At 45.5% G+C, this 57,671-nt stretch carries 51 protein-coding genes (2 of these 51 running past the window's edge); 31 read left to right on the forward strand and 20 right to left on the reverse strand.

Features of this window, described 5'->3' with window-relative positions:
- The 5 genes in view from M0P91_RS03805 to M0P91_RS03825 are tightly spaced (at most 58 nt apart) and all read left to right on the forward strand, a layout consistent with a single transcriptional unit that may run on beyond the window.
- Nucleotides 1–94, forward strand: the end of a protein-coding gene (locus M0P91_RS03805) for a polysaccharide biosynthesis/export family protein (RefSeq protein ID WP_295064748.1). 701 nt of this gene lie to the left of the window's left edge; 94 of the gene's 795 nt are visible here — the last part of the coding sequence; the start codon falls outside the window, past its left edge; the stop codon is at nucleotides 92–94.
- Between the two features lie 14 nt (nucleotides 95–108).
- Complete coding sequence (locus M0P91_RS03810; RefSeq protein WP_295064751.1) at nucleotides 109–2,517, forward strand: polysaccharide biosynthesis tyrosine autokinase; 2,409 nt, start codon at nucleotides 109–111, stop codon at nucleotides 2,515–2,517.
- On the forward strand, nucleotides 2,517–3,263 hold the full coding sequence (locus M0P91_RS03815) for a CpsB/CapC family capsule biosynthesis tyrosine phosphatase (protein ID WP_295064754.1): 747 nt from the start codon (nucleotides 2,517–2,519) through the stop codon (nucleotides 3,261–3,263). The genes M0P91_RS03810 and M0P91_RS03815 overlap by 1 nt, the downstream gene beginning before the upstream one ends.
- A gap of 58 nt (nucleotides 3,264–3,321) precedes the next feature.
- A complete protein-coding gene (locus M0P91_RS03820; RefSeq protein WP_295064755.1) occupies nucleotides 3,322–5,463 on the forward strand; it encodes a YjbH domain-containing protein in 2,142 nt (713 codons plus the stop codon).
- Between the two features lie 54 nt (nucleotides 5,464–5,517).
- On the forward strand, nucleotides 5,518–5,829 hold the full coding sequence (locus M0P91_RS03825) for a hypothetical protein (RefSeq protein ID WP_295064757.1): 312 nt from the start codon (nucleotides 5,518–5,520) through the stop codon (nucleotides 5,827–5,829).
- Nucleotides 5,830–5,893: 64 nt separating this feature from the next.
- On the opposite strand, the gene M0P91_RS03830 is transcribed toward M0P91_RS03825, so the two are convergent.
- The 12 genes from M0P91_RS03830 to M0P91_RS03885 form a co-directional block, all read right to left on the reverse strand.
- Complete coding sequence (locus M0P91_RS03830) at nucleotides 5,894–8,191, reverse strand: molybdopterin oxidoreductase family protein (protein ID WP_295064759.1); 2,298 nt, start codon at nucleotides 8,189–8,191, stop codon at nucleotides 5,894–5,896.
- Nucleotides 8,192–8,299: 108 nt separating this feature from the next.
- Nucleotides 8,300–9,874, reverse strand: a complete 1,575-nt coding sequence (locus M0P91_RS03835) for a DmsC/YnfH family molybdoenzyme membrane anchor subunit (protein WP_295064761.1) — start codon at nucleotides 9,872–9,874, stop codon at nucleotides 8,300–8,302.
- A gap of 1 nt (nucleotide 9,875) precedes the next feature.
- Nucleotides 9,876–11,783 carry a ferredoxin--nitrite reductase gene (locus M0P91_RS03840; RefSeq protein WP_295064764.1) on the reverse strand — a complete coding sequence of 636 codons (1,908 nt, stop codon included), beginning with the start codon at nucleotides 11,781–11,783 and terminating at the stop codon, nucleotides 9,876–9,878.
- A 189-nt stretch (nucleotides 11,784–11,972) separates the two neighbouring features.
- Nucleotides 11,973–12,773, reverse strand: coding sequence for an ABC transporter ATP-binding protein (locus M0P91_RS03845; RefSeq protein WP_295064766.1), 801 nt, complete (start codon nucleotides 12,771–12,773; stop codon nucleotides 11,973–11,975).
- Nucleotides 12,770–13,552 (reverse strand): nitrate ABC transporter permease, encoded by a 783-nt coding sequence (gene ntrB / locus M0P91_RS03850; protein WP_295064768.1) that lies wholly within the window; start codon nucleotides 13,550–13,552, stop codon nucleotides 12,770–12,772. The genes M0P91_RS03845 and ntrB overlap by 4 nt, the downstream gene beginning before the upstream one ends.
- Before the next feature lie 11 nt (nucleotides 13,553–13,563).
- A complete protein-coding gene (locus M0P91_RS03855) occupies nucleotides 13,564–14,862 on the reverse strand; it encodes a CmpA/NrtA family ABC transporter substrate-binding protein (RefSeq protein ID WP_295064795.1) in 1,299 nt (432 codons plus the stop codon).
- A gap of 129 nt (nucleotides 14,863–14,991) precedes the next feature.
- A complete protein-coding gene (locus M0P91_RS03860; protein ID WP_295064797.1) occupies nucleotides 14,992–15,417 on the reverse strand; it encodes an Rrf2 family transcriptional regulator in 426 nt (141 codons plus the stop codon).
- A gap of 42 nt (nucleotides 15,418–15,459) precedes the next feature.
- Nucleotides 15,460–17,307 (reverse strand): ABC transporter ATP-binding protein, encoded by a 1,848-nt coding sequence (locus M0P91_RS03865; RefSeq protein ID WP_295064799.1) that lies wholly within the window; start codon nucleotides 17,305–17,307, stop codon nucleotides 15,460–15,462.
- Nucleotides 17,307–17,798, reverse strand: coding sequence for a lasso peptide biosynthesis B2 protein (locus M0P91_RS03870; RefSeq protein WP_295064801.1), 492 nt, complete (start codon nucleotides 17,796–17,798; stop codon nucleotides 17,307–17,309). Before M0P91_RS03870 ends, M0P91_RS03865 begins: the two co-directional genes overlap by 1 nt.
- 19 nt (nucleotides 17,799–17,817) lie before the next feature.
- Nucleotides 17,818–18,096 carry a PqqD family peptide modification chaperone gene (locus M0P91_RS03875; RefSeq protein ID WP_295064803.1) on the reverse strand — a complete coding sequence of 93 codons (279 nt, stop codon included), beginning with the start codon at nucleotides 18,094–18,096 and terminating at the stop codon, nucleotides 17,818–17,820.
- Nucleotides 18,097–18,207: 111 nt separating this feature from the next.
- Entirely contained in the window at nucleotides 18,208–18,390 is a 183-nt protein-coding gene (locus M0P91_RS03880) for a hypothetical protein (protein WP_295064805.1), read from the reverse strand.
- A gap of 97 nt (nucleotides 18,391–18,487) precedes the next feature.
- A complete protein-coding gene (locus M0P91_RS03885; protein WP_295064807.1) occupies nucleotides 18,488–18,673 on the reverse strand; it encodes a hypothetical protein in 186 nt (61 codons plus the stop codon).
- A gap of 148 nt (nucleotides 18,674–18,821) precedes the next feature.
- Here M0P91_RS03885 and M0P91_RS03890 point away from each other — a divergent pair, with 148 nt between their 5' ends.
- Genes M0P91_RS03890 through M0P91_RS03910 form a run of 5 tightly spaced genes read left to right on the forward strand, consistent with a single transcriptional unit; the run spans nucleotide 18,822 to nucleotide 24,648 of the window.
- Nucleotides 18,822–19,745: a hypothetical protein gene (locus tag M0P91_RS03890; protein WP_295064809.1), complete on the forward strand. Its 924-nt coding sequence runs from the start codon at nucleotides 18,822–18,824 to the stop codon at nucleotides 19,743–19,745.
- Nucleotides 19,745–20,614: a sulfotransferase domain-containing protein gene (locus M0P91_RS03895; protein WP_295064811.1), complete on the forward strand. Its 870-nt coding sequence runs from the start codon at nucleotides 19,745–19,747 to the stop codon at nucleotides 20,612–20,614. Before M0P91_RS03890 ends, M0P91_RS03895 begins: the two co-directional genes overlap by 1 nt.
- 16 nt (nucleotides 20,615–20,630) lie before the next feature.
- Nucleotides 20,631–21,866: a sugar-transfer associated ATP-grasp domain-containing protein gene (locus M0P91_RS03900; RefSeq protein ID WP_295064812.1), complete on the forward strand. Its 1,236-nt coding sequence runs from the start codon at nucleotides 20,631–20,633 to the stop codon at nucleotides 21,864–21,866.
- A complete protein-coding gene (locus M0P91_RS03905; RefSeq protein ID WP_295064813.1) occupies nucleotides 21,863–23,755 on the forward strand; it encodes an asparagine synthase-related protein in 1,893 nt (630 codons plus the stop codon). The genes M0P91_RS03900 and M0P91_RS03905 overlap by 4 nt, the downstream gene beginning before the upstream one ends.
- Nucleotides 23,755–24,648, forward strand: coding sequence for a hypothetical protein (locus M0P91_RS03910; protein ID WP_295064814.1), 894 nt, complete (start codon nucleotides 23,755–23,757; stop codon nucleotides 24,646–24,648). Before M0P91_RS03905 ends, M0P91_RS03910 begins: the two co-directional genes overlap by 1 nt.
- 45 nt (nucleotides 24,649–24,693) lie before the next feature.
- Here M0P91_RS03910 and M0P91_RS03915 read toward each other — a convergent pair whose 3' ends face one another.
- Nucleotides 24,694–25,176, reverse strand: coding sequence for a lasso peptide biosynthesis B2 protein (locus M0P91_RS03915; RefSeq protein WP_295064816.1), 483 nt, complete (start codon nucleotides 25,174–25,176; stop codon nucleotides 24,694–24,696).
- Between the two features lie 275 nt (nucleotides 25,177–25,451).
- Here M0P91_RS03915 and M0P91_RS03920 point away from each other — a divergent pair, with 275 nt between their 5' ends.
- The 5 genes from M0P91_RS03920 to M0P91_RS03940 are packed head-to-tail and all read left to right on the forward strand — an operon-like array spanning nucleotide 25,452 to nucleotide 29,615.
- Entirely contained in the window at nucleotides 25,452–25,601 is a 150-nt protein-coding gene (locus M0P91_RS03920) for a hypothetical protein (protein WP_295064818.1), read from the forward strand.
- 48 nt (nucleotides 25,602–25,649) lie between these two features.
- Nucleotides 25,650–27,524: an asparagine synthase-related protein gene (locus M0P91_RS03925; RefSeq protein WP_295064820.1), complete on the forward strand. Its 1,875-nt coding sequence runs from the start codon at nucleotides 25,650–25,652 to the stop codon at nucleotides 27,522–27,524.
- Nucleotides 27,525–27,562: 38 nt separating this feature from the next.
- Complete coding sequence (locus M0P91_RS03930; RefSeq protein ID WP_295064822.1) at nucleotides 27,563–28,474, forward strand: hypothetical protein; 912 nt, start codon at nucleotides 27,563–27,565, stop codon at nucleotides 28,472–28,474.
- On the forward strand, nucleotides 28,471–29,325 hold the full coding sequence (locus M0P91_RS03935; RefSeq protein ID WP_295064824.1) for a sulfotransferase domain-containing protein: 855 nt from the start codon (nucleotides 28,471–28,473) through the stop codon (nucleotides 29,323–29,325). Before M0P91_RS03930 ends, M0P91_RS03935 begins: the two co-directional genes overlap by 4 nt.
- Nucleotides 29,326–29,333: 8 nt before the next feature.
- On the forward strand, nucleotides 29,334–29,615 hold the full coding sequence (locus tag M0P91_RS03940) for a lasso peptide biosynthesis PqqD family chaperone (protein ID WP_295064826.1): 282 nt from the start codon (nucleotides 29,334–29,336) through the stop codon (nucleotides 29,613–29,615).
- A 14-nt stretch (nucleotides 29,616–29,629) separates the two neighbouring features.
- Here the strand turns inward: M0P91_RS03940 and M0P91_RS03945 are convergent, their stop codons facing one another.
- A complete protein-coding gene (locus M0P91_RS03945; protein WP_295064828.1) occupies nucleotides 29,630–30,805 on the reverse strand; it encodes a nucleotidyltransferase family protein in 1,176 nt (391 codons plus the stop codon).
- 336 nt (nucleotides 30,806–31,141) lie between these two features.
- Between M0P91_RS03945 and M0P91_RS03950 the strand changes: the two genes are divergently transcribed.
- The 4 genes from M0P91_RS03950 (at nucleotide 31,142) to M0P91_RS03965 (ending at nucleotide 35,011) form a co-directional block, all read left to right on the forward strand.
- Nucleotides 31,142–31,402, forward strand: coding sequence for a type II toxin-antitoxin system RelB/DinJ family antitoxin (locus M0P91_RS03950; protein WP_295064830.1), 261 nt, complete (start codon nucleotides 31,142–31,144; stop codon nucleotides 31,400–31,402).
- A gap of 95 nt (nucleotides 31,403–31,497) precedes the next feature.
- Nucleotides 31,498–33,612 carry a Tex-like N-terminal domain-containing protein gene (locus tag M0P91_RS03955; protein ID WP_295064832.1) on the forward strand — a complete coding sequence of 705 codons (2,115 nt, stop codon included), beginning with the start codon at nucleotides 31,498–31,500 and terminating at the stop codon, nucleotides 33,610–33,612.
- 45 nt (nucleotides 33,613–33,657) lie between these two features.
- Nucleotides 33,658–34,392: a uroporphyrinogen-III C-methyltransferase gene (cobA, locus tag M0P91_RS03960; protein ID WP_295064834.1), complete on the forward strand. Its 735-nt coding sequence runs from the start codon at nucleotides 33,658–33,660 to the stop codon at nucleotides 34,390–34,392.
- A 1-nt stretch (nucleotide 34,393) separates the two neighbouring features.
- Nucleotides 34,394–35,011: a bifunctional precorrin-2 dehydrogenase/sirohydrochlorin ferrochelatase gene (locus M0P91_RS03965; RefSeq protein WP_295064836.1), complete on the forward strand. Its 618-nt coding sequence runs from the start codon at nucleotides 34,394–34,396 to the stop codon at nucleotides 35,009–35,011.
- A 33-nt stretch (nucleotides 35,012–35,044) separates the two neighbouring features.
- Here the strand turns inward: M0P91_RS03965 and M0P91_RS03970 are convergent, their stop codons facing one another.
- Nucleotides 35,045–36,685: a bifunctional protein-serine/threonine kinase/phosphatase gene (locus M0P91_RS03970; RefSeq protein ID WP_295064838.1), complete on the reverse strand. Its 1,641-nt coding sequence runs from the start codon at nucleotides 36,683–36,685 to the stop codon at nucleotides 35,045–35,047.
- A 215-nt stretch (nucleotides 36,686–36,900) separates the two neighbouring features.
- Complete coding sequence (locus M0P91_RS03975; RefSeq protein ID WP_295064840.1) at nucleotides 36,901–38,178, reverse strand: nitrate/nitrite transporter; 1,278 nt, start codon at nucleotides 38,176–38,178, stop codon at nucleotides 36,901–36,903.
- A 264-nt stretch (nucleotides 38,179–38,442) separates the two neighbouring features.
- Here M0P91_RS03975 and M0P91_RS03980 point away from each other — a divergent pair, with 264 nt between their 5' ends.
- The 4 genes from M0P91_RS03980 to M0P91_RS03995 all read left to right on the forward strand — a co-directional run bounded on the left by M0P91_RS03980 (nucleotide 38,443) and on the right by M0P91_RS03995 (nucleotide 42,633).
- Nucleotides 38,443–41,412, forward strand: coding sequence for an EAL domain-containing protein (locus M0P91_RS03980; RefSeq protein ID WP_295064842.1), 2,970 nt, complete (start codon nucleotides 38,443–38,445; stop codon nucleotides 41,410–41,412).
- A 109-nt stretch (nucleotides 41,413–41,521) separates the two neighbouring features.
- Nucleotides 41,522–41,797 carry a hypothetical protein gene (locus tag M0P91_RS03985; RefSeq protein WP_295064844.1) on the forward strand — a complete coding sequence of 92 codons (276 nt, stop codon included), beginning with the start codon at nucleotides 41,522–41,524 and terminating at the stop codon, nucleotides 41,795–41,797.
- A 199-nt stretch (nucleotides 41,798–41,996) separates the two neighbouring features.
- Entirely contained in the window at nucleotides 41,997–42,182 is a 186-nt protein-coding gene (locus M0P91_RS03990; RefSeq protein ID WP_295064846.1) for a hypothetical protein, read from the forward strand.
- Between the two features lie 190 nt (nucleotides 42,183–42,372).
- Nucleotides 42,373–42,633 (forward strand): hypothetical protein, encoded by a 261-nt coding sequence (locus tag M0P91_RS03995; protein WP_295064848.1) that lies wholly within the window; start codon nucleotides 42,373–42,375, stop codon nucleotides 42,631–42,633.
- A gap of 117 nt (nucleotides 42,634–42,750) precedes the next feature.
- Here the strand turns inward: M0P91_RS03995 and M0P91_RS04000 are convergent, their stop codons facing one another.
- Nucleotides 42,751–43,506, reverse strand: a complete 756-nt coding sequence (locus M0P91_RS04000) for a DUF481 domain-containing protein (RefSeq protein ID WP_295064850.1) — start codon at nucleotides 43,504–43,506, stop codon at nucleotides 42,751–42,753.
- A 132-nt stretch (nucleotides 43,507–43,638) separates the two neighbouring features.
- On the opposite strand from M0P91_RS04000, the gene M0P91_RS04005 reads away from it, so the two are divergent.
- The 6 genes from M0P91_RS04005 (at nucleotide 43,639) to M0P91_RS04030 (ending at nucleotide 53,854) form a co-directional block, all read left to right on the forward strand.
- Nucleotides 43,639–45,711, forward strand: coding sequence for a glycoside hydrolase family 57 protein (locus M0P91_RS04005; protein ID WP_295064852.1), 2,073 nt, complete (start codon nucleotides 43,639–43,641; stop codon nucleotides 45,709–45,711).
- Between the two features lie 295 nt (nucleotides 45,712–46,006).
- Nucleotides 46,007–48,055, forward strand: coding sequence for an alpha-amylase/4-alpha-glucanotransferase domain-containing protein (locus tag M0P91_RS04010; RefSeq protein WP_295064854.1), 2,049 nt, complete (start codon nucleotides 46,007–46,009; stop codon nucleotides 48,053–48,055).
- A gap of 2 nt (nucleotides 48,056–48,057) precedes the next feature.
- Nucleotides 48,058–49,089 carry a galactose-1-phosphate uridylyltransferase gene (gene galT / locus M0P91_RS04015; protein ID WP_295064856.1) on the forward strand — a complete coding sequence of 344 codons (1,032 nt, stop codon included), beginning with the start codon at nucleotides 48,058–48,060 and terminating at the stop codon, nucleotides 49,087–49,089.
- 6 nt (nucleotides 49,090–49,095) lie between these two features.
- Complete coding sequence (gene ade, locus M0P91_RS04020) at nucleotides 49,096–50,718, forward strand: adenine deaminase (protein ID WP_295064858.1); 1,623 nt, start codon at nucleotides 49,096–49,098, stop codon at nucleotides 50,716–50,718.
- Nucleotides 50,719–50,842: 124 nt separating this feature from the next.
- Complete coding sequence (locus M0P91_RS04025; RefSeq protein ID WP_295064860.1) at nucleotides 50,843–51,673, forward strand: hypothetical protein; 831 nt, start codon at nucleotides 50,843–50,845, stop codon at nucleotides 51,671–51,673.
- A 351-nt stretch (nucleotides 51,674–52,024) separates the two neighbouring features.
- Nucleotides 52,025–53,854 carry a hypothetical protein gene (locus M0P91_RS04030; RefSeq protein ID WP_295064862.1) on the forward strand — a complete coding sequence of 610 codons (1,830 nt, stop codon included), beginning with the start codon at nucleotides 52,025–52,027 and terminating at the stop codon, nucleotides 53,852–53,854.
- Between the two features lie 69 nt (nucleotides 53,855–53,923).
- Here M0P91_RS04030 and M0P91_RS04035 read toward each other — a convergent pair whose 3' ends face one another.
- Nucleotides 53,924–54,571, reverse strand: coding sequence for a ferritin family protein (locus tag M0P91_RS04035; RefSeq protein ID WP_295064864.1), 648 nt, complete (start codon nucleotides 54,569–54,571; stop codon nucleotides 53,924–53,926).
- Between the two features lie 204 nt (nucleotides 54,572–54,775).
- Between M0P91_RS04035 and M0P91_RS04040 the strand changes: the two genes are divergently transcribed.
- Nucleotides 54,776–55,204 (forward strand): Fur family transcriptional regulator, encoded by a 429-nt coding sequence (locus tag M0P91_RS04040; RefSeq protein ID WP_295064866.1) that lies wholly within the window; start codon nucleotides 54,776–54,778, stop codon nucleotides 55,202–55,204.
- Between the two features lie 35 nt (nucleotides 55,205–55,239).
- Here M0P91_RS04040 and M0P91_RS04045 read toward each other — a convergent pair whose 3' ends face one another.
- Nucleotides 55,240–56,259 carry a cytochrome-c peroxidase gene (locus tag M0P91_RS04045; protein WP_295064868.1) on the reverse strand — a complete coding sequence of 340 codons (1,020 nt, stop codon included), beginning with the start codon at nucleotides 56,257–56,259 and terminating at the stop codon, nucleotides 55,240–55,242.
- Between the two features lie 135 nt (nucleotides 56,260–56,394).
- Between M0P91_RS04045 and M0P91_RS04050 the strand changes: the two genes are divergently transcribed.
- The gene (locus M0P91_RS04050) at nucleotides 56,395–57,279 is read left to right on the forward strand and encodes a sulfurtransferase (protein WP_295064870.1); all 885 of its coding nucleotides are present in this window, start codon (nucleotides 56,395–56,397) and stop codon (nucleotides 57,277–57,279) included.
- 149 nt (nucleotides 57,280–57,428) lie between these two features.
- Here M0P91_RS04050 and M0P91_RS04055 read toward each other — a convergent pair whose 3' ends face one another.
- On the reverse strand, nucleotides 57,429–57,671 hold the 3' end of the coding sequence (locus M0P91_RS04055) for a type II secretion system protein J (RefSeq protein ID WP_295064872.1). 261 nt of this gene lie beyond the right edge of the window; 243 of the gene's 504 nt are visible here — the last part of the coding sequence; its start codon lies beyond the right edge, outside the window; it ends in the stop codon at nucleotides 57,429–57,431.

A 57,671-nucleotide genomic window follows, 5' to 3' on the forward strand; every position in this document is an offset into this window, starting at 1 on the left:
TACGAATGTCAATATTAATGAGTATTTACCTGCGTTGCAGTTGATCAATAGTTTGATCACACCGTTTGTTAATGTTAAATATCTTACAAATTAGAGGGATAGTTAGGGATGTCAGTTGAATTAAAGCACACTGTTAACGAAGAAGACGAAATCGATCTTAAACAGCTTTTTAGCCGTTTAATGGATAAAAAATTAACCATATTTGTAGTTTTTTTATTGACCATACTTGTTGGTAGCTATATAGCTTATTTTGCTACCCCTATTTATGAGACCTCTGCGGTTTTGCGCATTCAGGAGGACGCGAAAAACAGTAAAACCGATATGTTGCAGATGGCCATGGAAGGGATGTCGAATACGGAGATCGATACGGAGATCGGGATTTTACAATCCAAATCGTTGATTGAACTTGCATTAAATCAAGTACCGTTTAATGTACGCTATTTTAAAAAGGAAAATTTAAAAACCAAAGAGATTTATCAAGAGTCTCCGTTTAGTGTACATGATTTTAAGATTTTAGATGAAAAATTTTTTGGTAAATGGTTTTTAATTAAGAATGAAGATAACAACTCTTTTACGTTACAGATAAAACAATCGTTATTAGAGAAGTACGGGGTCAAAGAGTCTATAGTATTTAATGAAAAATTTCATTACGGCGAGAGGGTACAAACAAAATATTTTAGTTTTACCGTTAATAAAGAGAGTGAATTTACGAAGGGGGAATACAGTTTCCTCTTTAATACGAATCGTTCCATTATCGATCAGATTATTTTACCGAATCTTCAAGTAGCACAAGTAGGAAAAAAAGGTTCCCTCGTTCAGATCACGTATCAGGATAATATACCGGAGAGGGCGGAGAAGTTTACGAATGCCCTCGCCAATGCGTACATCCAGCAAAGTATCGATTTTAACACCGAAGAGGCATCTAAAACGCTCTCATTTATCGAAGATCAATTACGTGATGTGAAGAAAAACCTCGAAGAGTCGGCGCTCGGCGTTGAAAATTTCAAACAGACCCATAATACAATGGACATTTCAGCTGAAACTAAAACCTCCATTGAAAAACTGAGTGCATATGATCAACAGTTGGCTCAAATCGAAATTGAAGCCGATCAGGCCAAACGGATAGAACAATTGCTAAAAAAAGGGGATTTTTCGGCGTTATCTATCGCCCCGATGCAATTGTCCGATAACCTTGTCAGCAGTCTGATGCTTTCATTGAGCGAAGCGGAGCGAAAGAAAAAAACGCTGATGGTTGAATATACGGAGCGTCACCCGGAGGTTGTTCAGCAGACACTTCAGATCGAGCGGCTGAAAAAAGAGATACTCTCCAATCTTGGCAGTTTGCAGCAGGGGATTGCGGAGCGTAAGCAATCGATTCAGAAGGTGATCGATCGTAACGAAGTTTTCTTCAAGAAACTGCCGGAGACGGAGCGTCAATACGTCGAGCGGGCCCGTACGTTTGAAGTGAATGAAAAAATCTATTCCTTTTTGCTGGAGAAACAATCGGAATCCTCCATTGCGAAAGCTTCTACGGTTTCAAATAATCGTGTAGTTGATCCGGCGTTATTGCCGCTAAAACCGATTAAGCCGAAAAAATCGCTAATCTTAGCCGTTTCGGCTATTTTAGGGCTGATATTGGGTGTATTGATTGCGTTGTTACGCGATTTTCTGGATGATTCGATCAAATCGATTGACGATATTCGTAAGGAGACCGATATACCGTTGGTCGGGACCATACCGTTTATTAAAGAGGCGATTGACAGCCGCCACTTGGTCTTGGAAAATCCAAAATCGGTCTATGCGGAATCGTTTCGTGCCATGCGTACCAATTTGCAATTTATGGCAACGTATGCCAACCATAAAGTGATCATGGTAACCTCTACACTGCCGGGTGAAGGGAAGACGACAACGGCATCGAATTTGGGGACGATATTGGCGTTAAGTGATAAAAAAGTGGTCATTATCAATCTTGACCTTCGTTTGCCGACGCTGCATCAGGTATTCGGACTCGGTAATGAAAAAGGGATGAGTAATTATCTCTCCGGACATGCGAGTGTGAGTGAAATCATACAAAAAACAGCTGTTGAAAATCTCGATATTATCTCTTCGGGGGCGGTACCGCCGAATCCTTCGGAGCTTATTATGTCGGAGAGAATGAAAGAAGCTCTTAGTGAGTTAAGGGGGATGTACGATTATGTTATTTTGGATACTCCTCCGATCGGTCTGGTAACAGACGGGCTTATTTTGGCAAATGAAGCCGATATAACGTTGTTTGTTTTACGTGTAAACCGTGCAAAACGGGGATTTGCAGCTCGTTTTGATCGAACGGCGCGTGCGCATGATATTAAACATACCGGTATTATCCTAAGTGCCGTCCCCGCATCAAAAGGCTCCGGAGGCTACGGCGGGTATGGTTACGGCGGTTACGGCTACGGCTACGGTTACGGCGGCTACGGTGAATACGGGCAAGAGAGTGAAGTTAAAAAATCGTTGTTTCAACGGTTGACGGGTCGTTGATGGGTCTTATCAGGAAGTTTTTATCAGGAAAAAAAGCTCCTGAACGCACTTACTCGGAATTGGGGGTAGATATCCATTCTCATCTCATTCCCGGGATTGACGACGGTGCGAAAACGATGGAGGAGTCGATCGAACTGATTCAGGCCCTTTCACACCTAGGGTACAAAAAACTGATCACAACGCCCCATATTATGTACGATGCCTATCGGAACAGTTCGGAAATCATTTTAAGCGGTCTGGATTTGTTACGCAAAGAGATTGCCGTTCGAAACATCGATATAGATATCGAAGCTGCCGCCGAGTATTATCTGGATGAACATTTTTTAAAATTACTCAATTCCAATGCATTAATGACCTTCGGATCGAATTATGTTTTGTTTGAGACTTCGTATGTGGCACGACCTTACGGACTGCACGAACATATCTACGCTATCCTATCACACGGCTACAAGCCGGTCCTTGCTCACCCTGAACGGTATGTTTATCTGCATGAATCGTACGATGAGTATCGTAAAATCAAGGATATGGGTGTTTTGTTTCAGGTTAATATTAATTCATTGATCGGTTATTATACCAATCCGGTAAAAAAAGCGGCGGAATGGATCGTAGAGAATGGATTGGTCGATTTTGTCGGGAGCGATACCCATAAAATGAGGCATGTACATTTTTTAGAAAAGGCGCAGACGCATCCGAATTTTCAAAAGATATTTGACCATAACACCCTCCTGAATCAATCTTTGTTATGAGTTATCTTTCTAAACGTTCACGCGGTAGGATCATTTTGTAATTATATAAGGAAAAATCATGGTAAAAGTTCGATTGGTATTATCACTGTTTGTAAGTATCAGCTGTTTTGCCGAAGTTCGTATCCCCTCAAATCAAAATAACAATGATTATTCAATCCAAAACAGCGGTAAAACCGGTCTGATTGAGATGCCCAATGCGAGGGTGATGGACGATTGGCGTATGCGCCCGAGTATCTATTACAGCGATCCTTATATCTATTACGGAATTGCCATGGCGCCGCTACCGAGAACGGAGATCAATTTTCGTGTCACTCAGCTGAAGAATCTGAACGCAACCGGTGAGTGGGCGGGATACGGTAATTATAAAGATAAAGCGATCGATATGAAATTTCTTCTCTCCAAAGAGGATGATTTTTGGCCTGCGGTCGCGATCGGTTTTGATGACATGCAGGGGACGGGGCTTTATTCGTCGAAATATCTGGTCGGGACGAAGCGATTAGATTATCTGGAATTTTCCGGTGGGTATGCATTAGGACGAATGGGGGGAGAAAACTTAAACAAATACGGAAAAGCTGTAGAAGAAGACAGAGCGATTAATTTTTTAACCGATACGTCAATAAGTGGCGGAGCGTTGTTTGGCGGGGTCGAGGCTCACATGTCTCCAAAGTGGTCAATTAAAGCAGAGTATAGCCCTATAAACTATAATTACGATTATGTCAATCCATTTGCAAATGCCGCGTCTTCTTGGAATGGTACATCTAAGTTGCCGAGAAGTCGTATCAATATCGGAACCAAATACAAAATAAGCGACAAGCTTGCCTTGACGGCCAATTTTGAACGGGGAAATACCATTGGATTTGGATTAAGCTATACAATACCGTTTCGTCAGGAGATGTTGTATGATCATGGGCCGGATAGGAAGTGGCGCGCCGATCAATCGTTAAAAGAGAAGTTGAAAGTGATGAATGACGAAGAACTCTCCAAGGCGATAGCCGAAGAGATAGCGGGGGAACGGTTTTCCAACGTACAAGTAGCGGTGAACGAGAATAAGATATGGGCTTCTATCGAAAATCCCCGTTACAACTCCGATACACAAGCGTTGGGGAGAACGGCAGATGTCATCGATGAAGTTGCTCCGGAGAGAATCGACGATTTGTATCTGACACTGAAACAAACAAATCTGGAATATTCGGTCATGCATGTCCATCGTCATGATGTTAAAGCGATCAAAACCGATGAAAACGGATCCATAAACGAAAAAGGTTTTGATTTCTCGGATGATGTTGAGGCATCCTATGGGGAATTTTCGGGCGGGAAAGAGTTGTTTATCACCGAACCGATTGCCGGGAAAAAATTTACCTGGCTTTTCAAGCCCTCCATACAGATGAATTTGAACGATAAGCACAATCCGTTTACCTATAAATTTTCGCTTCTGGGGGGTGCTCGATATGAAACAAATCCCGGTGGATTTTTGTACAGCCGTTATATTTTCCCGATTACAAATACAACAGATACTATTCCGCCGTACAGTTATGAGCCTGAGGGAAGCACGACTCGTACCGATGGATTGAAATATCTTCAGTATAACGGGATACAGTTGTACGATATGGTATTTGATCAGACGGTAAAGCTTCCGTGGAACATTTACGGACGGGGTGAGATAGGGTATTTTGAGCCGGCTTACGGCGGTTATGACGTAGAGGTGTACCGTCCGTTTGACGGGGGGAGATTTGGCGCCGGGCTGGAGTATCAATACGCGAAAAAACGCTCGATTACGAATTTTTTCACTTTTGAAAATACCGTTTATCAAGGGAAATTTATCAATCTTTATGCGAATATCGTTCCGGAACTCGGGATTAAATCGACCGCTAAAATCGGTGAGTTTTTTGCCGGAGACAGAGGTGTGAGCGTAACGTTGATGCGTGAGTTCAAAAATTTCACCCTAGGGGCTTTCGTGACGAAAACCGATACGAGTGTCTTTAGCTCTGCCGAAAATAGAGGATATGTTGATAAAGGGATCTTTTTAAGGATACCCCTTTCGACGGTCCGCGCGAAAAACGTGAAAGGGAGTTTATCGTACACGTTGAATCCGTGGACACGCGACGTGGGGCAGTATGCCAACCAAGCTAATTCTCTGGTCGGTCTGAATCCGGCAAATGTTTTTGAGATGAGAGAAAAGATCGATCAGTTTAAGGAATAACGGAGAGCTTTTAGGGTATCATAGTGACGGAAACATCAATATAAAGGGGTAAAAATGAAAAAAGTAGCTTTAGCCGTATTAACAATAGGTTTGATCGCAACAAACGGTATCTGCGGTCCGCTTGATGTGAATGTACCAATCGTACAAAGTAGTCAGGGTGGGTTTGTTGCCGGCGGTACCGGTGGCGGTCTTGGCGGTGGCCTTGGCGGCGGTGGCGGTCTTACTGGTGGAATAGGCGGCGGTCTTGGTGCTGCGGGTGCTGGCGCTGGCGCCCTAGCGGCAGGAGCGGGTGCATTGTTGGTCGAAGGTCTCGCTAACAACGGGACAGGAACCAGCCACGGCGGCAGTCACGGTACAAATCACTAAAACTTAGGGGTGGACCGGGCTTTCCCGGGCCTCCTTTCGTTATCTCTTCTTCGTTTACATCACTTCACTGTTTCAATACACTATCTATCGATTTCTCTATGTGTTTCTCCCATTCTAATTTTTCAACATAGCTCAATTCTAACGTTGATATTTTTTTAGGATAACTAATCCCCTGAGGAACCCTCTGAGAGTGGAGCTGTACGGCGCACTGTTTGAAGTTCGGTTCTCCCGATTTGGGGCAGAACTGGCTCGGGGTGAGGGTGTTGATGAGCTGGGTGTTGAAATGAAACGGGACGAACACGTTCCCCTCCCGCACCGTCTGCGTCACCCGGACGACGATATTTTCCACTTGTCCGCGCGGGGAACTGATGGAGAGACGATCACCGCTTTTGACCTCCAGCGCGAGCGCATCGGCAGGGTTGATATCGACCCAGCTTTCCGGTGCTAAATCATTGAGGATGGCGATATCGCCGGTTTTGGTGCGGGTGTGCCACTGCTCTACGGTGCGTCCCGTGTTGAGGAGGATCGGGAACTGCTCACCGGTCGGCTCCTGGAGCGGTATCCATTCGAATGGCAGGAGTTTGGCTTTTCCATCATAGGTACGAAAAGCGATCTCAGGGGTATAGAGGCGCGAAGAGCCTAGCGGAAACTGTTCATTGCACGGCCACTGAATCCCGCCGTATTTTTCCATCATTTCATAGCTCATCCCCGAATAGTCGCACAGCTGTCCCCGGCTCACCCGTTTCCACTCCTCGAACGCATCGGCAGGGGTGCTCCATGCAGGATAGATTAGCTCTTTGACCCCTTCGAAATAGGTGCTGAATTCGAGGAAGATATCAAAATCGCTCATTGCGATCCCCGGAGGGGTGAGCGCTTTGTTCGCGCGGTTGCATCGGCGCTCTGAATTGGTGTAGGTCCCCTCTTTTTCCCCCCACGTCGCGGCGGCGAAAACGACGTCGGCAAGAAGGGCGGTATCGGACATAAAGGCGTCTTGGACGACCAGCAGATCGAGTTTGGCAAGTGCTTTTCTCAAACGGGTCTGGTCAACGAAACTGACCAAAGGGTTGGTGGCGACGACCCACAGCGCCCGGATCTCGCCTCGCTCGATCGCTTCGATGATTTCACCGTATTTGTAGCCGCGTGAAGTGGGGATAATGTCGATCGGGACATTGACGATGCGGGCGTACTCTTCGGCTGCTTTTACGTCCCCGTAGTTGCGGTATCCCGGAAGCGAGGAGGTAAAGCCGCTCTCTCGCGTTCCCATCGCGTTGCACTGCCCCGTGATCGAAAAGGGGGCCGCGCCGGGGCGGCCGATCTGGCCGGTGAGGAGGTGGAGGTTGATGATCGCACTGACGGTATCGGTCCCCAAAAACGACTGGTTAACCCCCATCGTCCATGCGGTGAGAGCCGCAGGCGAGAGGGCAATCAGACGGGCGAGTTCATAGAGGGTTTTGACGTCGATCCCCGTGATATCGGCGACCTCTTGGGGAGGGTAGTTTTGGAGGTGCTTGCGCAGCTCTCCCAAGCCGGTGACATTGGCTTTGAGATACTCCGTATTTTCCCACCCCTGTTCGAGGACGATGTAGGAGAGGCCGTTGAAGAGGGCCAGATCGGTGCGGGGTTTGAGGGGGATGAAGAGATCGGCCATCTGAGCGGTTTTGCTTTTGCGCGGGTCGATGACGATAATTTTCGGCTTTTTGGGATTTTTGGCGATATGAAGCTTCAAAATCGGATGGTTGTCGGCGATGTTTGCCCCCACCAAAACGATCACGTCGGCACACTCGAAATCCTCGTACGATCCGCTCGGGCCGTCGGAACCCAAGGACTGTTTGTATCCCATGACCGCCGAAGCCATGCACAGCGTCGTATTTCCGTCGTAATTGTTGGTGCGCAGACCCAGCTGGACGAGTTTGCCGAGGGTATAGAACTCTTCGGTGAGAAGCTGTCCGGTGGAGAGGACGCCGATCGCACGAGGACCGTAGTGTTCGCTAATGGATTTGAATGTCTCGGAAACACGGGTAAAGGCTTCGTCCCATGAGCCGTTTTCGAGTTTTCCGTTACGGCGAATGAGGGGAGCGGTGACACGGTTGGAAGAGGTGATCAGCTCATGTTCGCTGAGCCCTTTGGGACAGAGGGTTCCCATGTTGACGCTGTGCGTTGCGTTTCCTTTCGTATAAACGGCTTTCCCGTCTTTGACCCCGATGTAGAGGCCGCACCCGACGCCGCAGTAGCCGCAGGTGGAGAAGACCCATTTGTCCGGTTTTTTCGCATCGGCTATCCGTCCGAACAGGGGATCATCCGAAAGAGAGAACTTTTTGGCTTTGATATCCAGACCGAGGAAGTTTTTGATCGTTGTAAACATAATAATTCCTTATTACTCTGCCTCGTATGAGGCAAGCTTTAGTGCCATAGCGGCTAGCGTAGCCATCGGGGCTCGGCGTGCCCCCTCGGGTATTGCTCCGATGGCGTTTTAATGACGTTGTGTCCCGACAAAAAATCCCCCTGCCATGGAGAGGGGGACGACGGTCGTGTAAAATAAAAAGCGATCCATAAGCTCGCTGAGCATTAAAAGGATAAGGGCGATCCCCAGCGTGAGCAGGGATGCTAGATTCAACCCTGAAACGATGAAGAGCATAGTAAGGAGCGGCAACGCAAAGGCCCCCACGGCAAACATACCCCATCGGAGCGTTTGGAGTGCCGAGAAACGTTCGCGGTACAACCGAAGCGTTTTTTGCAACTGCGGTATCGATGAACTTTTGAGTTCATTGTGTGCGTCAAACGTAAAAAAGCCATGCGTTACGGCTAAAATCATCGCCAGAGTGAGCAACGGCATTGCCGAAGCACTTGATCCCATACCAAGAAGGGCAAGAGCGACCAAAAACAGTCCGCTGTAGGCGGTTGAAAAAAACTTTCGGTTGGTACTCTCTCTGTTCCATGAGGGGCGGGCAGGGATACGGTAGATCATCGCCTGCGCATGGATGCCGTAGAGACCGATAAGTAGCGTGATGGCTTCAAAAACGAGACGTATCGGTGTCGCAACCTCAAAAAAGTAGAGGGCGACGTTAAGACTCATCAATCCTGTAAAAGCACCCAATGCCGCCGCTTCACGGCTGAGCCAGCTGGTGCGGAGGTTTTTCATCGCCGACATCGCTTTAAGAGGCCGTCCCAGATGGAGCGCCGAGAGGGGAAGCCCCAGCGCTGCGGGGAGCATCACGAGAGCCGCCAGCATCCAATCCGGCTCAAAAAACCCGAACAGGGAGAGAAAATCGCCGATTCCCAATGCTCCGAACGCCCCCAGCGACATTTGAGTCAATACCGTCATAAACACCAGCGGCAATTCGCCGTGGGCGGGTTTGAGGTGGTGTTCATCGGCTTTGGCCATCGTTTCGGGGATATTTTCGGGCAGCGTGAAACGGGTCGTGGAATGGGTGAGACGGGCATCGGGAAGGTGGGGCATGTTTCCTTGCTCATCGATGGCGCTCTCTTTCCACTCCGCAACATTGACCGCTTCGATTTCGATGGCTCCCGAAGGGCACGCCTGAACGCAGGCGGGGCTTTGACCGATGGCCAGACGTTCATGGCACATATGGCATTTGGTGACGATGTGGCGCTCGGCGTGATAGGTGGGGACACCGTAGGGGCAGTTCCATGTGCAGTACTGGCAGCCGATGCAGCTGGGATCGTCGTGAAAGACGATTCCGTTATCGAATTTGACGTAGCTGTTGGTGGGGCAGCCGATCAGGCAGGCGGGGTCAACACAGTGGTTGCAGCTCATGGAGTTAAAGAGGAGCAGTGTATCGGGAAAACTCCCCCCCTCCATCTCGCCGACGCGGCGCCATTTAAGATCGGAGGGGTTGTTGTTCTGCTCGTTGCAGGCCACCTCGCAGCAGCGGCAGCCGACGCAGGCCGTCGCGTCGAAGTGAAAGCGGTATTGTTCCCCCTCTTGAAGCGGCGGTATGTCGATCGAATAGTTGCCGCACTGCATTCCGGTCTGGGCTTTGTAGCCGATAAAGCTTTCAAGGGGGGTTGGGGAGATCTCGGACATTTTATTCACCGCTGCTTAAAGCGTTCAGCTCCGTGACGATCTCAGTAAAGACCTGAAACCGTTTAAGGGGATTTGGCTCGACCATCTTTTCAATAATCGGGGCGTAGGCGGCATAGTCGGGTGTTAGCTCATTTTTAGCGAATGTAAACCCTTTTTTTCCCTCGACAAACGGATCTTCGACTTCATACGGCCGCTTTTGGATGAGGGTATGGATCACATCGGAGCCGTAGGCAAAAATCTCATCGCTCTCTTTATGGTTTCCGCCGTGGGAGTGAAGATTGAAATGAAGAAGCGTCTCGTGCTTCTCTAAACGGGTGAGACGGTTCCAGCGCATGAGAAATCCGATAGCATGATTGCTGTAGCGCGCACGCAGCCGTACAATGAATGTTTCCAGACTCTCATGAGGACGCCGGAGAAGGGCAAATTCGCGCATCAGTTCGGCGACGAATTGGGGTGCCTCTTCGAGAACGATTCCCTTAAGCAGAAGTTTCCCCTCCTCCCCCTCATGGGTTAAACTGCCGCCGATGAAGATATCGACCCCAAGTACCGTTTTGCCGTTGCGGGGGACTTTGCACCCGACAAAACCCAGATCACCGGCACCGTGGATACCGCACCCCTTGATGCAGGCGGACCAGTAAAAGCGCATTTTCGCATCCGAGAGCGGCACTTCACGGGAGAGGTATTCGCCCATACGGATTGCGTCGGGTTTGTTGGGGATGACGCCAAACGGGCAGTGTTCGGTCCCGGCACACGCGATGAGATTGGCCATATAGGGGGAGGGGCGGTTGGGGTATTTTGCAAAAAGGGGGGATTGCAGCGCTTTGCTTTCATCCCGTATTCCGGTAATGATCACATTTTGTTCGACAGTGAGGCGAAGTGCTCCCTCTTGGGATTGGGCAATGCGTGCCGCTTCGAGGAGATCGCTGCCGCTGAATACTCCTGATGGGACGGCGGCATAGAGGGCATACGAACCGTCTTTAAGGGCAATTTTACCGCTATGGTCCCCCCCCTCCAGTGTACAGAGGGTCACTCCGCACGTGGGAAGGGTACGGCCGAGTTGTTCTTCGATCGCTTTGCGAAATACTTCCATCCCCACCGCATCGATCAAAAATTTAAGACGATTTTTGTTGCGGTTGTCACGAAATCCGTAGATTTTGAACAGATGGGCGACGGCGGTGAACACTTCTGCCGCTTCGCCGGGGGTTACGAAGATATCGGCGTTTTGGGCCAAATGGCCGACACGCCCCCCCAGATAGAGGTTAAAGCCGTAAACCCCGTTTTTTTCGGCAAGGGCGAGGGCAAAATCCTGTCCGAAGATATTACAGCGATTGCTAAGGGAGCCGTTGATCCCGATATTGAATTTACGAGGGAGGGTGGTGAGCCATTCATTTTTTTTCAAAAAAATCGATTGGATCTCTTCCATGATAGGACGGCAGGGGATGATAGCGTCCATGGCCAGAGCGTCTAGCGGATCGAGGAGGATATTGCGGAAGTTGTCGACCCCCGTCTGGTAGCCGGTAAGGCCGACATTTTCGAGAAGTTTCAATGCTTCGGGCAAATCTTCGATCCGTAGATAACGCAATTGAATCTGCATGCGGGTAGTGATATCGATAACGTCCTGACCGAATTTGGTAGCGATGTAGGCGAGCGCCAACGCTTGCTCTACACTCAGTGCCCCGCCGGCAATCCGGACTCGGATCATGAACCGTTCCGGAGTAGCGGGACGGTCAAAGACGCCGAAACTTTTGAGGACGAAATCTTTGTCCTCATCGGTGATGGAGGCATAACCGCTTTTGGAATAACCGATCAGCCGGTCCCATGCTTCCTGCGCATTAAAAGTGTCCTTGATGGATTCGGTTTTGTGCCGCTTTGCGCTGCGCGCTTCATTGGCTTGCAAGAGCGAGGTCATGATGGTTTCCTTTATTAGGACTTTTTTATCTTGATAATAATAGTCTAAATTTGAGTGGAGAATTCAAAAAATATGATTATATTTTAATCAGTTTGGTGATGATTAAAATGGGTATGTCCGGCCGTTGTGATGGATTCCATAACGAGAGTCTTTGAATCCAATCACCCCTACGGACAATAGAATCGGAAATTATTCGTCTTCTTTGGCAAATTTGGAGTACAAAAATTCGATGATCGCTTCGCGGCACCGGAGGTACTCGGGGTTGTGCTGAAGCTCCAGACGGTTACGCGGACGGGGGAGATTAACCTCCAGAATCTCGCCGATCGTCGCTTCGGGGCCGTTGGTCATCATGATAACGCGGTCGCTCAGGAGCACCGCTTCGTCCACATCGTGGGTGATGATGATGACGGTGTTCCCCGTTTGCATCTGAATCCGCATCAGGTGGTCTTGCAGATTCGCCCGGGTGAGTGAATCGAGAGCGCCGAACGGTTCATCCATCAACAGCACTTTGGGCTGGATCGAGAGGGCACGGGCGATCCCGACGCGCTGTTTCATCCCCCCGCTGATCTCGCCGGGGTATTTGTCCTTGGCGTGGTCGAGGTTGACCATCTGGATGTATTTCATCACATGATCGCGGATTTCGCTGTTGCTGAGCTCTTCACCCAGCACTTTTTTAACGGCCATTTCGATGTTTTGATAGGCACTCAGCCACGGCAGGAGCGAATGGTTTTGAAACACCACCGCCCGCTCCGGTCCGGGAGCTAAGATATGTTTGTCTTCGAGGAGGATCGTCCCGTTGGTGATCGAATCGAGACCCGCAATCAAATTCAAGATGGTCGATTTACCGCATCCGGAGTGGCCGATGATCGAGACAATCTCGTTTTGACGGATATCGAGCTGCACGTCGCGCAACGCAACGTACTCTTTTCCCCCGCCGAGGGGGAAGATTTTATCGACGTGATCGATTTTCAAAAAGGGTTTTGCACTCATACTCTGCCTCGCTTACGGTAATCAAAGAAATCGGCGATCAGACCCATCAGGGCATCGAGGATATACCCGATAACCCCGATGAGGATGATCCCGATAATAATATGGGAATAGTTGAGATTGTTGTACTCATCCCAAATCCAAAATCCGATCCCCACACCGCCGGTGAGCATCTCCGCCGCTACGATAACGAGCCATGCGATCCCCAGTGAGAGGCGCATCCCCGTAAAGATAAAGGGGACGGCGACAGGGAGGATAATCTGAAACACTCTCTCAAACGGGCTGAGCTGCAACACTTTCGCCACATTCAAATAATCCTCGCTGACACTACGTACTCCCAGCGCCGTGTTGATGATGATCGGCCAGATCGAGGTGACGAAGATGACGAAAATCGCCGTCGTATTGACCTCTTTAAAGACGAACAGCGCCAGCGGCAGCCACGCCAGCGGAGATACGGGCTTTAGTATCTGGATATAGGGATTCATTGCCGCATAGGCATTTTTGGACATCCCGATCAACAATCCCGCCGGAACCCCCACGGCGATGGCGAGGGCAAATCCCCCGAACACCCGTGCGAGCGAATTGCCCAGTTGCAGGGCGATCCCCTGATCCCCCGCTCCGTTGTCATATATCGGATCGGAGAGGACGACAAGTAATTCGCTCCATACTTCACCCGGTGTCGGAAAGCCGGGGATTAAGACAGCGATATACGACCACAGTGCGATAATGACCCCCAGCAACAGGAGAGGAAGCAATACCGGATTCACATATTTCGAAACCATCGTTTCTCCTTTTACTTAGCGGATATTTTCCAATGATTCACTTTGAGGAGTGCTTCTTTGGTGATTTTCGGATGTTTGATCGGTGCGTTGTAAATGTAGTCAACCGCTTTGTTCGGGTCGAATATCGATCCGTCGATAAATTTATTCCCGGCCGCTTTTCCCTCAATCTTCCATCCGGTCGGAGGAAGGGTATAGTTCACCTCTTTGGCCGCTTTGGCAAATAGGTCGGGACGGTAGACGCTCTCGACCGCTTTTTTCATATCGATAGGCTTCTCAATCTGTCCCCAACGGACCATCTGGGTCACTTGCCACATTCCGTGGGTGTAGTACGGATAGAGGGCCTGTTTTTTGCCGAACACATTGAAGTGCGGCATCGGCGTATTAACGCCGTTGGTGAACATGTAGGTTCCCGTCATCGAGTTGTCGATGACGTCTTTGGGGGCGTTGACGTACGATTTGGCCGAGAGGATCGCGGAGGCCTCTTTGCGGTTTTCCCACGACGCGTCGAGCCACATTCCCGCCTCGATGACCGCCTTGATCATCTCTTTGGTCGTTTCGGGGTATTTATCGGCAAACTCTTTTTGAACGCCGAGCACTTTTTCCGGCCCGTTTTCCCACAGCTGATAGCCGGTAATCAGTGTTTTTCCGATATTCCCCATCACGGCGCGCTGGTTCCACGGCTCACCGACGCAAAATCCGTCGATGTTTCCGGCGGTCATGTTGGCCACCATCTGCGGCGGCGGGACCACTTTGAGGGCGACATCGGTATCGGGATCGACTCCCCCCGCCGCCATCCAGAAGCGGAGGTGGTAGTTGTGCGTACCTGTCGGGAAGGTCATCCCGAATTCCGGAACCCCCATCGTTTTGGAGGCGATCACTTTTTTGAGGGCAACGGCGCTTCCGGCTTTGGTGGATGCCGGATCGGCCGCCATCATTGCATCAAACATTTTGTTCGATACGGTAATCGCATCGCCGTTTTGACCGAGTGCCATGAGGGCCACCATATCTTTTTGGGTACTGCCCACTCCCAGGGTGGATGCGATCGGCATTGCGGCGAGCATATGGGATGCATCGAGTTCTCCGACCGTCATTTTGTCACGGACGTTGGCCCATGAGGCCTCTTTGCTCAGTTCGACATTGAGGCCGTGTTTGGCGAAGAACCCTTTTTCCTTGGCGATCACCAGCGCCGCACAGTCGGTGAGGGGGATAAACCCGATTTTCAGATCTTTTTTCTCCGGAGCGGCCATAGCCATAACCGCAGCCATTGACAACATCAATGCACTTTTTCCTAATACGTTCAAACCTTTCATATGAAAGCTCCTTAATCAGATTTTTTTATCTGGAATAATTGTAGGGGAAAAAACGGATAATATGTACAGATAAATGATTAAAAAATAATCAGTCTGTTGTTTACGGAAAAAAAATTGTCAGAAGAGGGATTAGAGGCGTTTGATTTTGCGCAGCAGTACGTCATCGGTGATTTCGCTCAGACGCATGGCGGAGTACATTTCGTGCATCTCCTGGCGCCAGATATCCCATTGCGCGTGCAGTGCACAGGGAGTTTCGGCTTCGCAATCGCCGATCCCCAGTACACAGGCATCAAAAAAGGCGGTGCCGTCAACGGCCGTGATAATGGAGAGGAGGGTGATATCAGAAGAGGGTTTGGCCAATGTGACTCCGCCGGCCGCTCCGCGCATCGAGGTTAAAATACCGGCATGGACCAGTTTCTGGAGCGATTTGGCCATAAAATGAAACGGTAAATCGAGTGCTTCGCTGATCTCTTGTATCCGATGAAATTCGCCGACGGGTTTGGTCGAGAGCCATACGGCGGCACGAATCGTATCTTGGCAAGCGGAGGAGAGCATAGAAATACCTTTGAGTATCGAGATGGGAAATTGTAGCGTACTCTATTTCAAATCAAAAGCGCTCAGTTGTATCTGCTGTTTCCATGATTGGGCGTATTTGCCATCAAGAGCCATCAATGATTCGTGAGTGCCGGACTCTATCACTCTCCCCTGATCCATCAGGTGGATGATATCGGCTTTCATGGCGGTGGTGAAACGATGGGTGATCACGACGGCGGTTTTATCTTTGGCCAGTTTCATAAAGCGTTGGAGCCAGTCGTTTTCCGCCCAGGAATCCATAGCGCTGGTGGGTTCATCGAGGATAATAAAAGGGGCTTGCCGGAAAAATGCCCGAGAGAGAGCAATCCTCTGCCACTCTCCCGTACTGAGATCTTCCCCGCCGAACTGTCTGCCCAATCGGGTTGCATATCCCTGTTTCAGCCGGGATATCGGCCCATCAGATCCCCCTTGGTAGGCTGCCTTCTCAATTTCCTCCTGAAGAGGTTCACGGCTCATATCCCCTAGGGCGATATTTTGCGCGGCGGTTGCTTCGTATTTGACCGGTTCTTGAAACAGCACGGTGGTGTACCGGTGCAGCATATCGGGAGAGAGTTCTTTAAAATCGGTTTTATCCAGTGTTATCCGTCCCTCTTGCGGATCGTAGAAGCGGTTGAGAAGTTTGATAAGGGTACTTTTACCCGCTCCGTTCGTCCCTACGATGGCGACGGTTTTTCCGGCCGGAATGGTCAGTGAAAAATGGCGAAGAGCCCACCGTTGTGTATGGGGATAGCGGAAAGATACATTCTCGAACCGAATTCCATCGGTTAGAAATTGGGGAGATACAAGGGTTTGGTTGGATTCAAGAAGTTTGGGTCGGATATCGAAAAAATCAAACAAATTTTCCAAAAAGGTAATGTTTTTATACACTTCCCCGATATCGCGCAGCAGTGTTTTCATCATTTTTTGCCCTTGAACAAATGCCTGATAAAATAAGACCAAATCCCCCATTGAAGCCTTACCCTCTAATGCCTGCATAAGCATCCATCCCATCGCCCCGGCTACGACGGCAAGTCCGAGCATGACTACAAAAACCTCAGAGACCACTTCATCACGGATTAATTTGATATGTTCGGTGCGCAGTTTGGTTTTAAGGAGGGTAAATTGATTTTTAAAATAGTTTCCGAGCTTAAAAAGACGAATCTCGGCGGCAGATGATTGTTGAGTAAGTATCAAATCGTAATAATTGGTTTTTCGTACCGTTACAGTATTTTTGGTGCGCCAGTGATGGAAACGGATCGTGTGGCGGATGACAAGGAGCAAAGCAGGAAATGTCCCGATCAACAGCAGCAGCGGTAGCCACCATGCATAGGGCAATAGCAGTATTAGCATTCCAAGGAGTGTAATGCCTGAACGGGTAAGATTGCCAATATTTTCCAGCAGGGCTAACGGACGGTTCATCGCATCGATACGGGCACGATGGAGTTTGTCATAATATTCAGGAGAATCAAAAAAACTCATATCCAGCGAGAGAGCCTTGGAGTGGATCTGATCATAAATACTCTCACCGATGAGTTCGCTTTGAACCGTACGTATCCATTTGGTAATCGTACCCAGTAGCTCGTTAAGTACCATTAAAAATACCATCAGCGAAATGGTAGGTAAAATGGGTTGCAGACTCTCCCAACTCTTGTGTTCACCCATGGCTGCAGTAATACCGTCGATCAGCGGGGCCATCAGATAGACAATTACCGTGGGGATGATCCCCTGCAGTATCAGCAAAACCATCCAAAAAAAGGACCACCATCCCGACGCATTCCAAATCAGCCTGCCGGTACGAGAGAGATAAGGGATCTGAGCGGAAAATTGTGCAAGAGCATCACGAAGTTTGGAAAGTGTAGATAATTGAGACATCAATTTGTCGGCCCCATTTTTTGAAAATAGTTACAAGAGGTGAAGCTACTGACAATAACAAATTTTTGGTAACCTCTACCGGCAATGACTTTTGAACCGACACTTACCCATGCGTGAGCTTTCATAGGTTCATTTTGGTCTTTCGTCATAAAGGTGCCTAAATAAATAATATAAGGGATGTGATAATAGCCTAGAAGAATCCGACATAAAATTGCTTGAACAAGGCAATTGGTTTTCCATGGCGTATATTTTTCAAAAATTGCAATGAGACTACCTATCTCACGTGCACGCTGCATTTGTGATTCAGACACCAATACAGACAGCTGATTGTTTGAAAAATGCTTTCCAAGCCATCTGCTGATAACTTTAAAAGGTAAGGTTAAAATACAAAAGCGAATAAAACCGCTTAGAGGATAAAAACTCACAAACCACAACTTTTGGCGCCATGTGAGATGCCATAGTGTTTTGAGTTTATGGAGAAGCTTTTTCAAGTAGTTAATATTTGGTAGCTTAGAGAAAATTGAGCATTTTTTTCTCTATGAGTTGTTGTAAAAAAGGTTCAATATCCTGCTGACACTCTTGGAGGCTTACTTCAAACTCTTGTGTTGTCTGTTCTACTAGCTCTTTTAGGCTATGCGGCGTCTCTAAAAGTGTCCAAACATAACTAGCAACAGGATTCATCCCATAGTAAGAGCCATTTTCTATACTCATCATCACTTTTTCGTTGTCAATATCTGCTTCGATGATTTCACTGTTTCTTTGTAGCTTTTGATTTGGGTTAGCTATCACTTTTTATCCTGATTGTATATTTCGTTTTGAAATTCAATAATGCTCATCTTGGACCAAGATGACTAAAAAAGATGTATATAGAAATTACTTTCTGCATACAATGGTGTTGAGTTATGATGGTCCAAAAAATGAACTTGGTTCCGAAGTCTGCCCCATTTTCCCCTCAGTACCGATTCCCGAAAGAGAAACTAATTCAGGTTTCATATAAGGCTTTTTAGCTCTGTTTAGACTGCTGTGTAATTCATTTGACTCATCTAAGCGTACAGGCGTTTGTTGTGTATTGTTTTCAATCATGAAGATCCTTTTTAGAAATAGTTAATGTTCATCTTGGTCCAAGATGACTAAAAAAGATGTATCATAGAAATTACTTTCTGCATACAATGGTGTTGAATTAAGATGGTCCAATCGCAGGCGAAGACTCATTCGGCGAAGTTATAGCTTTAGTCTCAGTTCCATTTCCCGAAAGAGAAACTAATTCAGGTTTCATATAAGGCTTTTTAGCTCTGTTTAGACTACTGTGTAGTTCATTTGACTCATCTAAGCGTGCAGACGTTTGTTGTGTATTGTTTTCAATCATGAAGACTCCTTGTTTAAAATATTAATCCTATGTAATACTACTACTAAATATTCTATTCTTTGCTTAAAATCATAAAATATTGATTGTTTTTTTGATACAATTATATGATAGATAAACTTTTTTAATAAATATAAGATACGGTGAAAAAATGTATTACTACCATTGCTTTGGTCTAAATATTAAAAGTGAGTTATCACTTATGCCTATGGTTGAAATGAAGCAAACCGTTCCTCAAATATTTGATATTGAGGTTAAAGTTGCTTCCGTTTGCGCTCAAGGTCTTGAGTCACCTGCGCGTATAAAACCTCTTAGCCAAATAGCACCACAAGAACTTTGGTTTTATCTCCCCGATGTAGCTCGTTTTTATATAGCAAATGGGCGGGAGATTGTGGTTGAGCCTATGCCAAATGCAGATGAAGAGAGTATAAGAGTGTTTTTGCTAGATTCATGCTTTGGTGCAATCATGCATCAGCGAGGTGAACTTGTTTTGCAAGGAAGCGGCATTCGTGTTGGTGAGGGTAGTGCACTTTTTATGGGGCATACTGGTGATGGAAAGTCAACATTGACCGCTGCATTTTATCGACAAGGGTATCAGGTGTTTAGCGATGGATTGGCTGTAGTTGATGAAACGCTAAAACTTCAACCTGCCTATGCGCAACTAAAGCTATGGCCGGACTCGATGAAAAAACTAGGATTGAGTGTCGAAGAGTTAAAACAAGTGCGTCCGCAAATCGCTAAGATTTCCCTGCCGATTCAAGAAGCTTTTTGTCCGCGTGCATTACCTGTTAAAGCTCTTTACCTTTTAAGTTCTCACAACCAAGAGAGCTTTATATTTAAAACTTTAAAAGGGATGGAAAAGTTTCAACCTATAAAAAATCATATCTATCGCAGCGACTTTAGTGAAGTGTTCGGTATGCAAAGCAGAGATTTAAAACGCCTATCACAATTGGCAAATCAAGCAGCTGTCGTGCGTGTTAGCTATCCAAACTATGGATTTCAAATTGACGAGTTAATGCGTTTGGTAGAAGAAGATATGAGACACAAAGAGCTTATAGATAAGGGGGAAAAGTAATGCAAGGAAATCCAAAACTTTTTTGGCTGGCTTCTTATCCCAAGTCTGGTAATACATGGACAAGAGCCTTTATCGCAAATTTACTCAATGAAGATTCTCAGCCGGTAGATATTAATGAGTTTAATACCGGTGCGATAGCCAGTTCGCGAGCTTGGATACAAAAAGCTTTTGACTTCGATATAAATGAACTAAGTCATGATGAAATCGACCGTTTACGCCCTATGGCATATCGCTGGTTGTCTGATCAGGCACAAGAGTATGAGTATCATAAAACACACGATGCGTTTAGTTATGTCGATGAACAACAAGAAATACCACTCTTTCCTAAAGAAGCGACTGCCGGTGCTTTGATTATAGTACGCAATCCCCTGGATGTCTCTATCTCATTTGCACATCATAGTCAGTGTTCAATCGATAAAGCGATTGACGATATGGCAAAAACAAAGTTTTGTTTTTGCGGTAAATCGAATAAACTTCACAATCAGCTCAGACAATGGCTCTGGAGCTGGTCACAGTATAATCGTAGTTGGATGGAAGCGCCTGTTCCAAAATTGTTGGTACGTTATGAAGATATGAAAGCTAAGCCTTTAGAAACCTTTACTCAAATTGCAACTTTTTTAAAACTGCCTAATGATGAAAAGTCTGTTTCCGATGCTATCGAAAAATGTCGCATTGAAAAACTGCAAGAACAAGAAGCGCAAAATCCTTTTAAAGAACGCCCTGCTCAAGCGAAAAGTTTTTTCCGTAAAGGTATAGTCGGAGATTGGAAAAATACTCTGAGTCAAACCCAGATCGAGACAATTGTAAAAGAGCATTCGGAACTCATGCTGGAGTTGGACTATCTTGATAAAGAGGGTAATTTAAAGTGAGTATACAAGTTGTTTTATGTTAGGACGCACTTTAAAGCGTTGGCATCAGTTTGTACGACTAGTATTGAAGCGACAAGTACCTCATGCGGTTTTAAGCTGGCGATATTTACTACCTAATCAAAACCCTTCTATAGGTTTACATAAAAAAGTTTTTTTAGAAGCTTGGTCAAATTTACCTAGAACAGTATGGTGGCTCATCGCTTTTTGCAGTTATACGCTTTGGTTGTGTTTTTACGGGTGGAAGTATCTTTGGAGTGTATGGCATAAGTCTAGTCCTATTCTATCCCAAAAAATTGGAGTTTCACGTTCCAGGCAGCTGTTTGATTTATGGCGGTTGACTTTTTTATATACGACTCCACCGCGTTTTTATTACGCTTATCAGCTTTATAACTACACTGCTTTAGAGTGGTTCGACTTTATCTATACGCATGAGCTACCACATTGGCATAGAACATTCTCGCCTGATGTTACTCCAAGAACCATACAACTTTTAACAGATAAAGCACTTTTTGCACAGGAGATGGTGCAACGAAACCTACCGGCAATTTCAGGTGTTGTGTTAACAAAAGCGAGTGAAATCTCAGAAGAAAAACTTTTTAATCAAACTTCACATTTTTTAAAACCATTGCGCGGAAGTCGTAAGGAAGGGTGTTATAAACTAGAATATGATAGTTTATGTGATACGTATATATTGGAAACTTCTGAAATACAAATTCTTTATTCGAAGAAAGAAATTCTTGAATTTATCACTACTTTAGTAGTGCAACAAGATTATTTGATGCAACCCTTGTTGAAAAATCATCCTGATTTACAACTTTTTTCTCCATTTGATGTGCTTATAACTATCCGTTTGATAACAGTTTTACTCAAAAATAGAGCTACTGCCATTTCAGCTGTATTGGAACTTCCTGTAGATTCTTATTCTAACCGAGTGCATGCTGTTAGCGTTGATATCCAACATGGTGTTCTTGGTGAACTAAAAGAGCCTAATCGCACTACCAAAGAGAAGAGGGTTGAAGAGTTAAAACAGTTAAGCGGTCAATCTATTGTGTATTGGCAAGAGGTTGTAAAAGTTGCGAAAGAGGCGCACAATTCATTCCCAGATTTAGTGAGTATCGGCTGGGACTTAGCGATTACCCCTAAGGGTGTTATGCTTATCGAGGGAAATATCAATTGGGGAGTAGAAGTGCATCAAATGAATGGGCCTGATTTAATGCCTTATTATCAAAAAATAGAAGGTGAAAAGATTTGAGTACAATCCATTGTTGTTATCGATTTGAAGAGTCAAATAATAGAGAGATAGTTCAAAAGATGCTTGCTGCTTCAGACTATTGGCAGCCAGATGCTTATAGCCAAGTGAGTAATCATCAAGAGAGTTGCCATCTTGCAAAAGCGAGTTTGTTTAATACAGCATTATCCTATCAGGATCAAGCTTATAAAGATACACAAACGGGGGATATAATCACAGCCAATGCTCGTTTGGATAATCGCTCTGTTTTGATAAAACAGTTAGGTCTCGCAGAAGAAGCAAATTCACTGCCTGATGGGCAACTCATTTTAAAAGCATATCAGTATTGGGGAAAAGAGTCTCCTAAATATTTGCTAGGTGATTTTGCGTTTATTATCTGGGATGAATCGCGACAAACAGTTTTTTGTGCCAGAGATCATTTCGGTGTGAAAGTTTTGCTTTTTAGTCGTACTGAAAAAGGGATCATGATCTCTAATGAACCCAATGCTTTTTTTACTTCCGATTGGTTAAAGAAGAGTCTCAAAGAGAGTTGGTTGGTTGATCTTATATGGAACTTGGGACCAACTCCTGTTGAAACAGCGTATAAAGGTCTAGAAGTTTTACCGGCAGGACATTGTATGGAAGTGAATGCAGACTCTTTTACTATGGAAGCTTATTGGCACTTAGATGATGATGTGCAGTGGGAAAATCTAAGTGATGATGCGTTGTTGTTTGAGTTAAAGAAGCGTTTTCACAATGCAGTTTCGGTTCGTTTGCAAAGTGAATTTCCTTTAGCCTGCGAATTAAGTGAAGGCTTAGATTCTAACGGTATTGCCGGATATGCTGCACAAATGAAACCACATGATAAAATCCATACTTTGTCGTATTCGTGTGTTGAGTTAACCAATGAAACAAAAAAAGTTTGGGGGAAAACATATCAAGATATTTTTGCTATGTTAGCGATGCACGATAATTTACATCCTATTTGGACAAGTGAAACATCTTTTCAAGAGGATAAAAAAAAGTATATCGAGAATATTGGTGGTGTTTTTGCATTCAGAGGTGGTTGGCTATTACATTGTAAACTGACATACCAACAAGGTGCTCGTGTATTGCTCTCTGGCTGGGGAGGAGATCATTGTGTTTCTACTTATGGTGATTTTTATGAAAGTGAACTTTTTATTCAACTAAAATGGAGAGAACTGTATACGTTTCTTCACGATAAAAATCGGCGCGGAAGAGGACCAAAGGCTATAAGAGCTTTAGCACTTCTGTTTATTAAACATCTTTTTCCTACACTTTCCAGATGGAAAGAGAGAAAACGCGGAGGTCTTGAACAAGCTTTATGGCAAAGAAGTAGACATAGCTTTTTAAAAAAAGATTATATACATCGTTATCAATGCAAAACAAAATTAAAAGCATTTACAGATAACTATAGACGTAACTCTGTCAAAGCCCACCATCAGCGTGAACTGTTTGAAATTGGTTTAGAACACCGTTTAATCGATTCTGAATTGAGTGCACGCATGTATCGTCTGGAGTATCGCTTCCCAATGCTCGATGTGCCTTTGGTCGAGTTTACCTATAACTTGCCCTCACATTTGAAAATACATAATGGGGTAGAAAGGTATCATTTTCGAAAAATATTAGAAGGGTTTACCACAGAGCGGATTCAGTGGCGAATGAAGGCGGATGTAGATCACCCAAACAGAGAACTTTTCGGTACATTGGGCACAATTGAAAAACAATATCTTCACGATATCTTGAATTCCTCTTTATTGGAAACGTATTGTCACACTTCACCTCTTGAGGATCAAAATCCACATGCAAGGTTTATGGTGAATCAATTTCAAGTATATCAAGATAACTTTCAATATTTTATCCAACAAAATATTCAAGTAGGAGAGTCTTAGTGTTTTATTACAGTGCTTTTGGTCTGATAATAAAAAGTGAGTTGAAATTGCCAAGATTGGCAGAAACTCAGACTGTATCTGCTGATGTAAAAATTAAACTAGGGAAAGTAGATACTCATGGTCTTGCGGAAGCAAGTTTTATCAAAGAGAATTTACAATTAACATCAAATACTTTATGGTTGCAAGTGCCAGATATTGCTCGTTTTTTAGTTACTGATGGTATGGAAGTGATTGTAGAGCCAGAGCAAGCAGCTGATATGCAAAGTGTATGTTTATATATTTTAGGTTCATGTATAGGGGCGATAATGCACCAACGTAATCAGTTGATTTTACATGGAAATGCTATTCGTATAGGAGATAAGAGCATTATTTTTGTTGGAGCATCTGGCAAAGGGAAATCTACTTTGGCAGCAGCTTTTTATCAAAGAGGTTATGAGATTTTGGCGGATGATTTAGCGGTCATAGACTCTCAAAATCGAGTACTCCCAAGTTACCCGCAAATTAAACTTTGGAAAGATAGTGCTGACCAAATGGCAATTAACACCTCTGACTTAGAACGTATTCGTCTTCAGATTTCTAAATATAACTACCCTATTGAAGCTGGATTTTGTAAAATAGCACTCCCAGTAAATACTATTTATGTATTACACACCCATGATAAAGAGGAGTTTTTATTTGAAGAAGTGTACGGTTTGCATAAAATGCCAATCATTAGAAATCAGACATATCGTTTAGGATATGTTAAAGCGCCTCAAACACAAAAGGCACACTTAGCTAATTGCGCGCGCATAGCTCAAAAGATTCGCGTGGTGCGGGTAACAAGACCGGAACGTGGATTTAAGCTACAAGAGCTAATCGAACGTATTATAGAAGACGTCAAGGTAAAGAAATGATGTTGCTCACAATACGAAGTTTGGAGAGGGTAGATACTTGAGACATTAACGAGCCTTATGGATCGAGGAGAATACGGAGACAACGGTAAAATTTCGGTGCCCTGCAGCGCCGCAGAGGATTACTGTGCCGTTTCGAAGCCATGCATGGGCTTTGAGCCCCGAACCCTCTTCGTCGCGCGCCACTCCAAGATAGAGGTTCCATTCTAGCCCCCTGCGACGAAGCATCCGTTGTGCCGCGATTGCTTGAGGGAGGCAGACACTCTCCCAGGGGGTATAGCGCACCGCTAGCGCAATCGCATGCGCAATATGAATCGCTCTTGTATCCGTCACTGTTTCTTTCGGAAGATCGTTCTTATCGATCAGTGTCCCGAGGGTGGGGGCGATACGTTTGAAGGGGATAAATGCTACCATGAGGCGGGCAATGCCCAGAAAGTAGGCCGCTTCGAAAAAGAGGGCTTTCTGTGCAAGAGGGAGAGCGTGCCACACCATTAATTTACGTTTTAGAAGTGTTATAAGATTGATAGTCATTAAGGCTGCATATCCTGTTGTTTGATGAAAATACGGTTATAGGGCGGAGATTCATTCTCTGTTTTTTCCTTTTGATGTATCGTGGATCTTGGCCCACCTAAAGATATTTTTGTGATAGTAACACTATTTTCCTGAGCCGGAACAGAGAAAACTATTTTAGGAAGTGAGATCAGGTTGTTAGCCGCAGTCCATTTGATAAAAACGGACTTGAATTTGACAGTATCATATTTTTTGAGTAAACTACACAAAATTTTGATAATCTGAAGGGGTATAAAATGGTTGAAGTTCAGGAAACAGTAAAAAAATCATCGGAAACGGTGAAAGAGTCATGGAATAGACCGGAGTTCGAAGTAATCGGGGTTGAAAAGACGGAAAATCTACTTAGCCCTGGAGACGATGGGGCAGGTACGTCCACATTAAGCTAAGCCGTTCAGTGCTGGCATAGGGGTTAGATTTTTGAATAACGGAGTGGGATGAGTGTATTAATCGGCATTGTAAAACGGCAGGGCGATAGCGTCAAAAAAAGTGAGATTGATACCCTATACGAAGCGGCGCAAAGAGTTGTACACTATTCGCATAGAGAAGTTTTTCACCGTAACGCTGCTTTTAGCTCTTTACATACCTACGGCAGTGAAATGCCGTTTTATTGTGAAGAAGAAGGGATTCTCTTCGCAACGCAGGGGAAGATCGATAATCGCTCTGAATTGTTTCAACTCCTTGATCTAAAAGAGGAGAGTGATGACATCATCAGTGATGAAATGCTGATATTCCATATGTTCCTCAAATTTCGGGAAGAAACACCGAACATGATGCTGGGAAATTGGTCCTTAGCCGCCTACGATTTTCAAGAAGAGAAACTTTTTTTGGCGCAAGATCCTTTTGCAGCAACCGCTTTGTACTACTATATCGATTCCGATACCGTTATATTTTCCAATATTATAAAACCGCTGTTAAAATCCGAACATGTTCCGAAAACCCTTAATCTTGAGAAAATCATCGAACGTGAAGGATCGCTTAAAGCCGGAGAGAAAGACGCGACGGTTTATAAAGCCATCAAGCTTCTTGGCCCTGCACATCGGATGTGGGTAGATACTGCGAAATATCACAAAGAGCGGTACTGGTTTCCGGAAAAGTTACCCGTTCGTCGTGATATCCGCGCCGAAGATGCAGCTGTAGAGCTAAAAGCAATTTTTACCGAAGCGGTTCGCTGCCGCTTACGGAGTAAAAAACCTGTTGCCTCGACACTTAGTGGCGGTTTGGACAGTGGAAGCGTATCGGTGATGGCGAGTGAATTGCTAAAACAGGAGGGGGCAAAACTTCATACCTTCAGTCATGTCCCTTTTTTTGATATCCATAACGATACGAGAAGCGCATACACATTCGGAGACGAACGCCCTAATATCGAAGCAACGGTTTCTCATAACGGCAATATTATTCCGCACTACTTTGATTCTGCTGGGCTAACCCCACTGGAAGGGATACGTAATTTATTACAAATTGCAGATGAGCCGATACCTATCGCTTCGAACGCATACTGGCTGATGGATCTAATGACCCAAGTGAGAGAGGGAAATTTCGGTGTTTTGATGAACGGGCAGATGGGAAATGGAACGATTTCATGGAGAGGCTATGAGCAGGGGTTAAACGCGCGCCAACTGCTGAAGAGATACGGGATAAAAGCTGTATTCAGGCATAAACTCTATAATCCGCTGATATACGGATATATCAAACCGCTTGTTCAAGCTTTATTTTATAATGACGATTGGAAAAGTCACTGCTATTTAAGTACGGAGTTTGCAAAAAAGGTCAACTTACAAGAAAAACTTCGGCAAAGGAGACGTATGAATTTTATAAATTTTTTACTTCCTCCGAGAGAGATGCAGTTAGAACTGCTTAAAATCGGTTATACACCGCAATTAACCACCGGAGCTCTATTCGCCTATCATTTCGGTTTTGAGTACAGCGATCCTACGGCTGATAAAAGGATCGTTGAATTTATATTGCAGATGCCGAATGAAGTTTTTATCAACGAGAGCGGGGAATCAAAACAGCTTTTAAAACGGATGATGAAAGATCTGTTGCCCGAAAAGGTTCTTTTTGATAAGCGAAACGGAAAACAAAGCGCCGATATGATGGAGAGGATACAAGCAGATATTCCTGAGATTGAGTCGATTATCAGATCGTTCAGCACCGATTTGTGTGAGGAAGAGATTTTTGACAAATCAAGGCTTTTATATGATCTCGATCAGGTTAAGCAAAAAAAATCGAGTTTTAAACAGCTCCATTTTATCCTGAGAACGGTTGTGACTATGGAATTTTTAAATCAGCATAAAAAAATGACGGCATAAATTTTCCCACCTATTGTAACGTATACTAAAAGGGACCCATGTTTTTGTATCAAATATTTCAACTCTCCATTACCGCCCCGTTTGAATGTCCGGAATTGTTGGAAGGGGATGCCCAGAGTGCGTTTTTCCCAAAAATAACGGTACGGTACGGAAAAGTCCCCGATCATTTGGAAGCACCGCTTAATGCAGGGCCGATTTTCGAGGCGACCAATGATATGTTTTTATTAAAAATTCAGGAAGTTGGGAACTACCTGATACGAAACGGAAATGAGATTATCATTGATCCGCTCCCGGATGTACCGGAACAAGAGCTTAGACTTTTTTTATTAGGGTCGGCTATCGGTGCTCTGATGAATCAAAGAGGGTATCTGCTAATTCATGCCAGCGCCATTGCGACACCCAAAGGAGCTATCCTCTTTACCGGACCTTCAGGTGTCGGAAAAAGCACGACGATACAAGGATTTATCGAGCGAGGGTATCAGAAAATGTCCGATGATGCGATTGCTCTTTATTACGACGAGTCGTCGAAAAAAGTGATGATCTTACCGAGTTATCCCAATGCTAAATTGTGGCAAAAAAGTGCTGATATTCTAGGAAAAAATACGGATAATTTACCTCGGATAAGACCTACATTCGATAAATTCTACCTCTCTACCAAAGAATACTTTTGTAATACTCCGCTTGAGCTTGCGGCGGTTTATCAAATCGTTCCGACACGATTGGCTGTGGATATTGAACTCGAAGAGGTAAATAGCATGGAGAAACTACAAATACTATTTCGTAACGTCTACCGTAAAGTTTACGCTGAAAACCTTCACCATAAACAGAACCATTTTACCATTGGAACACTTGCAGCAAAACAGAGTATTATTAAGCGCATTAAGCGTTCCGATTGCAAAAACTCCCTTGCACTGCTTTTGGATACACTGGAAGCGGATTTTAGTGCATGAACGGTATCTATTGGCTCGCTTCCTACCCAAAATCAGGCAATACCTGGACCCGCGCATTTTTAGACAATTATCTCAACAATGGCGAGGCTCCGGTCAATATTAACACCATCAATAATGAGATTGCGTGTAACCGCAACTATTTTGACGAGTACATTGGGCTCTCCTCGTCCGATCTTGATGAGGGACAGATCAAACTGTATCAGCCTTATATGTATGAAGAGATGGTTAAAAAAAGCAGTGGTGACTTGTACATGAAGATCCATGATGCCTATATCCTTAATCGAAATAATATTCCGCTTATACCGAAAAGCGTTACCAAAGGGGTAATCTATATCCTCCGCAATCCACTTGACGTTGCCGTCTCTTACGCACAACATTCCGCATCGACTATCGATAAAGCAATCCACTCTCTTTGTGATGAAACATTTATAGCTTCTAACAGCGATAGTGATTTTAAAAAGCAGCTTCCTCAGTTGTTTTTATCCTGGTCAGGACATGTTAAGAGCTGGATGGAATCGCCTCTTCGTGTTCATCTAATGCGCTATGAGGATATGAAAGCCAACCCACACGGATCGTTTCGAGAAATGCTTAAATTTATGGGTTTCGAAATCGATGAAGATCGTCTGGAAAAAGCGGTCCGTTTTTCGAGTTTTGATACCCTTAAACAACAGGAAAAGGAAAAAGGGTTCAAAGAAAAACCGACTAAAGCAGCATCTTTTTTCCGAAAAGGGCAAGTCGGTTCCTACCGGGAAGAACTCACGCAAGAGCAGATCGATACCCTCGTCGAATATCACCGTGAAACAATGATAAAATACGGTTACCTAGATGAAAACAACCAACTCGTATATTAGGAAAAAGTATGACAGAAATAACCAAAAATTCGATTATTACCAAAAAAGAGGGATTTCTCTCCTCCGAGATGGATGAGGGGCTGGCGATGATGAGTATCGAAAACAGCTCGTACTACGGGATGGATAAAATCGGCAAAAGCATCTGGGAGTCGTTTGAGACACCGACCAGTATTGAAACCGTATGCGCCACATTGTGTGGGCGCTTCGACGTCAGCGAAGAGGAGTGCTTGCGCGATGTAATCGCGTTTATGGAGACGATTTATAAAGCGGGGCTTGTCGAAATTTCGTGATCTGCCCCCTCTGACTAGCGTCGTATAATCATTTTGCCGTATTTGTAGAGAAGGCGAAAGGGTCGGATCAGGTAATAGAGTGGCTGTAAATGTGTTGGAAGGTGGATCAATCGGATATCCGGTAATGAGGGATAAAACATGACCATTAAAGCTCTAAGTTTTAATAAAAGCGAATGATGTAAGTGTATGGAAAAATATATCTCATGGTTCCGATTTTCAATAAGATTTCGGTTATTGAAAATTTTCCAGACGCTTTGGGAGAGAATCGGTATTTTTTTATGAGACTCAATTTGAAACTGAATAGATTTAGGAAGCGGTGTAGAAAATAGAGTCTGGGAGAGGGAGAGGCCAAGCAGCAACATCGTTTTGCCTCCGACACGTTCAGCTTTACCCTCTATTGCATCCCAATCAAGATCATTGACTTTTCGTACAAACCGGTCTACGTCCATGATCCATCGCAAGCGCATCCAGATATGTTTGGTTCCATGCATGCATAAATAGAGGAGGAGATCTTCATTCCCCATGGTTGTCATGGGGGTATTGTGCAGTGTCACCGTACGGCGTTCTTTCCAGACGTCAAGGCGGTTTATATCCCGTGAAAACCAGTCGGGAAAAAGGTTCCAATGGATCTCCGTATATACCTGATTGTGTTGATTTCTAAAACCCCAGTCACACACCCGCTTTAGAAAAGCGCTGTTTTGCGTATAAATCAATGGGATGTCGGTGGTATACCCCTCTCGTATCAGGAGCTTCGAGATACGGGGAAAATCTTCTTTTTTGACGAAAATATCAAGATCGACGCATTGGCGAAAGTTGATCCCCCCATAAGCGGTATCTGCCAGTATCGGCCCTTTGAAAGGGAGGGAATCGATTGCATGAGTGTTTAGTAGATTAATCAAACGGACAAGTTCACCACTCATTTTCATATTGGTGACGACGGTTTTTGTATAGCGTTTTTTGAAGCGCTCCATGATATCCGCATCGATAATATCCGAAGCAATTTCCGAAAGCTTCAAATAAACGATGGGGAGGACGCGATGATCAAGAGTCAGAGCTATAAAATCATCCCAGTTATGAATACGAAGGGCAGTATCACGAATAAATTCCTCCTCTTTATTGGTTGTTTGATTTTGACAACAATATAGTATTAAGAGTGTTTCATGAGAAAACAGGTGAGGAAGATACTGCATTAAACGATTCCATTAGGTATTAAAATATTTTTATTATAGTGAAGAAGAGATTCTTTTTGCCTAAAATCAATTTTCGCTTGTTTTTGGGGTTGTAGGGAGACTTGTCCCTAATGTGTGTAATACCGTCTATCTTTAACTGTACATACGCATTTTGTCATCCCGTACTTGATACGGGATCCATCTCTTGCATTAGATTCCGTGTCGTAGCACGGAATGACGAGAGTATGCCTAGTTAATAAAGTTTGGTATAACATCAGTAAATAGAAATAAAATATTGTAAAAATTATTTGACTTGTGCATCCCAAATGGGATATAATTGTTCAAAAAGGAGCCGTTATGCCAAAGATGCAAACCACCATACGCCTCGAAGAAGAGGATTACAAGCAAGCCCGTGAGATATTGGAGTTTGTCGGTATGAGCTATGCGCAGGCAATCAATATATTTAACCGTATGGTCGTCCTCAACCACGGTCTCCCTTTTGATGCCAAAATCCCGAACAAAAAGACGCTTGCCGCGATGAAGGAAGCCAAAGAGCTCAAAGGTGAATTCACGACTCTCGATGCGCTAAAGAGCGAACGTGCAGCTGTTTCGAACTAAAACCTTTCAAAAGATGTTTTAAGTTAACACGTATCGGGTCACATTCACAACTATTTAACTAATCCCCTCTGATTTAAAACTATTTTAGGAACCTTATGACCCCACTTATCGAACTTCTCACCCAAAAGACCGGACTATCGTCCAAAAATGTCGCCAGTATCCTGCGCCTCCTCGAAGAAGGGTCGACGATCCCCTTTATCGCCCGCTATCGCAAAGAGATGACAGGGGGGGCTACCGATGAGCAGCTGAGAGAATTTGACACCGTGTACGGCTACTCCAAAAAGCTGTTGGAGCGTAAAGAGGAGATCGCGCGTTTGATCGGCGAGCGGGGGCATATGACCTCCCAACTGCAAAGCCTCATCGATGCGGCGCAGAGCCTTCAGGTACTCGAAGACATCTACCGTCCGTTCAAGGAGAAAAAAAATACCCGTGCGAGCGCGGCAATCGCGGCAGGATTGGAGCCACTGGCCGATATCTTGCAGAGTGCGAGATTGGAGAGCGGCGAGTTTAGACGCAAAGCGGCCGAGTTCGTCAAAGGATCGGTTGCCACAGCCGATGCGGCGATCAAGGGGGCTCAGGACATTGTCGCGGAACGCTACAGTGATGATGCGAAAGAGCGGGAACACTGGCGTCGTCAGCTTTTTGAATACTCTTCGTTTGAGATCAAGGGGGGCAAAGGGCTCAAAGAGGAGGGGTTGTATGCGAAGCTCGCGGGCAAAGCGGAGCGGATCTCCTCCATCCCCTCTCACCGTTACCTCGCGATGATGCGCGGGGTGGCCGAAAAAGAGCTGAGCGTTAAAATCGGCGTGGAGATGGAACGGGTCGAAACGGCGATCAAGCGGTTTCGGATTCCGCAGCACGCTTCAAGCAGCCGCGAACTTCTCCTCGAAGCGTATCTCGACGGGTTCAAGCGGCTGCTGTTCCCCTCATTGGAGCGGGAGATTCATGCGGCGATCAAAGAGCGCTCCGACGCTCAGGCGATTGCGACGTTCGGGAAAAACCTCACCCAGCTGTTGGGTTCTCCACCCGTGACCAAGCGGGTGATTTTGGGGGCCGATCCGGCGTACCGTACCGGATGCAAACTTGCCGTCGTCGACGAACACGGCACCTATCTGACCCATGCGGTGATCTATCCGACCCCGCCGCAAAGCGATTATGCCGCATCGGCAAAAGTGGTTAAAGAGTTCGCTTCGCGCTACGCCATCACCGCCGTCGCGATCGGCAACGGCACCGCGTCGCGCGAGACGCAGGAGTTTTTTGCCCGCGTTAATAAAGAAGAGGGGCTGAATCTCGCCTACACCGTCGTCTCCGAAGCGGGGGCATCGGTCTATTCGGCCTCGAAAATCGCGCAGGAGGAGTATCCGAGTCTCGATGTGACGATACGCGGCGCCATCTCGATCGCTCAGCGTCTGCGTGATCCGATGGCGGCATTGGTGAAGATCGACCCCAAATCGCTGGGGATCGGGCAGTATCAGCACGACGTCGATCAAAAGCTCCTCGAAAAACAGCTGGGTGCGGTGACGGAAGATCTGGTCAACCGGATCGGGGTCGATCCTAACAGCGCGTCGGTATCGCTTCTCTCCTATGTCGCCGGGGTAGGGGCGAAGCTGGCGAAGGCGATGATCGAATATCGTGAAAGCAACGGCGCGTTCAAAAGCAAAAGCGAGCTGCTCAAAGTCAAAGGGCTGGGGGCCAAAGCGTACGAGCAGTGCGCCGGATTTTTTCGGATACGCGAGGGCAAAAATATCCTCGATAATACGGGGGTGCACCCCGAAAGCTACGGCGCGGCGCAGGAACTTCTCAAACGCTACGAGGTAGGGACGCTCACTAAAGATCAGATTCCCGCTATCGCTCAGGAACTGGGGATCGGGGAGATAACACTGGCCGATATCATCACCGAGCTCAAAAAACCGGGATTTGACCCCCGTGAGAGCCTCCCGCCGATCATGTTCCGCGCAGGTCTCACCGATATCAAAGAGCTCCGTGAGGGCTCCATCGTCTCGGGAGTCGTCCGCAACATCGCCGATTTCGGGGCATTTGTCGATATCGGCCTCAAAAACGACGGGCTGATCCATATCTCGCAGATGTCGGAGAGACGGATATCCCACCCGCTGGAGGTGCTGAGCGTCAATCAGCAGCTCAGCCGTATCCGCGTTGTCGAAGTGGATGTTCAAAAAGGGAAAGTGGGATTGAGCTTGCGGGATGTGTAGATTATCAGGAAATTTTTACTATGATCCGAAGTATAAAGGATAGCGATGAGCGGAAAAGTTTTTCTAACGGGGGCCGGGCCGGGCGATCCGGATCTATTGACGGTGAAGGCGCTGCGCCTTATCCGAGAGGCGGACGTTATCTTATACGACCGATTGGTGAATGAGACCATTTTAAACGAGGCGAAAGCCGGGGTGACCCTTGTGTATGTCGGAAAAGAGGACGGGCACCATACGATTCCCCAAGAAAAGATCAATGCCCTTTTGTATGAACATGCCCAAAACCATTCGACGGTTGTACGGCTGAAGGGGGGAGATCCTCTCATCTTCGGCAGAGGGGGGGAAGAGGCCCTTTATCTGGCGGAGAGGGGGATTGCGTTTGAATTTGTCCCCGGTATCAGTTCGGCGATAGCCGTCCCGACCTATGCCGGTATTCCGGTGACGCAGCGGGGGATCAATACTTCTTTTCGTGTCTTAACAGGGCACCATGCGAAACAAAATCCGGAAACGGTATTTGATCCGGGGATACTGCGTGAAAATGAGACGCTGGTCATTTTAATGGGGGTCAAAGGGATCGGGCCGATCGTGGAGGCGCTGATTCGGAACGGAGTTGACTTGAGCGTCCCGTGCGCCGTTATCGAAAACGGGACGATGCCGGAGCAAAAATGTACCGTTGCCACTGTCGGAACGATTGTTGAAGCTTCAAAGGGGGCCGGTTCGCCGGCGATTATCGTTGTCGGCCAGACAGTCGGGCTTAGCGAACAGCTGAAGTGGTTTGTTTAACATGGCTGACTCTCACTATCTTCCCGTGATGCTCGATTTGAGAAAGAAAAAAATACTTCTCGTCGGCGGGGGAGAAATTGCGTGTGAAAAACTGAGCCGCCTTGTCGATTGTACGGATGATATTACGATTGTGGCAACCGAATGTTCGCCGAAGATGGAAGAGTATATCCGCGCGAACGGATTCAGTGCATATCGCAGAGTATTTGAAGAGTCCGATCTTGAGGGTATGGATATCGTTATAGCCGCCGTCGATTCGCTGCAATTGCAGGCGGAGATTTTTGAGAAAGCCAGTCAACGGAAGATCTTATGCAACGCCGTTGATCTCCCCTCCTATTGCCACTTTATTTTTCCCTCTATCATCCGTCGTGACGACTTGGTGATCGCCATCTCGACATCGGGTGCCTCTCCTGCTATTGCAAAACACATGAAACGGTTTATAGACAACCTTATTCCAAGCGATATCGGATCGTTTCTGACGATGATGCGCGAAAGGCGAAAAGAGCTTCCGAAGGGAAAAGAGCGGATGCGCTATCTCGATCAATTGGCATCGGAATATATGAGCGGGGCTGCTCAGTGTGCCCTGCAGCGGCTCAGGGAAGTTTTTTCCAAATCGCCATAGTCCGTTTGTGCATGCACAACTTTGATTATCGTACTATTTTGAGACATACAGGACAAAGGTCCCCGCTTCCAGCGCCAATAGGATAAAAAAACCGATTTTGTAAAAAGTGAGGGGGGAGCGTTCGATGAGCGGGGTCTCTTTGGAGAAAAAAGGTTTCACCTTTTCGGGAGCTTTAAGCTCATAGAAAAATTCCGAATAGTGGCGATACCGTTCGTTTGGATCGATTGCGATGGCGCGCAGGATAACAGAGTCAAGCCATAACGGAATGTTGCTGTTAAGGCGGGCAGGGCGTTTTGCGGTTTTAAACGTCGGGGTCTGAAACGGTTCGATCTCGCCATAGGGGAGCTTTCCGCTCAGCGCCCAATAGAGGGTCACCCCGATCGAAAAAATTTCGGTCGATTCGTTGATCACACCTCCCGTGAAACGTTCGGGTGCGAGATAGCTTGGGGTTCCGGCACGGGAGTTCGTCGAAAAGATTTCGACAATCGAGCCGAAATCGACCATTTTAAAATCGACTCCCGCTTCCCCCTCCTTTTTCGTGACGATAATATTTTCGGGTTTGATATCGCCGTGTACGAGACCCAGATGGAGTAGGTGGGCCTCGGCGCGGTGGAGAAATTTCCCCAATGCGATGGCACTGTCGACCGAAATAGGGCGGTTTTTGAGGTATTCGGTGAGATTGACCCCCTCGATCAGTTCCATCAGATAGTAGCGCATACTCCGATTTTCCGGAACCCAGGCGTGACCGAACGCTTTGTGGGTGATCTGTTTGACCGTCCATGCTTCGCGTACAAACGCATCGAGAGATTGTTCGTCATTAGCCTCCATCGGAAATTTCATGACGTAGAACCGGTTTTCTTTGGAGACTTTCCAGATGCGGCGATGCTCCATCATCGGGGCGATCAGCATATAACCGTCGATAACCTCCCCTTCCAGCAGCGATTCGGGGATCGGAAGGGAGATATTTTTCATTCCATAAAGGGGATCGAGACTTTCGATACGAAAGATCTGCAAGCTGATATCATCACGATCTTCAGGGCAGGCATTTGAGGCCGCATGGTTGACAATCATCGTTGCACCGAGCCCTTTTATTACGAGGTCGCTGAAGGAAGGATCGTCAATCAGATTGGTGAGACCGTCGCTGCACAAAATCAGAGTCTCCCCGACGGCTATCGGCGTTGAGACAATAGAGCAATCGACGTTTTCAGAGAGTCCGCATGCTTGGATAAGGACATGGGACATATAGGCATCGTCCATTGTATGATCGGTACTGAGACGCTCAAAGCTACCGTCGCGTCGTAGGAGATAGATTCTAGAATCCCCAAGATTGAGAGTGTAGAGGGTCTCCCCCTCGATTACGGCGAGGCAAAGCGTCGTCAGAAGCTCAATCTCACCGTATTGCGCCATCGACTCTTTGAACAGCAGGCTGTTAATATGGCGGGTAAAAACTTCCATCGTTTTGGGGATATCCCACGCTTTGGGACGCGTTTTAAACTGATCGGTAAAAAATTTGACGCACTGGCGTGCCGCAGTACCGCCTCGGCGGGCACTTCCGACCCCGTCACACAAAACGCTTACCAAAACGGCGTTATCGATGATCAAGTGGGCACACGCATCGTCTCCCGTCGAGCCCGGTTTCGGGAGGATACATTCAGACGATTGGAGTTGCAGCATGGATAAAACCTTACGGTAAATTTAGTATCTGACCTTACGCACCTTGCCTTAAGGGGTACTTCAAGGAGAGTTAATCTCCCGTATCCGAAAGATACGGGTAGCTTTAGGGGGGTGCAGGGGACATCTGTCCCTGCCACTTTCCGGGCTATGAGCGGAAAGTGCGTAACATCAGTTAGTATTTGTCCTCCGTTCGCGGTGAGCTTCTCGAACGAGGATTAAATTCTTGCCCCTGAAACCGCACCCCATGTGGTTCTCCAGCGTGTTTTGACCATAGATATTCCTAAAATAGCGATCATCACCATTGCGGCGAAGAGCAAAAATCCGGCAGCATAGCCGTCAAACGTCCCCTGAGACCATCCGAAGGTTTTGATGAGCGCCGAACCGCCCAGACCACCGGCGGCGCCGATAAGTCCCGTCATGATACCGATATCTTTTCCGAAACGCTGCGGTACGAGCTGGAATACCGAACCGTTAGCCATACCGAGGTTTGCCATGATCAAAAACATCACCGTAATCGCCGCCCAAAACGGCAGGTCGATCAGCGCGGTGATAAACGATAGCACCACAATGCTACCATAAAATACGTAGAGCGATTTAATCCCCCCCATTTTATCGGCGATCGCCCCTCCGACCGGACGCAGTACGGCACCGGCGAAGATACAGAGGGCTCCGAAATATCCCGCCATGACTTTGACGTTCTCTTCGTTGAGGATATCCAGACCGATGGCCGACATATCGGCTTGGTAGGTATTCATCAGGTACACTTTCATGTAGTTGGCAAACCCGACGAATCCGCCGAAAGAGACGGCATAGAAAAGGTTAAACCACCAGGTGTCACGGTCGCGGAGCAGTTTCATGTAATCGCCGAATTTTTTAGGATTGCCTTTATACACGCTTGCCGGAGCATCTTTTGCCAGAAACATATAGGCGACGAATATAATCGTCGACAACACCGCACCGACGAGAAAGACTGAAGGCCATCCCCAAACTTCGGCAATTTTAGGGGCGAATAAAAAGTCGATGACGACACCGATATTTCCCGCTCCCGCAATCCCCAAAACTACCCCTTGAAGACGCGGCGGATACCATTGTCCCGCCTGCGGCAGTGCAACGGCGAACGACGCGCCGCCGAAACCGAGGCCGAGTGCGACCAGCAGCAATTGATTATAGGTAATCGCATCCGATTGGACAAAAGCAAAAAAGAGGGTCGCAATGACAATGGCCTGAGAAACCAGAGCCGTCTTTTTCGGTCCGAATTTATCGACAAAGAACCCAAGGACGATCCGCAATAACGCCCCTGCAAGGATAGGGAGTGCGAGCAGGGTTGCTATTTGAGAATCATTCAGGGCATTTCCGGCTGCGGTGAGCGTTTCATTGATCTCGGTTGCCAAAGGACCCAGCATGGTCCACATCATAAAACTAAAGTCGAAATACAAAAAAGCGGCCAGCAGCGACGGCCAGTGCCCCTCTTTTTTTAATTCACCGAATTTCATCCCCGTCTCCTAATCAAGATTTTTTTATCTGAATAATTGTAGTCTAATATAGGGGAGAATTAGTGCAACACTATGGTTAAATTTTAATCATTGCAAATCAGAGGGGCTATTAATGCTTTTAAGGCGTTTGCGTCAATTTAGGGATAAAAAACTTTTTAGGAAGATTTTTAGTGTAAACTAAAAGAAAAACATATATAATAATTTTTTTATAATTTAATAAGGTAATTCGTGTACGTTAAAACACTCTCGTTCTTTACCGCGCAAATGGATTACATTTTTTTTGTTTATGGCCTCGCTTTTATACTCTTAGGGGTTGTATCCCTTATTCTATATAATGAAAAATCTTCGCTGATCTCTTGGATATGGCTTGCTGCATTCGGTTTTTTGCATGGACTGAATGAGTGGATGGATATGTTTAAATTATTGTCACTTGACAACCCGATCTTTGAATGGATCGGGCAGGGGACACTGGTCGGGTCCTTTTTTGCATTGATTTTTTTCGGTAAAAAATTGGTTTCGCGTAAAAAATTCATCTATTTTTCGACACTGATGGGCGGTATCTTTCTTTTTTATCTTTGGCAATACCCTGATGATTTTTTCCAACTGTTGCGTTATGTGTTTGGTTTTACCGGGGCGCTTTTCTCTGCGTTGCTTTTGTGGCATTACGCAAAGAGGATGAAGTACATTCAATTGAAATTTGCCGCTGTCGGCATGGGACTTTACGCCATTGCAGCCGGTCTTATCGTCCCTGTCGGGACAATACCGCTCTCCCTTATCATGAACTACGAGACATTTTTAGAGGTACTGGGGTTTCCGGTACAGGTGCTAAGACTGTTATCGGCACTGATGATCGTGATAGGCGTATGGACCTATTATCTAAATCATCGACATAATGAAAACGAAACCAAAGCGCTAATCTATCCGATGGAAGCACGTAAATTGTTTTTTATTTTCGGATTTGTCACGCTAGGAGGATTTTTTTTAGTCAATTATATGGGTGAGAGGAGAGAAGCGCTGATGGTAAAAGAGCTTCTTGCCCGTACGACGGTCGTATCTCGCGCAATCGATATCGATGCCGTCCGGTCTCTTCAATGCGATACGTCTGATATCGGCAATCCCTCGTATGAACAGCTTAAAATATGGCTCTCCACTGTGAATGTTGCCTCCCGTTTTGCGTATATGTTGACGATTCGGCACGGAATGGTCCATTTTTTAGTCGATTCCGAAAAACTCGGCAGCTCCGATTACTCTCCGCCCGGGCAACATTATGAAGAAACAAGTGCCGATTTTTTCAACGCTCTTCAAAAGAACAAACCCTTTATTATCGGGCCGGAAACCGATCACTGGGGGAGATGGATTACGGTGGTGGTTCCGTTGGGAGGTTTGCTTTCTGATGGGGGAAATGTCTATTTTGCGTTTGATATTGATTATGACAGCTGGAAAAATGAGATTGCCGGAACACGGCAATTGGCCATGGCAATCCTCTTTCTTATTTCTACTCTAATGATTTATTTTTTTGCCGCGTCAAATAAAATCATCCAAATCAACACGATGCTTAATACGGAACGAAATCTTTTTATCGGTGGACCCGCCATTATTATTAAATGGAAAATTTTTGATGAACGATGGCGTGTGATTTATGTTTCGGCGAATATTTATGGGCATCTCTCTTTGAAAGAAGAGGAGATGCGAAGCAGTCGCACCTCTTTTTTAGAGCAGATTCATCCGGATGATCAAATTCTATTTATATCCGGATTGGAAAAACTGCGAAAGAGTCTGCCGGAGTTTGAAGAGGAGATCAGAGTACGTCATGCGGATGGATCCTATCGATGGTTTCATGTATTTGTTATCCGTCAAACGGATCGCAGCGGCGAGTGGTTTCAGGGATATTTTACCGAGATTAGCTCACGGAAAGAGGCAGAAGAGAGTGCCGTATATTTGGCCACCCATGATGTTTTGACCGGATTTCCGAAAACGCTCCTTTTGGAAGAGCTGTTTTTAAAATCCATTGCGACGGCGAAACGAAACGGCGATAAAGTGGCACTGATGTATCTGGATATCGATCGTTTCAACCGGATTAACGAAACATTCGGACATGCATTCGGAAACGATCTGATTTTAGCCATATCCAAACGGCTGAAAAATTTGTTGCGTGAAATGGACTCCATTGCAAGAGAAGGGGGGGATGAATTTGTCATACTCATTCCGATGTTAGAAAAAAAGGAGAAAGTTTCGGGGATAGCCGAAAAAATTCTTCGTGAAATATCCCGCCCTTTTACGCTGAAAAATGAGTCCATCACCCTTTCATGCAGTATCGGCATTGCCGTATTTCCCGATGACGGCGAAGGGATCGGGATTCTGATGCAGCAGGCTGATACGGCGTTAATGGAGGCGAAAAACAGCGGACGCTCAACCTATGCTTTTTCATCAAAATCGGCAAACGAGAAAATCGCGCAACGCTTAATGATCGAAAATCAGCTTCACTTCGCATTGCTAAACGGGGAACTTTCACTCCATTATCAGCCGCAAATCGATGTAGAGAGTGAAAAAGTGGTCGGAGTCGAAGCCCTCTTGCGATGGAATAATCCGCTTTTAGGGTCGGTTTCCCCTGCGGTATTTATCCCGATTGCCGAAGAGTGCGGTTTAATTGTTCCGATCGGAGAGTGGGTTTTGGAAGAGGCGTGCCGGCAAAATAAGGAGTGGGAATCCATAGGTTTTGAACCGATCGTTATGGCGGTCAATATGTCGTATATTCAGCTAAAACGTCCGGACTTTATCGCAACGCTCAGAGGGATACTTGAGAGGACATCTTTAGAGGCAGCATATTTAGAATTGGAGTTGACAGAGTCTACTTTGGCAGACGATAATGTAAATATTATAACAAAACTTCAAGAGATAAGAGATCTGGGGGTCGCCATTTCGATTGACGATTTCGGGACGGGATACTCGAATTTTCTCTATCTTAAAAAATTTAACGTCTCAAAACTCAAAATAGACCAATCGTTTATTTTTACCCTTGAAGGGGAAGACGGAGAATCGAGGGCGATTGTCAACACGATGATCCAATTTGCAAAGACCCTTCAATTAACGACGATTGCCGAAGGGGTTGAAAAAAGGGGACAGTTTGATATTTTAGAGGCGTGCGGGTGTGACGAGATACAAGGATATTATTTTTCCAGACCGCTTCCTCCCCAAGAGTTTGTGACCTATTTCAAAATCAAGCGCACCGAATAGAGACCTCCCCTTTAGGAGAGGAGAGTATGTCAAAATTTAATATTTAAAATGGTTAAAATTTGTAAAAAGTGATATACTGGTAGGTATAAAACGGTTGGAAGGGGTTAATATGTCCTTTGGATTTTTGATCGGAAGTATTGCCGGGATTATTGCCGGTTTCGGTGTGCTGAGTTTTACGTTTAGTATGGTTATTGCCGTGGGTGCGGGATTTATTTTCAGTATGGCAATCCTTGAAAGTCCCGTATTGGCTATGGCTGCCTATCTTGGGGTAGAGACCGTGTTTCACGGTAGCGTTACGCAATACGGAGCAGGTATTGTCGCAGTGGCGATAGTGGCCGCGTTGATTAATCGGTATAAGGCTAAGAAAGAGCCAAAAAAATTCTAATTTAGTGGTATACTTTTTAACTGATGTTACGCACTTTTCGGGCAAAGCCCGTAAAGTGGCAGGGACTAGGGTCCCTACAACCCCCTAAAGCTACCCGCATCTTCCGGATGCGGGAGATTACTAACCTTGTCGCACTTGTTTAGACAAGCTGCGTAAGGTCAGTTTTTAATATATAACAATCGAAAAAAAAGGAATTTTAATGGATGCAATAAGCACAAACGAAGGATCAGGAGCCGGAATCTATGCAATGAAAAAAGCAATGGAAGTTCAAAGTGAAGGGGTGTTAAAGGTGCTTGAAAGCGCAAAGACGGATGTTTCCCCCCTAAATCAGAGCTCAGGTTCGTCTCTTACCGGTATGGGGCAAACAATCGATATTAAAGCGTAAAAAACAAGCACACCATAATTGATGTTACGCACTTTCTGGGCAAAGCCCATAAAGTGGCAGGGGACAAATTGTCCCCTGCACCCCCCTGAAGCTACCCGCATCTATCGGATGCGAGAGACTTGAGACACTTGTTAGAGCAAAGTGCGTAAGGTCAGACAATAAAATAAACACGGTTGGTGAGGAGTTGTCAATGTCATCGAGTTTTCTTCTTGGTATTCTGGCGGGTATTATTGCTGGATTTGGTATTACGGGATTTACCTCCAACTTTATTTGGGCGGTGGCAGGCGGTTTTGTTGTTGCGGTCGTCATGTGGGAAGGGCCGATATTCGGAATGCTGGCGTATTTGGGAATAGAGTATTATTTTCGTGGAGGGCTCACCGAATACAGCGCGGCGATTGTTGCTATTGCGATTCTTTCGACATTGTTGCGAAAACGGTATGATCGGACATAAACGGTGAACTTCTCTCGGTTTCTCTATAGTATTGACTGACCTTACGCACCTTGTTTAAACAAGTGCGAAAATATTCCGGGCAAATCCCGGAAAAAACGTAATATCCTCCGATAAAATTTAAAAGCTCCAGAGAAGCGTTGTCAGATAGGCCGTGTCCTCTTTTTTGATACCGATTGCCGGCTGGGTATCATAGAGGTATTTTCCACTCAGGCTCAGGCTCAGTTTAGCGTAAAGGGGGGCGATCATTTCGATGGTCTGGGACGAGGTATAATCACCTCCGTGCGCGAAGGAAGGCTGATAATAGCCGAGATAGCTCACCCTTAATCCGCCGATGAATTTTTTGGTGTAGGCGATATACGTGTTGAGACGGGTATTGTTTTCATTGGGATTGATAGCGGGATAGGTGTAATCAATTTTTTCATAGAACGGACCCGCTCCCACATACCCTTTTCCCCACTCATCGGAATTAAAAAAACGGAGTCGCAGCCCTGCACCTGCAAGGGAACGTTCGTTGATCGCTTTGAATTTATCTTGTTCCGACTGAACGAAAAGTTCTCCTGTCCAGTTTTTCCCCTCCTCAAGCGCATGGATAGTACGGATATGGAGATAAATCTTATCTTCGTTTTTTACCCCTTTGGATTTACCGTAATCGTAAGTGAGTGCCCCCCATGTCAAATATTTTTCACCCTGATCGTACTGTAATCGAACCCCTAATGCGTAGTCCTCTTTTTGGGTATTACCGCTTTTTGAGCTGAGTGCTCCGGAGATATTGCCGGATATACCCGGATTTGCACCGATATCGACCGGAGCGATACTGACCAGAGCAAACAAAGTAGTGGAGAACAAACAAATCAACACAATGGCATAACGCATGAAAAACCTTTTTGTAATGTAAAAATTGTAGTATATCGAGCTAAAGAATGGGCAACGTGGTTTGCGCCATCATAAATACGGTCACCATTTTTGAGATTTGTGTTATGATACAACCCATTATGGAGGGGTAAAATGGGAAAAAAACTTTATCTTAATTTTCTCTGGCACATGCATCAGCCTTATTATAAGGATGACATGGCGGGATATTATGCGATGCCATGGGTTTATTTGCATGCCATCAAAGACTACTACGATATGGTGTGGTATCTCAGTAGCCATCCGAAGCTCAAAGCAACGTTTAATCTTGTCCCTTCACTCTTAGTACAGTTACACGATTACGAAACAACTGCGGTCAATGATCTGTTTATCCGTACCCTTTCCAAAGAGGTAGAATTACTTTCGAACGAAGAGCGTCTTTATCTGATGGAATTTCTTTTTTTCGCCCAAAAAGAGACGATGATTGCACCGATAGGACGATATGCGGAATTGTACCGAAAAGTGGAGAATAACAAAAACACCAAAGAGCGGGTTAAATTGCTTGAAGATAACGAGTTATTGGATCTTGAAGTCTGTTTTTTATTGGCATGGTGCGGAGAATATTTACGTGAAAACTCTCCCTTGGTTCAGAAACTTCTGACGCAGTACTATTTTACACCGGAGGAAAAGAGGGGACTTCTTGAAGAGCTTGCCGATTTTATCAAGCAAATTGTCCCTTTTTATAAGCGCTTGCAGGAAAACGGACAGATTGAGATATCAACAACCCCCTTTTACCACCCTATTATGCCGCTCTTGATGGATCCGAATAATGCCGCTCTGGCCAATAGCAATGTCCTTATGCCGAATAATCCGCTTGCTTTTCAAGAAGACGCTGATGAACATGTATCCCGGGCTATCGCTTATTATGAAGAGCTTTTTGGCAAAAGGCCAAAAGGGGTATGGCCCTCGGAAGGATCGGTGGACAATGAATCACTCTCCCGCTACATCGGTCATAATCTTGTATGGGCCTGTACCGATGAAGCGATTTTATTCAAGAGTGTTCCGGAATCTTATCGTGAATTGATTTACGGGCGATGTCGTCTGAAAAACAGCGAAGGGGAGATTGCTCTGGCTTTTAGAGATCGCAGTTTGAGCGATGCGATCGGATTTGACTACAGCCGTATGAATCCCGAAGCAGCCGCATCCGATTTTATCGGGAGACTTCGAAGAATCTATGAAGGGGAAGAGGGTTCCCGTCAAATCAATGTGATTTTAGACGGTGAGAATGCATGGGAGTTTTACCGGAAAAACGGCAAAGATTTTTTTGATGCCCTGTATCGTGCTCTGGAAAGTGCGGATTGGATTGTCACACAAACCATGAGTCAAGCATCTGTAAATCCGGAGGTAAGAGAGATTGTGATCGATTCCATTATCCCGGGAAGTTGGATTAACGGTGATTTCGCCATCTGGATGGGTCAAGAAGAGAAGAACCGGGCGTGGGAACTCCTTTATCAGGCAAAACGTGATTTTGATAAGGTTCGCGGATCGTTGGATGCGGATGCGGTCAAATTCATACGAAAAGAGCTGATGATCGCGCAGGGAAGCGATTGGTACTGGTGGTTCGGGGATACCCACTACACGGTACAAAAAGGGGAGTTTGACCAACTCTTTCGAAAACACCTCAAAAATATCTATCTTCTGATGAATCAGGCTATTCCCGAAAATTTGTATGTTCCGTTGATTACCTATCAGACGCATGAGGTTCATACCTTACCTAAAAATACGATTACGATCGGAAATAACGGGCTGCATAGCTCTTTTTTTGAATGGATGGGAGCGGGTGAGTTTAATCTAGAAAAAATGGGGAGCGTTATGGACAGCTCTACCCCATTTGTAAAAAAAGTGTTGTATGGAAATGACACCAAAAAATTCAACATTGCTTTGGTCGGAAATTTTGATACATTAAATGATAAAACACGGATTCTAATCCACTTGGATGGGGTGGTATACGGTGAATTTCCTTTTAAATATACACTGAGCGATACGATGATGATTCGGAGCGGAAAGAGTTTTGTAGAGATATCGGTTCCCATAGAGACGCTTCCGGGAGAGCATTTTGATCTTGGAATACTCCTTGCACAAGGGGGTGAAATGCTTCAAAATATCCCATTTCACGGGGCACTGACCATCGATATGTCGAACCGTTTTCCAGGGCATTGGTTTATTTAATCAAGGCAGCCTTGTGAGGAAGGAAATCACTCTTTCATAAAATTTAAGAGGGGCAACCTTTCAGGAAGCATCCCTTCGGGAGCGCTTCGCTTGTTTTTGGGGGTACGTAAGATCAGTAAATAACTGACCTTACGCATAGTATTGGTTTTAGCCATTCAAAGTTGCCTTTGGCTTCGTCATTCCCGACTCGATCGGGAATCTAGCTCTCTCTTATGGGGATGGATCCACGGGTCAAGCCCGAGGATGACGGAAAACGAATCGAGTGCGTAACATCAGTTAATAATAAGGGGTATTCGTGGGGATTACACATTTTCTTTTTGGTATACATTGCCATCAACCGGTCGATAATTTTCATGAAGTTGTGGATGATGCCATTGCTAAATCCTACCGCCCTTTTTTTGAAGTGGCGAGCCGTTACGAATCATTTCGTTTTTCTGTCCATTTTAGCGGTTGGCTGTTAGAGTTTATTCAAACCCGCGATCCGGAGCTGTTTTCCCTTATGCAGGAGATGGCGCGAGGGGGGAGAATCGAGTTTTTTAGCGGAGGGTTCTATGAACCGATCCTTTCGGCAATTCCCCGAAAAGAGCGGATCGATCAGGTGAATAAGCTTAACACGTATATTCAAAAATATTTTGATCAGACTCCAAGAGGGCTCTGGCTAACCGAACGGGTATGGGACAGCTCTCTTGTCGGGGATATGAGAGAGTGCGGTATTGAGTACATGGTAGTCGACGATTACCATTTCATCAGTACCGGGTTTGATGCCGAAAATCTTTACGGCTATTATCTCACCGAAAACGGCGGAGAGACAATGGCACTCTTTCCTATTAATAAAACACTTCGATATCTGATACCGTTTAAAGGTGCTCAGGGGGTTAAGGAGTACTTGTCCGCTTTGTCTGCGACGGAGGATAGGGCGGCTGTTTTATTCGATGACGGTGAAAAATTCGGCGCTTGGCCAAAAACGTATGAATGGGTGTATGAGTCGGGATGGCTGGAACAATTTTTAGCAGGGTTGGCCGGAGCGCCAGAGGTGTTATCATCGACTTACAGCGATTATTTTGACTCCCACAAGCCGTTGGGACTTGCTTATCTCCCCCCATACTCTTATTTTGAGATGGGGGAATGGAGTTTGACCCCTCACGATGCGATAATGCTGGAGAAGATAAAAGGGAGTTTGAGTGAATATTCCGAAGAGAGTGTTTCAAAATTTGTAAAAGGGTCTATCTGGAAAAACTTTCTGGTCAAATATTACGAAAGCAACCATATCCATAAACGTTCTCTTGAACTTTCTGCTGTGCGTAACGAGGTTAATAATAGTGATTTTGATGAGTGGCTTTTTAAAGCCCAGACCAATGACGCATTATGGCATGGCGTATTCGGAGGGCTTTATCTTCCGAATTTACGTGATAATGCCTATCGCTTTATTATTGAAGCGGAAAATATCCGTTACAAGGAGAGAGAATCCATTCTGGAAATCAATGATTTTAATATGGATGGATATGATGATGTAAAGTTTATCGGAAACCGTTACATTGCCCTTTTTGACAGTCGTATCGGGGGGCAAATGAATGAATTCGGATTAAGAGAGACCTGTTTCAATTTGCAAAACACACTAAAGCGCTACGTTGAGCCTTATCATGAGGCAATTATGAATCCAAACATACGAGGTGAGGAGGAGGTAAATGAAGGAATTACGACCATTCATGCCCTCTCCACTGAAAAAATGGAGGGGCTTAAAGAGTTACTGATTGCCGATTGGTATCATAAAAATTCTTTTATCGATCATATTAGCGATGAATCGTTCGATGAAAATAGATTCAAAGAGTGCAGTTTTCCTGAATACGGAGATTTCGTCAACACCCCTTTTACCCTTAAAAAGGGAGAAAAAATTTTTACCGCCGTATTTGAGCGCAGAGGCGGTGTGTATGCAGACGGGGTTAAATATTCGGCGACATTGACGAAACACTACCGTTTTACGGATGAGGGGATAGGTTTTGAGATCTCTTTGGAATCGGAGTATACGGGGAGTCTGATGTACTGCATGGAGATGAATTTTCATTTTGCCGAACTTCATAAAGTCAACTTTAACGGCATCGGTATCGAGAACGGTTGCATCACGTTAGCGGGAGATACCCTTGAGATCGACGATCCCTATACGGCGACAACCGTGACGATCACGGTTAGAGAAGGAGAAAAAATTATTCTGTCGCAAATCGATACGGTATCCCAGAGTGAAATCGGATTTGACCTCACAAATCAGGGAGTTTCAATCGCATTTGTAGTACCGTATCAAAAAAGTTTTAACGTCACCGGCAGTATGACGTTGAAAACAAAGGGATAAGGGTGTCACAGTTTAGGTTTTGCCGTCTTACGGAACAGAGGGTTATCATTGCCGAAAACAGACTTCGAAAACCGGATATGTTTCTCAGTGCTTTGGACCATTATTTTGACGATGATGTTGCGAATTGTCCGTTTGAATACGGCAATGAGCACCTTTCGGGGCACGAGATATTTGCCATCCGGGATAACGGAAGCGAAAAAGATACGGTCGGATGGAAAACGCGGGTCGTTCCGAATCTCTATCATGCTTTAAGTACGGACGAAGAAAAAAAAAGCCGTCGTATCGGTTTTTGCGAATCGGAAAATGGGGTAGGTGCCCATGAAGTAATTATTGAGACCCCTAATCACACCGCATCGATGGACCAATATACGATCGAAGAGTTTGAAAACTATATAAAAACGATTATTGCGCGTATGGATGACTTGAAAAATGATATCCGTCTGGAGTACATTCAGGTATTTAAAAACTGTGGGAAATATGGGGGTGCATCAATGCCGCATCCCCACTCTCAGATTATTGCCACCCCTTTTATCCCCAAAAATATAAAAGAACAGTTAAAGATACAGAAAAGCTATTTTCTCAAACACGGTCGTTCATTAATGGGGGATATGGTAGAAGAAGAGATCCGTGTCAATGAGCGGGTTATTTATGAGAACGGTACTTTTCTCGTATTTACCCCCTATGCATCAGCGTTCCCTTTTGAAGTGATGGTTGCACCAAAGCACTCCATTGCGATGATGACCGAGCTGACACAGTATCAAATCAATGATCTTTCCTTGGCAATGGCATTTTTGTTTAAGCGCCTTTATCGTGAATTGGGAAATTTCCCTTTTAATCTCCATTTTTTCAATATCCCTCCGATGAACAATCGAAATGAACCCGAATTTTTTTATAAGATGGATGAGTATGGCCGTTTCTTTGTCCGAATTACGCCGCGAATCTACCAGATTGGGGGATTTGAACTTTCAACCGGAATGCACATTAATCCCATTGCGCCGGAACTGGCAGCGAAACGGTTAAAAGAAGAGAGGTAGGCTCCTATGATCATCAAAGCAAATCGAGTGGACATCCGTTCTCATTCCGTCGTTCCGGTATCCATGGAAATCGAAGAAGGAGTTATTGTCTCCATTACCGAAATAGAGGAGGAGTGTTCCACCTATATTCTCCCCGGATTCATTGACGCCCATATCCATATAGAAAGTTCGATGCTTATTCCCAGTGAGTTCGCCCGTTTGGCGGTGCGTCACGGTACGGTAGCAACGGTTTGTGATCCTCACGAAATTGCCAACGTTTTGGGGATGGCGGGTGTTGAATTTATGATCAAAAACGGGGAAGAGAGCGGATTTAAATTTTATTTCGGCGCATCTCCTTGTGTCCCCGCAACGCCGTTCGAGACCAGCGGTGCTATTTTGGACACGGATGCGGTTCGTACATTGCTTGCCAATCCGAAAATAAAATTTTTAAGCGAGGTGATGAATTTTCCGGGGGTACTTTCCGGTGATCCGGATATGCTGCAAAAAATCGAAGCGGCACGCACTATCGGAAAACCGGTAGACGGGCATGCCCCGGGGTTGCAAGGAGAGGAGCTGGAACGCTATATTGCTGCAGGGATTACGACGGATCATGAGGCATTCACCTACGAGGAGGGGCGTGAAAAGCTTGAGAAGGGGATGAAGATCATTATTCGAGAGGGATCGGCAGCTAAAAATTTCGATGCTCTCCATCCTCTGATTGAATATTTCTATGATGATTTGATGTTTTGTAGTGATGACGCTCATCCGGACGATCTTTTACAGGGACATATCAATACGATGGTTCGCCGCGCTATCCAAGAGGGGCACAACCTTTTTCATGTTTTGCAGATCGCCTGTATCAATCCGATTCTCCATTACGGGTTGGATGTAGGGATGCTCCGTCCGGGTGATCCGGCCGACTTTATCGAAGTGGCCGATTTGTCGGAGTTTGCGATTGTAAGGACATTTATCGACGGGAAGATCGTTGCCGACATCAAAGAGTCGCTATTGCCGCAGCTCACAGTAGCAGCCGTTAATAACTTTCACACAACATTAAAATGTGCCGAAGATTTTGCGGCACCCTGTTGTGAGAATACCGAAGTGATTCAGGCAATCGATCACGAGCTCATTACCCATGAGATGCAGGCGCATCTGTACTGTAGCAAAGATCACAGCTTCGGCGATCCGGAACACGATATTTTAAAAATTACGGTCATCAATCGCTATGAGGATACCGCTCCTGCCGTAGCGTATGTAAACGGTTTCGGTCTCAAAAAAGGGGCCATCGCCTCCAGCGTTGCTCACGATTCACACAATATCATTGCCGTCGGATGCAGTGATGAAGAGATAGCCGCCGCAGTCAATTTGATAATTACGTCGCAGGGGGGGATTAGCGCGGTTGAGGGAGACAATCACAAAGTTCTTCCCCTCGATATCGCGGGGATTATGAGCAGTCATGATGCCTTCGAGGTAGCTGAAGCGTATAACTTTTTAAGCCGATATGTTACCGAAACACTGGGTTCGTCTTTGAGTTCCCCTTTTATGACCTTGTCGTTTATGGCTTTGCTGGTGATTCCGGAGCTGAAACTCAGTGACAAAGGGCTTTTTGACGGACGCAGTTTTCATTTTATCCATCCGTGTAAAATTTAGCCAAAAATGGTAAAAGTAGAGCTATAATTAATACAGAATGGTTATCTCACACCATTGTGTAAGTCCGAAAGCTACCCATTTTTTTAAATGTAGCAATTGGTTCTTATTTATAAAAGGATAGGTTATGAAAAAAAGACTTCTACTCTTGGCTCCACTTCTAGCTGCTGTTTCTTTGGGTGCAGGGGAGCGTTATTACGACGGTTATTCGTACGTCGGTATCGGATTTGAAAATGCCGCGTATCAAGAAACCGTTTTTATCCCTAACCTTGGATCGGTTAAATCCAAAGCAGTTGTTTCAAGTCCCGTTTACTCAAGCGGTACGTTGGTAAAAGTAAATGAGCGGTACGATTTTTCCCTTGATTTTTCATCAACGCTCCTTCCGTCCAAGACGACAGAGAATTGGGACTCTCCTAGCGGGGCGCTACAGCGTAACGATTACGACTTATTGACCAACAATGCAATGATACTTGCCCACTATAAAATAACACCACAGCACCGTATCGTGGCAGGGCCAAATTATACGTTGAATACGTTTAAGCGCTATACTTGGGTTCAATTGGATCCACGCATAGCGATTCCGGTAGGTGTCATTGAAGAGCGTTCCGCCTCATTGAGTGCAACGCTTGGATACTGGTATGAGAATAATACGGCCGCTTTGGAAGGGTGGAGGATTAAAGGGCATGCGTTACTCGGGCTTCCGGTATGGCAACAAACCAATAATACCGCAAGCGGCGGAGATGTCGTCTTTAATGATATTGGCGGATACAATACGGATGTGAGTCTGTATGCGGGCTATGCCCTTTTTAAAGGGCTTGAAATCGGGGCATTTGTAGGTGGAAATTACCAAAAAAGAAACGGCGGTTCGCAATTTGACAGTGCCGGTAATAATGTAGTTTGGCCCGAAAATACGTTGATGATTTATCGCGGCGGTCTTAACGCGGTATGGAAATTCTAGCATTCTATCTGACGTTACGCACTTTCCGGGCAAAGCCCGAAAAGTGGCAGGGACAATTTGTCCCCTGCACCCCCCTGAAGTTTCCCGTATCTTTCGGATACGGGAGATTACTAACCTTTTCGCACTTGTTTAGAGAAGCTGGGTAAGGTCAAATTCTCTTTGTATAAAGCCAGAAAGTAATTTTTTGGTTGCAATGCAACCTTTTTTCTCCTCTTCTCTCCTTTAATCCAACGAATATAATAAATAGAAGTAGATTAATATGGTATTAATTATTTTTATAGAAGAATACCCTTCTAATATTAAAATTTATGCTATTACAGTGTAATTTTAGTTTCTAAAACGGAGGTTTTAATGAAAAAGTATGCTTTATCCCTTGCCGGGATAGCGTTAGTGGGAGTCAGTTCTCTTTTTTTATCCGGATGCTTGAGCCCGGATGAAGGGAACATCTCCGGTACCGCCTATCTGGTTGACAGTAATGTCAGCGGTGTCAATTATCATTGCGGTCAGTTATCCGGTGTGACGGGAACGAACGGTTCATTTCCGTATCAAAAAGGTCAAACATGTACTTTTACGATCGGTTCTACTGCATTTACTATTGCGGCGGATAAAATTACGAACGGCAAATCATTAACACCTTTTGACGTATTTCCGGAAGATGACGAAAAAGCGATCAACCTTGCCCGTCTCCTCCAAACGTTGGATTCGGATAATAATGCCAGTAACGGTATTGATATCAATGCTTCGGCACATCTTCAACTCAAACACCAGATGGAGTTCGGTGCCAATTTTGACGCCAATCTTACCTCTGAGCTCAACGGAAGCGTTTATCAAAACCAGATACGCACCCGGGTTCAGGCGATGGAACATTTGTCCGCTACCGTCGGGGCAATAACCCGTTCTACCTTTACAACGTTTGAACGGATTGCGGAAATCGATATTAATGCCAGTTCTATCGAAAGCGCGTCGGGTTCCTCTAACCCTACCGATCAGGCGCGATACGTTGCGCAGAAAATTGCGCAATACTATAATGATGTGAATGATCAAAACACAGGTTACTCCATAGCGGATTGGGTATTGGGGGGATCAACGATGACGGGGAAAGCCGATAATAACAAAACGGCCTATAATCCCTATATTCTGGAAATCCCATCACCGGACAATAACAAAACGATGATTGTTGAAGTGTGCAATAAAACGCATGCGGGGAGAGCCATTGCCGGAAGTACCATTATCGGCGGTGAAGGGCACGGACCTGCATTGCCGTGCGAAATTGCGGTTTATACCGATAGGGTGACCGGGAAAATTTACGTAGACATTCTCGATCCGGTCGGAAGCTTTGCGATTTTCTTTAACGATTTAGGGACCAATGCGGCGATGGCGGCAATGGCCCTTCAGGTTAAAACGGAGATTAAACTGATCACCTACAAAGGGCTAGATGCAGGGGCGGTTTCCTATACACGCAAGTCAACACCGATGGGGCCGGTTTTCACTGCCGACGACATTAAAGCGATGAGCAATCAATACATTACCTACACCTATGATATCAATACCAGTGATGCCGGATGGCAAGGGGCAACGACATCGGCTGCCAAACGGGCCATGGCGATCAAAGCGGCGCAAAAATTGATTGAAAAAATGACGGTCAATATCCCAAGCGGATATACCAATGCCTATCTAAGCGCGCCGTATGTTGCAGCCGGCAGTTTCGGAGTCAACGGTACCGATTTGAATGCAACTCTTGTCGGAAATGCAGACTACAACCTCTCCGAAAATGGGTATTGGCGTTCTGCCCGTTCTGCACCGTTGAGCGTGCCGCGTGATGTTGATACTGCGGTGTATGGATTCATCTACACCGTTGAAGCGTGTTCTCCGACGTATGCAAAAATGGCATTGAGTATGGGTGGAGACAGCCGTAACCATGCAACGGCGCTTCCGTGTCAAATGTCCTTTTACATTGATGACAGCGACGCGAATGCCCCGAAGCTCAAAGTGGTTTTCTTAAACCCGGAATTTATGTTTCAAACCCTCTTTAAAGATAAAATGGCGGGTCTCAGTACGACGGATCAAACAGCACTCAGTGCGATGGCGACAACCGTCAAAAACGATCTGGTTAATCTGACCCGCTATGTGATGAACAATTCAGCGCTTGGCTGGATCATCCCTGCCGCCGTGAAAAAATAGATTCCCCCTTCCGGGGAATCCTCCATTACCTTTCACAACTGTCATCCTTCTATAGTCAATAGGAAAATTTTAATTTAAACATTCGCGTTTGAAATACTCACGTCCCACTTTGCATAATGGACACGCAACCGGCGGTTTTTTGCCTCGGTGGATGTGTCCGCATACTTCACAGACCCAAATTTCATCTTCTTCGCTGGCAAAGAATCCATCGGCGATCAATGCTTCCTTGAGGGTGGCGTATTCGCGTTCATGCTCCACTTCGACTTTACCGATAGCATTAAAAAGGCGGGCCAAATCATTGTGCCCTTCCTCTTTGGCGATTTCGCTAAATCCTGGATACATGGTTTCATGCTCATAATGCTCACCCGCCATTGCGGTATCGAGATTGGCAGCCGTCGCATCGACGTCACAGCCGTGGATCAGTTTATGATACGCTTTGTATTGGGCACGCGCATGATACATTTCATTGAATGCCGCTTCACGGAAGTGACGTTCTACCGCATGCCACCCTTCATCACGGGCGATATCGGCAAATAACTCGTATTTATTGCGAGCCATACTCTCGCCTCCAAACGCTTTCATCAGATTCACCGCTGTGAGACTTTCGGTAATCATTTCCATATTATGACCACAGCAAACGAGGGTCCCCCCTCCGACATTTTGAACTTCGATCTCATTTCCGCATGTATTACAGCGGTAGGTTTCGTATTGACGCATTGTAATCCTTTCTATAAAATAGTTGATTTAATCATACTCTAAATGGGTAATATTTAGAGCATTATATTTTTCCAAAAAGGGCGAAATCCCTCCGGTGATTTTAGCCAATCTCCTTGAATGTTAAATGTGAATTAATCATATCTAAAAAAGAATATTTATTACGCTATAATTATCTAGAAACCAACACTCTAATAAGGTTAAGTAATGTATGAGCAGCTTTTAAGATCAAAAGGGTTGAAATCGACTCCGCAACGTTTGATGGCTTTAAAAGCGATACAAGAAGGTGGACATATTGATATCGATCAATTGCATGATAGTTTCAATCGTTTAGGGATGAAGATCCCGCTTGCGACCTTGTATCGCATTTTGGGTGAACTCTCTTCGGTCGGAATTTTACATACCGTGACCTTATCGGGTCAAAAAACACGATACGAGATCGCAAAAGGGGATCATCCCCATTTTTTATGCGAACAATGCGGACAATTGGAAGATTTGCATGTCGCAATGGATGAAATTGCAACGATTGCACAGAACGCATGTGTCCATTCAACCCGTTCCGTATCGGTAATGCTGCATGGTATTTGTCAAAATTGCAGTTCTATTCCGGATAAGACAAGGGAAAGTGAAGGATAATTTTTCCATCGCCCAAAAGCGATGGAAATACGAAATCAGTTATTAACAACGTCTACTTTAGGAGTAGTCAGAGTAGATGCCGGAAGGATCGGATAGACGATAGTCGGTTTTTTGCCCTCTAGCGATTTAAGAAACGTTTCGATTTCGTTCGTCTCTTGATCGTTCAAATCAACACCGAGCTGGATACGTCCCATCTCTTTGATCGCTTCGCTTAGAGTAGCGATTTGGCCGTTATGGAAGTATGGGGCGGTTTCGGTAACGTTGCGGAGTGTCGGTACACGTACTAAGCCCTTGGTATCCCCTTTGAAATCGCCGATATTCATATATTTATAAGGTGCTACGACCCCAAATGCCTGCATCGTTCCGCCCAGTGCGATGTCGTTGTGACAGGTTGCACACCCTTTATCGATAAAGGTTTTAAGCCCTTTTTGCTCTGCTTTGTTCAACGCTTTTGTATTGCCGTTTAAAAAATCGTCATAGCGTGATGGGGTTACGAGAGTACGTTCGAATACGGCGATCGTATCGGCGATTTTTTCAAACGTAATTTTGACATCTTTGCCGTACGCTTTTTGGAACATTTTGACGTATTGAGGCATGGAGTTGACAACATCCGTGACCACTCCTTTTGGAGAAGCCATTTCAGGGGCTGCTTGGATAGGCCCTTGTGCTTGGTCTTCAAGATGGGGAGAGCGTCCGTCCCAGAATTGCCGGCTGTAGAATACGGCATTGTAAACGGTCGGCGAACTCAAATTATGAGGATTAGCGGTCCATTTGTGCCCGATTGCGGCGCTCATACCGTCAACGCCGCCGGTTGCCAGATTGTGACACGTATTACAGCTGATCAAACCGCTTTTAGAGAGGCGCGGTTCGAAATAGAGCATTTTACCAAGCTCGACTTTAGCCGCAGTGGTCGGATTTTTGGGGTTCGAAGTAAGTTTCTCGACGGCTTTTGCACTTGAAGGGATCGGCTTTAGTCCTGCCGTTTTAGCTTCACTTATCAGTGAAGCGCCCATAACGCTAGAAGCGACGATGGCTGAAATGAGTAATGCTTTCATAAATGACATCCTGTGAATTATTTTATAAAAGAATTATAGCTGAATCCAGATAAAAGTGAAATATTATCATTTACAACTTATTATCATTTAATAAATTAACCCTATAATGGTGGAAATTTTTATATAAGGTAAAACATGAAAATCTTTGTTGCTTTGTTTTCAACAGTATTGTCTTTAATGGCAATAGAACCGCTAGTGAGTCCGCAGTGGCTGAATGAACATCAAAACGATGCCCAGATTCGGATCGTCGAGGTATCGGATGGCGATACGTATCAACTTGAGCATATTGGCAATGCAGTGCATACTGCTATCGGTTCATGGCGTTTTGATAATGGAACTTTTCTCTCCATCCGTCCAGTTGAAGAGATTGAAAGAGAGATCAGCCGTCTGGGAATCGATGAAAAAATCGATGTTGTTTTGTACGCACCGATCAACAATCCGAAAGATTTACTCAAAGCCAGTTATATCTATTGGGCATTGCACTATCACGGCGTAAAAAACGTTGCCTTGCTTGATGGAGGTATGGGCGGATGGAAGAGTGCACATTTGCCGCTCAGCAATGATAATGTTATGATAAAACCTACGGTTTTTAAAGCTGTGCTGGATAAAACAAAGATTGCCGATATGAACTATGTAAAAAACCATTTGGGCAAACTTCCTATGATCGATGCACGTCCAAGCGATATGTATCTAGGTGTCACTCCGACACCTACCGTAAAACGTAACGGACATATCAAAGGGGGAATGAGCTATTCATGGAATTACTCCGTCGATAAAGAGTATCTCTTAAAGTCCAAAAACATGTTGGAGTCGGTTTTTAAAGAGGGGTACAAACTGGATAAAAATAAAGAAGTGCTCGTCTATTGTACCGGCGGGCTGGAGACATCGTTTAATTATTTTGTTTTGAACGGTGTTTTGGGGTATCAGCATGTCCGATTATACGATGCATCGATGAAGGAGTGGGGAAATCGAGATGATACGCCGATGATTCAATATCGTTACGAACTCTTTCAAAAATAAAACACTTACCTTTTATAACGATGTAGCATGGGTTTATAAAAATATAACCCTTGCGCACCATCTACCCCAAGTTCTTTGACTACCTGGATTGAGTAGTTTCTCATACACAGAAGCCAGCAGAAGATGAATTCGATGTAGGGTTACACCCATTATTTGGATGTTTCCACCATTAAAGGGGGTTCGTTTTCAAATTTTAAATAGACAAATCGATTTTTTAAAGCGTCATAAAGACGAAAATATTCGCAATGAGTTTGGATACGGTCACTGTGGACGAGAAAAAGAGATTCGGGAGTTAAAGGGAGCTTTATAGGGGCAGCCGATTCAAGGCGGATCAGGGTATTGTCCTGCTTCAGTACGAGCCAAATGACAAAAGGGCGGTTTAGTGCGTATAA

It is taken from the genome of Sulfuricurvum sp. (assembly GCF_023229695.1).
Classification (GTDB): domain Bacteria; phylum Campylobacterota; class Campylobacteria; order Campylobacterales; family Sulfurimonadaceae; genus Sulfuricurvum.

What these genes read in the sequence shown, in the direction of transcription:
- M0P91_RS03810 (WP_295064751.1), top strand. Translation starts at nt 109, where the DNA reads ATGTCAGTTGAATTAAAGCACACTGTTAACGAAGAAGACGAAATCGAT.
- M0P91_RS03815 (WP_295064754.1), top strand. Translation starts at nt 2,517, where the DNA reads ATGGGTCTTATCAGGAAGTTTTTATCAGGAAAAAAAGCTCCTGAACGC.
- M0P91_RS03820 (WP_295064755.1), top strand. Translation starts at nt 3,322, where the DNA reads ATGGTAAAAGTTCGATTGGTATTATCACTGTTTGTAAGTATCAGCTGT.
- M0P91_RS03825 (WP_295064757.1), top strand. Translation starts at nt 5,518, where the DNA reads ATGAAAAAAGTAGCTTTAGCCGTATTAACAATAGGTTTGATCGCAACA.
- M0P91_RS03830 (WP_295064759.1), bottom strand. Translation starts at nt 8,191, where the DNA reads ATGTTTACAACGATCAAAAACTTCCTCGGTCTGGATATCAAAGCCAAA.
- M0P91_RS03835 (WP_295064761.1), bottom strand. Translation starts at nt 9,874, where the DNA reads ATGTCCGAGATCTCCCCAACCCCCCTTGAAAGCTTTATCGGCTACAAA.
- M0P91_RS03840 (WP_295064764.1), bottom strand. Translation starts at nt 11,783, where the DNA reads ATGACCTCGCTCTTGCAAGCCAATGAAGCGCGCAGCGCAAAGCGGCAC.
- M0P91_RS03845 (WP_295064766.1), bottom strand. Translation starts at nt 12,773, where the DNA reads ATGAGTGCAAAACCCTTTTTGAAAATCGATCACGTCGATAAAATCTTC.
- ntrB (WP_295064768.1), bottom strand. Translation starts at nt 13,552, where the DNA reads ATGGTTTCGAAATATGTGAATCCGGTATTGCTTCCTCTCCTGTTGCTG.
- M0P91_RS03855 (WP_295064795.1), bottom strand. Translation starts at nt 14,862, where the DNA reads ATGAAAGGTTTGAACGTATTAGGAAAAAGTGCATTGATGTTGTCAATG.
- M0P91_RS03860 (WP_295064797.1), bottom strand. Translation starts at nt 15,417, where the DNA reads ATGCTCTCCTCCGCTTGCCAAGATACGATTCGTGCCGCCGTATGGCTC.
- M0P91_RS03865 (WP_295064799.1), bottom strand. Translation starts at nt 17,307, where the DNA reads ATGTCTCAATTATCTACACTTTCCAAACTTCGTGATGCTCTTGCACAA.
- M0P91_RS03880 (WP_295064805.1), bottom strand. Translation starts at nt 18,390, where the DNA reads ATGATTGAAAACAATACACAACAAACGCCTGTACGCTTAGATGAGTCA.
- M0P91_RS03885 (WP_295064807.1), bottom strand. Translation starts at nt 18,673, where the DNA reads ATGATTGAAAACAATACACAACAAACGTCTGCACGCTTAGATGAGTCA.
- M0P91_RS03890 (WP_295064809.1), top strand. Translation starts at nt 18,822, where the DNA reads ATGTATTACTACCATTGCTTTGGTCTAAATATTAAAAGTGAGTTATCA.
- M0P91_RS03895 (WP_295064811.1), top strand. Translation starts at nt 19,745, where the DNA reads ATGCAAGGAAATCCAAAACTTTTTTGGCTGGCTTCTTATCCCAAGTCT.
- M0P91_RS03900 (WP_295064812.1), top strand. Translation starts at nt 20,631, where the DNA reads ATGTTAGGACGCACTTTAAAGCGTTGGCATCAGTTTGTACGACTAGTA.
- M0P91_RS03915 (WP_295064816.1), bottom strand. Translation starts at nt 25,176, where the DNA reads ATGACTATCAATCTTATAACACTTCTAAAACGTAAATTAATGGTGTGG.
- M0P91_RS03920 (WP_295064818.1), top strand. Translation starts at nt 25,452, where the DNA reads ATGGTTGAAGTTCAGGAAACAGTAAAAAAATCATCGGAAACGGTGAAA.
- M0P91_RS03925 (WP_295064820.1), top strand. Translation starts at nt 25,650, where the DNA reads ATGAGTGTATTAATCGGCATTGTAAAACGGCAGGGCGATAGCGTCAAA.
- M0P91_RS03930 (WP_295064822.1), top strand. Translation starts at nt 27,563, where the DNA reads ATGTTTTTGTATCAAATATTTCAACTCTCCATTACCGCCCCGTTTGAA.
- M0P91_RS03935 (WP_295064824.1), top strand. Translation starts at nt 28,471, where the DNA reads ATGAACGGTATCTATTGGCTCGCTTCCTACCCAAAATCAGGCAATACC.
- M0P91_RS03940 (WP_295064826.1), top strand. Translation starts at nt 29,334, where the DNA reads ATGACAGAAATAACCAAAAATTCGATTATTACCAAAAAAGAGGGATTT.
- M0P91_RS03945 (WP_295064828.1), bottom strand. Translation starts at nt 30,805, where the DNA reads ATGCAGTATCTTCCTCACCTGTTTTCTCATGAAACACTCTTAATACTA.
- M0P91_RS03950 (WP_295064830.1), top strand. Translation starts at nt 31,142, where the DNA reads ATGCCAAAGATGCAAACCACCATACGCCTCGAAGAAGAGGATTACAAG.
- M0P91_RS03955 (WP_295064832.1), top strand. Translation starts at nt 31,498, where the DNA reads ATGACCCCACTTATCGAACTTCTCACCCAAAAGACCGGACTATCGTCC.
- cobA (WP_295064834.1), top strand. Translation starts at nt 33,658, where the DNA reads ATGAGCGGAAAAGTTTTTCTAACGGGGGCCGGGCCGGGCGATCCGGAT.
- M0P91_RS03965 (WP_295064836.1), top strand. Translation starts at nt 34,394, where the DNA reads ATGGCTGACTCTCACTATCTTCCCGTGATGCTCGATTTGAGAAAGAAA.
- M0P91_RS03970 (WP_295064838.1), bottom strand. Translation starts at nt 36,685, where the DNA reads ATGCTGCAACTCCAATCGTCTGAATGTATCCTCCCGAAACCGGGCTCG.
- M0P91_RS03975 (WP_295064840.1), bottom strand. Translation starts at nt 38,178, where the DNA reads ATGAAATTCGGTGAATTAAAAAAAGAGGGGCACTGGCCGTCGCTGCTG.
- M0P91_RS03980 (WP_295064842.1), top strand. Translation starts at nt 38,443, where the DNA reads ATGGATTACATTTTTTTTGTTTATGGCCTCGCTTTTATACTCTTAGGG.
- M0P91_RS03985 (WP_295064844.1), top strand. Translation starts at nt 41,522, where the DNA reads ATGTCCTTTGGATTTTTGATCGGAAGTATTGCCGGGATTATTGCCGGT.
- M0P91_RS03990 (WP_295064846.1), top strand. Translation starts at nt 41,997, where the DNA reads ATGGATGCAATAAGCACAAACGAAGGATCAGGAGCCGGAATCTATGCA.
- M0P91_RS03995 (WP_295064848.1), top strand. Translation starts at nt 42,373, where the DNA reads ATGTCATCGAGTTTTCTTCTTGGTATTCTGGCGGGTATTATTGCTGGA.
- M0P91_RS04000 (WP_295064850.1), bottom strand. Translation starts at nt 43,506, where the DNA reads ATGCGTTATGCCATTGTGTTGATTTGTTTGTTCTCCACTACTTTGTTT.
- M0P91_RS04005 (WP_295064852.1), top strand. Translation starts at nt 43,639, where the DNA reads ATGGGAAAAAAACTTTATCTTAATTTTCTCTGGCACATGCATCAGCCT.
- ade (WP_295064858.1), top strand. Translation starts at nt 49,096, where the DNA reads ATGATCATCAAAGCAAATCGAGTGGACATCCGTTCTCATTCCGTCGTT.
- M0P91_RS04025 (WP_295064860.1), top strand. Translation starts at nt 50,843, where the DNA reads ATGAAAAAAAGACTTCTACTCTTGGCTCCACTTCTAGCTGCTGTTTCT.
- M0P91_RS04030 (WP_295064862.1), top strand. Translation starts at nt 52,025, where the DNA reads ATGAAAAAGTATGCTTTATCCCTTGCCGGGATAGCGTTAGTGGGAGTC.
- M0P91_RS04035 (WP_295064864.1), bottom strand. Translation starts at nt 54,571, where the DNA reads ATGCGTCAATACGAAACCTACCGCTGTAATACATGCGGAAATGAGATC.
- M0P91_RS04040 (WP_295064866.1), top strand. Translation starts at nt 54,776, where the DNA reads ATGTATGAGCAGCTTTTAAGATCAAAAGGGTTGAAATCGACTCCGCAA.
- M0P91_RS04045 (WP_295064868.1), bottom strand. Translation starts at nt 56,259, where the DNA reads ATGAAAGCATTACTCATTTCAGCCATCGTCGCTTCTAGCGTTATGGGC.
- M0P91_RS04050 (WP_295064870.1), top strand. Translation starts at nt 56,395, where the DNA reads ATGAAAATCTTTGTTGCTTTGTTTTCAACAGTATTGTCTTTAATGGCA.